This window comes from Nocardia iowensis, assembly GCF_019222765.1.
Lineage (GTDB): Bacteria > Actinomycetota > Actinomycetes > Mycobacteriales > Mycobacteriaceae > Nocardia > Nocardia iowensis.
This window is the reverse complement of the sequence record NZ_CP078145.1, coordinates 2980579-3037230: the sequence shown is the minus strand read 5'-3', so window position 1 is coordinate 3037230 and position 56652 is coordinate 2980579. Positions and strand designations below refer to the sequence as shown.

The 56652-nt window shown below is 66.8% G+C and carries 54 protein-coding genes and 1 riboswitch (2 of these 55 cut by a window edge); of the genes, 27 read left to right on the top strand and 27 right to left on the bottom strand.

Annotation, left to right across the window (positions count from 1 at the left end; genetic code table 11):
- Positions 1-394, top strand: partial view of a M48 family metalloprotease gene (locus KV110_RS13980; RefSeq protein ID WP_218476491.1) — the final stretch only. 623 nt of this gene lie to the left of the window's left edge; 394 of the gene's 1017 nt are visible here — the last part of the coding sequence; the start codon falls outside the window, past its left edge; the stop codon is at positions 392-394.
- Positions 395-397: 3 nt separating this feature from the next.
- Here KV110_RS13980 and KV110_RS13975 read toward each other — a convergent pair whose 3' ends face one another.
- The 3 genes from KV110_RS13975 to KV110_RS13965 form a co-directional block, all read right to left on the bottom strand.
- Positions 398-1771: a serine hydrolase domain-containing protein gene (locus tag KV110_RS13975; RefSeq protein WP_218476490.1), complete on the bottom strand. Its 1374-nt coding sequence runs from the start codon at positions 1769-1771 to the stop codon at positions 398-400.
- A gap of 174 nt (positions 1772-1945) precedes the next feature.
- A complete protein-coding gene (locus KV110_RS13970; protein ID WP_246634522.1) occupies positions 1946-3229 on the bottom strand; it encodes a low temperature requirement protein A in 1284 nt (427 codons plus the stop codon).
- A gap of 73 nt (positions 3230-3302) precedes the next feature.
- Positions 3303-3590 (bottom strand): hypothetical protein, encoded by a 288-nt coding sequence (locus tag KV110_RS13965; protein ID WP_218476489.1) that lies wholly within the window; start codon positions 3588-3590, stop codon positions 3303-3305.
- A gap of 144 nt (positions 3591-3734) precedes the next feature.
- On the opposite strand from KV110_RS13965, the gene KV110_RS13960 reads away from it, so the two are divergent.
- Together KV110_RS13960 and KV110_RS13955 are read left to right on the top strand one after the other, a co-directional pair.
- On the top strand, positions 3735-4670 hold the full coding sequence (locus tag KV110_RS13960; RefSeq protein ID WP_218476488.1) for a LysR family transcriptional regulator: 936 nt from the start codon (positions 3735-3737) through the stop codon (positions 4668-4670).
- A gap of 151 nt (positions 4671-4821) precedes the next feature.
- Positions 4822-5574: an SDR family oxidoreductase gene (locus KV110_RS13955; RefSeq protein WP_218476487.1), complete on the top strand. Its 753-nt coding sequence runs from the start codon at positions 4822-4824 to the stop codon at positions 5572-5574.
- On the opposite strand, the gene KV110_RS13950 is transcribed toward KV110_RS13955, so the two are convergent.
- Both KV110_RS13950 and KV110_RS13945 read right to left on the bottom strand, forming a co-directional pair.
- Positions 5559-6164, bottom strand: coding sequence for an AhpC/TSA family protein (locus KV110_RS13950; RefSeq protein ID WP_218476486.1), 606 nt, complete (start codon positions 6162-6164; stop codon positions 5559-5561). The two genes, KV110_RS13955 and KV110_RS13950, sit on opposite strands and share 16 nt — an antisense overlap.
- Positions 6161-7183: an oxygenase MpaB family protein gene (locus tag KV110_RS13945; protein ID WP_218476485.1), complete on the bottom strand. Its 1023-nt coding sequence runs from the start codon at positions 7181-7183 to the stop codon at positions 6161-6163. The genes KV110_RS13950 and KV110_RS13945 overlap by 4 nt, the downstream gene beginning before the upstream one ends.
- Before the next feature lie 161 nt (positions 7184-7344).
- On the opposite strand from KV110_RS13945, the gene KV110_RS13940 reads away from it, so the two are divergent.
- The gene (locus KV110_RS13940) at positions 7345-7986 is read left to right on the top strand and encodes a TetR/AcrR family transcriptional regulator (protein ID WP_218476483.1); all 642 of its coding nucleotides are present in this window, start codon (positions 7345-7347) and stop codon (positions 7984-7986) included.
- 12 nt (positions 7987-7998) lie between these two features.
- Here the strand turns inward: KV110_RS13940 and KV110_RS13935 are convergent, their stop codons facing one another.
- Positions 7999-8853, bottom strand: a complete 855-nt coding sequence (locus KV110_RS13935) for an NAD-dependent epimerase/dehydratase family protein (protein ID WP_281427821.1) — start codon at positions 8851-8853, stop codon at positions 7999-8001.
- A 179-nt stretch (positions 8854-9032) separates the two neighbouring features.
- Entirely contained in the window at positions 9033-9491 is a 459-nt protein-coding gene (locus tag KV110_RS13930) for a winged helix-turn-helix transcriptional regulator (RefSeq protein WP_218476481.1), read from the bottom strand.
- Between the two features lie 84 nt (positions 9492-9575).
- Between KV110_RS13930 and KV110_RS13925 the strand changes: the two genes are divergently transcribed.
- The gene (locus KV110_RS13925; protein ID WP_246634521.1) at positions 9576-10787 is read left to right on the top strand and encodes an MFS transporter; all 1212 of its coding nucleotides are present in this window, start codon (positions 9576-9578) and stop codon (positions 10785-10787) included.
- A gap of 39 nt (positions 10788-10826) precedes the next feature.
- Here KV110_RS13925 and KV110_RS13920 read toward each other — a convergent pair whose 3' ends face one another.
- The gene (locus KV110_RS13920; protein WP_218476479.1) at positions 10827-11321 is read right to left on the bottom strand and encodes a hypothetical protein; all 495 of its coding nucleotides are present in this window, start codon (positions 11319-11321) and stop codon (positions 10827-10829) included.
- 290 nt (positions 11322-11611) lie between these two features.
- Here KV110_RS13920 and KV110_RS13915 point away from each other — a divergent pair, with 290 nt between their 5' ends.
- From KV110_RS13915 to KV110_RS13895, 5 genes are all read left to right on the top strand, one after another.
- Positions 11612-12199 carry a hypothetical protein gene (locus KV110_RS13915; protein ID WP_218476478.1) on the top strand — a complete coding sequence of 196 codons (588 nt, stop codon included), beginning with the start codon at positions 11612-11614 and terminating at the stop codon, positions 12197-12199.
- An 85-nt stretch (positions 12200-12284) separates the two neighbouring features.
- Positions 12285-12403: riboswitch (SAM riboswitch) on the top strand.
- Between the two features lie 120 nt (positions 12404-12523).
- Positions 12524-13330, top strand: a complete 807-nt coding sequence (locus KV110_RS13910; RefSeq protein ID WP_218476477.1) for a 2OG-Fe(II) oxygenase — start codon at positions 12524-12526, stop codon at positions 13328-13330.
- On the top strand, positions 13330-14052 hold the full coding sequence (locus tag KV110_RS13905; RefSeq protein WP_218476476.1) for a tRNA-dependent cyclodipeptide synthase: 723 nt from the start codon (positions 13330-13332) through the stop codon (positions 14050-14052). The genes KV110_RS13910 and KV110_RS13905 overlap by 1 nt, the downstream gene beginning before the upstream one ends.
- The gene (locus tag KV110_RS13900) at positions 14049-15488 is read left to right on the top strand and encodes an MFS transporter (RefSeq protein ID WP_218476475.1); all 1440 of its coding nucleotides are present in this window, start codon (positions 14049-14051) and stop codon (positions 15486-15488) included. The genes KV110_RS13905 and KV110_RS13900 overlap by 4 nt, the downstream gene beginning before the upstream one ends.
- A gap of 65 nt (positions 15489-15553) precedes the next feature.
- Positions 15554-15907 carry an MmcQ/YjbR family DNA-binding protein gene (locus KV110_RS13895; protein WP_218476474.1) on the top strand — a complete coding sequence of 118 codons (354 nt, stop codon included), beginning with the start codon at positions 15554-15556 and terminating at the stop codon, positions 15905-15907.
- Here the strand turns inward: KV110_RS13895 and KV110_RS13890 are convergent.
- Together KV110_RS13890 and KV110_RS13885 are read right to left on the bottom strand one after the other, a co-directional pair.
- On the bottom strand, positions 15890-16495 hold the full coding sequence (locus tag KV110_RS13890) for a cupin domain-containing protein (protein ID WP_246634520.1): 606 nt from the start codon (positions 16493-16495) through the stop codon (positions 15890-15892). The genes KV110_RS13895 and KV110_RS13890 overlap by 18 nt on opposite strands.
- Before the next feature lie 29 nt (positions 16496-16524).
- A complete protein-coding gene (locus tag KV110_RS13885) occupies positions 16525-17610 on the bottom strand; it encodes a bile acid:sodium symporter family protein (RefSeq protein WP_218476472.1) in 1086 nt (361 codons plus the stop codon).
- Positions 17611-17693: 83 nt separating this feature from the next.
- Between KV110_RS13885 and KV110_RS13880 the strand changes: the two genes are divergently transcribed.
- The gene (locus KV110_RS13880) at positions 17694-18545 is read left to right on the top strand and encodes a LysR family transcriptional regulator (protein WP_218476471.1); all 852 of its coding nucleotides are present in this window, start codon (positions 17694-17696) and stop codon (positions 18543-18545) included.
- On the opposite strand, the gene KV110_RS13875 is transcribed toward KV110_RS13880, so the two are convergent.
- The 3 genes from KV110_RS13875 to KV110_RS13865 form a co-directional block, all read right to left on the bottom strand.
- Positions 18531-19718 (bottom strand): 4-hydroxybenzoate 3-monooxygenase, encoded by a 1188-nt coding sequence (locus KV110_RS13875; RefSeq protein ID WP_218476470.1) that lies wholly within the window; start codon positions 19716-19718, stop codon positions 18531-18533. The genes KV110_RS13880 and KV110_RS13875 overlap by 15 nt on opposite strands.
- Positions 19715-20935 carry an MFS transporter gene (locus KV110_RS13870; protein WP_218476469.1) on the bottom strand — a complete coding sequence of 407 codons (1221 nt, stop codon included), beginning with the start codon at positions 20933-20935 and terminating at the stop codon, positions 19715-19717. Before KV110_RS13870 ends, KV110_RS13875 begins: the two co-directional genes overlap by 4 nt.
- Before the next feature lie 138 nt (positions 20936-21073).
- The gene (locus tag KV110_RS13865) at positions 21074-21499 is read right to left on the bottom strand and encodes a helix-turn-helix domain-containing protein (RefSeq protein ID WP_218476468.1); all 426 of its coding nucleotides are present in this window, start codon (positions 21497-21499) and stop codon (positions 21074-21076) included.
- 71 nt (positions 21500-21570) lie between these two features.
- Here KV110_RS13865 and KV110_RS13860 point away from each other — a divergent pair, with 71 nt between their 5' ends.
- From KV110_RS13860 to KV110_RS13810, 11 genes are all read left to right on the top strand, one after another.
- A complete protein-coding gene (locus KV110_RS13860; RefSeq protein WP_218476467.1) occupies positions 21571-23010 on the top strand; it encodes an amidase in 1440 nt (479 codons plus the stop codon).
- The gene (locus KV110_RS13855; RefSeq protein WP_218476466.1) at positions 23007-23207 is read left to right on the top strand and encodes a hypothetical protein; all 201 of its coding nucleotides are present in this window, start codon (positions 23007-23009) and stop codon (positions 23205-23207) included. Before KV110_RS13860 ends, KV110_RS13855 begins: the two co-directional genes overlap by 4 nt.
- Positions 23204-24604, top strand: a complete 1401-nt coding sequence (locus tag KV110_RS13850) for an MFS transporter (RefSeq protein WP_218476464.1) — start codon at positions 23204-23206, stop codon at positions 24602-24604. The genes KV110_RS13855 and KV110_RS13850 overlap by 4 nt, the downstream gene beginning before the upstream one ends.
- Before the next feature lie 189 nt (positions 24605-24793).
- Complete coding sequence (locus KV110_RS13845; protein WP_218476462.1) at positions 24794-26962, top strand: catalase; 2169 nt, start codon at positions 24794-24796, stop codon at positions 26960-26962.
- Positions 26963-27234: 272 nt separating this feature from the next.
- A complete protein-coding gene (locus KV110_RS13840) occupies positions 27235-27444 on the top strand; it encodes a hypothetical protein (protein WP_218476460.1) in 210 nt (69 codons plus the stop codon).
- The gene (locus KV110_RS13835; protein WP_218476459.1) at positions 27441-28544 is read left to right on the top strand and encodes a glycosyltransferase family protein; all 1104 of its coding nucleotides are present in this window, start codon (positions 27441-27443) and stop codon (positions 28542-28544) included. Before KV110_RS13840 ends, KV110_RS13835 begins: the two co-directional genes overlap by 4 nt.
- A complete protein-coding gene (locus KV110_RS13830) occupies positions 28541-29677 on the top strand; it encodes a glycosyltransferase (RefSeq protein ID WP_218476458.1) in 1137 nt (378 codons plus the stop codon). Before KV110_RS13835 ends, KV110_RS13830 begins: the two co-directional genes overlap by 4 nt.
- The gene (locus KV110_RS13825; RefSeq protein WP_218476457.1) at positions 29674-30675 is read left to right on the top strand and encodes a glycosyltransferase; all 1002 of its coding nucleotides are present in this window, start codon (positions 29674-29676) and stop codon (positions 30673-30675) included. The genes KV110_RS13830 and KV110_RS13825 overlap by 4 nt, the downstream gene beginning before the upstream one ends.
- Entirely contained in the window at positions 30672-31550 is an 879-nt protein-coding gene (locus KV110_RS13820; RefSeq protein ID WP_218476456.1) for a glycosyltransferase family 2 protein, read from the top strand. The genes KV110_RS13825 and KV110_RS13820 overlap by 4 nt, the downstream gene beginning before the upstream one ends.
- Before the next feature lie 335 nt (positions 31551-31885).
- Positions 31886-32878 (top strand): LGFP repeat-containing protein, encoded by a 993-nt coding sequence (locus KV110_RS13815; RefSeq protein WP_218476455.1) that lies wholly within the window; start codon positions 31886-31888, stop codon positions 32876-32878.
- 37 nt (positions 32879-32915) lie between these two features.
- On the top strand, positions 32916-33176 hold the full coding sequence (locus KV110_RS13810) for a hypothetical protein (protein ID WP_218476454.1): 261 nt from the start codon (positions 32916-32918) through the stop codon (positions 33174-33176).
- Between the two features lie 71 nt (positions 33177-33247).
- On the opposite strand, the gene KV110_RS13805 is transcribed toward KV110_RS13810, so the two are convergent.
- A complete protein-coding gene (locus tag KV110_RS13805) occupies positions 33248-34396 on the bottom strand; it encodes a zinc metalloprotease (RefSeq protein WP_246634519.1) in 1149 nt (382 codons plus the stop codon).
- A 36-nt stretch (positions 34397-34432) separates the two neighbouring features.
- Positions 34433-35980: a beta-N-acetylhexosaminidase gene (locus KV110_RS13800; RefSeq protein ID WP_246634518.1), complete on the bottom strand. Its 1548-nt coding sequence runs from the start codon at positions 35978-35980 to the stop codon at positions 34433-34435.
- A gap of 448 nt (positions 35981-36428) precedes the next feature.
- Between KV110_RS13800 and KV110_RS41775 the strand changes: the two genes are divergently transcribed.
- Complete coding sequence (locus KV110_RS41775) at positions 36429-38069, top strand: lytic transglycosylase domain-containing protein (RefSeq protein WP_218476452.1); 1641 nt, start codon at positions 36429-36431, stop codon at positions 38067-38069.
- 766 nt (positions 38070-38835) lie between these two features.
- Here the strand turns inward: KV110_RS41775 and KV110_RS13790 are convergent.
- The 3 genes from KV110_RS13790 to KV110_RS13780 all read right to left on the bottom strand — a co-directional run bounded on the left by KV110_RS13790 (position 38836) and on the right by KV110_RS13780 (position 42167).
- Positions 38836-39648, bottom strand: a complete 813-nt coding sequence (locus tag KV110_RS13790) for a DUF1460 domain-containing protein (protein ID WP_246634517.1) — start codon at positions 39646-39648, stop codon at positions 38836-38838.
- A 148-nt stretch (positions 39649-39796) separates the two neighbouring features.
- Positions 39797-41365: a M1 family metallopeptidase gene (locus tag KV110_RS13785; protein ID WP_218476450.1), complete on the bottom strand. Its 1569-nt coding sequence runs from the start codon at positions 41363-41365 to the stop codon at positions 39797-39799.
- 61 nt (positions 41366-41426) lie between these two features.
- A complete protein-coding gene (locus KV110_RS13780; RefSeq protein WP_218476448.1) occupies positions 41427-42167 on the bottom strand; it encodes a hypothetical protein in 741 nt (246 codons plus the stop codon).
- A gap of 1 nt (position 42168) precedes the next feature.
- Between KV110_RS13780 and KV110_RS13775 the strand changes: the two genes are divergently transcribed.
- Positions 42169-42369, top strand: a complete 201-nt coding sequence (locus KV110_RS13775) for a hypothetical protein (RefSeq protein WP_218476446.1) — start codon at positions 42169-42171, stop codon at positions 42367-42369.
- 621 nt (positions 42370-42990) lie between these two features.
- On the opposite strand, the gene KV110_RS13770 is transcribed toward KV110_RS13775, so the two are convergent.
- Positions 42991-43845, bottom strand: a complete 855-nt coding sequence (locus KV110_RS13770; RefSeq protein WP_218476444.1) for a ParB/RepB/Spo0J family partition protein — start codon at positions 43843-43845, stop codon at positions 42991-42993.
- Positions 43846-44778: 933 nt separating this feature from the next.
- On the opposite strand from KV110_RS13770, the gene KV110_RS13765 reads away from it, so the two are divergent.
- Complete coding sequence (locus KV110_RS13765) at positions 44779-45177, top strand: hypothetical protein (RefSeq protein WP_218476441.1); 399 nt, start codon at positions 44779-44781, stop codon at positions 45175-45177.
- A 100-nt stretch (positions 45178-45277) separates the two neighbouring features.
- A complete protein-coding gene (locus tag KV110_RS13760; protein WP_246634516.1) occupies positions 45278-45622 on the top strand; it encodes a hypothetical protein in 345 nt (114 codons plus the stop codon).
- Positions 45623-45635: 13 nt separating this feature from the next.
- Here the strand turns inward: KV110_RS13760 and KV110_RS13755 are convergent, their stop codons facing one another.
- From KV110_RS13755 to KV110_RS13725, 7 genes are all read right to left on the bottom strand, one after another.
- A complete protein-coding gene (locus KV110_RS13755; protein WP_218476439.1) occupies positions 45636-47435 on the bottom strand; it encodes a glucosaminidase domain-containing protein in 1800 nt (599 codons plus the stop codon).
- 18 nt (positions 47436-47453) lie between these two features.
- On the bottom strand, positions 47454-49541 hold the full coding sequence (locus KV110_RS13750) for a hypothetical protein (RefSeq protein WP_218476437.1): 2088 nt from the start codon (positions 49539-49541) through the stop codon (positions 47454-47456).
- A gap of 54 nt (positions 49542-49595) precedes the next feature.
- Positions 49596-50918 (bottom strand): hypothetical protein, encoded by a 1323-nt coding sequence (locus KV110_RS13745; RefSeq protein WP_218476435.1) that lies wholly within the window; start codon positions 50916-50918, stop codon positions 49596-49598.
- A gap of 14 nt (positions 50919-50932) precedes the next feature.
- The gene (locus KV110_RS13740; protein WP_218476433.1) at positions 50933-51436 is read right to left on the bottom strand and encodes a hypothetical protein; all 504 of its coding nucleotides are present in this window, start codon (positions 51434-51436) and stop codon (positions 50933-50935) included.
- A gap of 21 nt (positions 51437-51457) precedes the next feature.
- The gene (locus KV110_RS13735; protein ID WP_218476432.1) at positions 51458-52708 is read right to left on the bottom strand and encodes a hypothetical protein; all 1251 of its coding nucleotides are present in this window, start codon (positions 52706-52708) and stop codon (positions 51458-51460) included.
- Positions 52708-55080 carry a hypothetical protein gene (locus KV110_RS13730; protein ID WP_246634515.1) on the bottom strand — a complete coding sequence of 791 codons (2373 nt, stop codon included), beginning with the start codon at positions 55078-55080 and terminating at the stop codon, positions 52708-52710. The genes KV110_RS13735 and KV110_RS13730 overlap by 1 nt, the downstream gene beginning before the upstream one ends.
- A 65-nt stretch (positions 55081-55145) precedes the next feature.
- Complete coding sequence (locus KV110_RS13725) at positions 55146-55349, bottom strand: hypothetical protein (RefSeq protein ID WP_218476428.1); 204 nt, start codon at positions 55347-55349, stop codon at positions 55146-55148.
- Between the two features lie 142 nt (positions 55350-55491).
- Here KV110_RS13725 and KV110_RS13720 point away from each other — a divergent pair, with 142 nt between their 5' ends.
- Positions 55492-56271, top strand: a complete 780-nt coding sequence (locus tag KV110_RS13720) for an AfsR/SARP family transcriptional regulator (protein WP_218476426.1) — start codon at positions 55492-55494, stop codon at positions 56269-56271.
- Here the strand turns inward: KV110_RS13720 and KV110_RS13715 are convergent.
- A protein-coding gene (locus KV110_RS13715; RefSeq protein WP_218476425.1) for a gluzincin family metallopeptidase crosses the window boundary here: on the bottom strand, positions 56212-56652 show its 3' end. 1278 nt of this gene lie beyond the right edge of the window; 441 of the gene's 1719 nt are visible here — the last part of the coding sequence; the start codon falls outside the window, past its right edge; it ends in the stop codon at positions 56212-56214. The two genes, KV110_RS13720 and KV110_RS13715, sit on opposite strands and share 60 nt — an antisense overlap.

The following is a 56652-nucleotide window of genomic DNA, read 5'->3' as shown; positions in this document are numbered from 1 at the left end:
GCCCGCGCGGAGCTCCCGAATCTTCTCCGTCGGCTGGACCGTGCTCACCAGGGTCCTCGTCGCCTGCCCGGCAGTCGCGGCGGCCACCGTGATCGTTGGCCTCGCACCGGCGTTGTTGCTGCGCCTCGTTCCCGAGGTCGCGGCATGGGCGCTGCGGCCGCTGGTCGCCCGCGCCGAATACCGGACCGACCGAATCGCGGTCGATCTGGGGTACGGGCCAGAGCTCGGCGGCGTCCTGCAATCCGGCCATGTCCCACAGCCCACGCAGACACCACTGAATCCGCTGTCGGTTTCGCTGTTCTCTCCGAAAACGTCACCCACCAAACGGATTCGGCGAATCCGCGATCGACTCGACGAGCTGGCGAGGCGATGGAACCCGCCCGCGCCGAAGTAGTGTCTATCTCCGAGCCTGCCAGCCCGCCGGGTCGACCCCGCCGGGGATCGGCTCGGCCGGCTCGTAGGGCGCTCGGGTGAACACATAGCTCACGAGTTCCAGGCGCTGCGCCGCGCCGTCGGAGCCACGCACGACGTTCATGCGCTCACCGGCGTAGTAGCCGTCCAGTCCGGTCCACGAGCCGTCGGCCTCCGGGCGGAACCGGGACTCCCGCCCGCCGTGCGCGAGCGCCTTGAGCTCTAGCAGGCCATCGGCACGCAGGTGCAGCGCGATCGAGGCGGTGCCCCAGTACCAGGTTCCGGTGAGCGCCAGCAACTGCGGGTCCACCGTGGGTGCGGGCAGCCATTCCTCGGGAATGGTTGGTTCGTGCTCGGCGAGGATGTCCAGCATCGCGTCGGTCAGCTTGCCTCGGATGCCGCCGTAGGTGGTGTTGGACAGGAACAGCACGCCGGTGTGGTCCTTGGGGTCGGCCCAGACGGTGGCGATGAAGCCGGGCATGGCCCCGGTGTGACCGGCCAGCCGACGGCCCTTGCGGCGCTGCAACTGCAGGCCGAGTCCGTACCCGGAATCCCACTCGTCGCCGTCCGCGACCGTGGCCGGCGCGCGCATTTCCTCCAGTGTGTCGGCCGCGAGCACATCGCCGGTGTCGCCGCCGATGAACGCCGCCCAGCGGGCCAGGTCGTGCACCGTCGACCACAGCTGACCGGCCGCTCCCATCGCTCCGTTGTCGTGCGATGGCTCCGGTAGTGCCACGTCCGCCCAGGGGTGCACCGCCCAGCCGGCGGCGTGCGGGGCAGCGGACAACACCGTCGTCCGGCCCATGCCCAGCGGGGCGAGCACCTCGGCGCGCAGTGCCTCGAACCAGCTTTGTCCGCGCAACCGGGCGACCAACTCGCCGAGCGCGGCGAAGCCGACGTTGGAATAGTGGAACCGTCGGCCCGCCCGATGCAACAGCGCCTTGCTGCCCGCATCGCCATCCAGGCTGTCGGCGAGTTCGGCCCAATCCCCACCCTCGGTGCGCTCCCACCAGTCGCCGGGGGATTCCGCGCGCAGGCCGGCGGTATGCGAGAGCAGCTGGGCAACCGTCCGGTCCCCCAGCGGCGCGCCGGGCACGTGTTTGGCCAGTGGGTCGGCCAGGTCGAGCTTGCCCTCGTCGCGCAACCGCATCACCACGGTGGCCACCATCGACTTGGTGATCGACCCGATGCGGTACTGCGTGTCGATGGTCGGCCGACTCCCCTCGACCCGCCCCCTGGCGCCCGACCATGCCAGCTGCCCGTCCCGCACCACGGCAGCGATCAGCGAGGGCACCCGATATTCCGCCTGCTCAACGGCGACCCGATGCAACAATGCCCGCTCGGTCGATGGCAACAGCATCCCGCGACTTCCCTTCTCACACTCAGCAATCGGACGAACGAAGCTGCTGCGCCGACTCTCGCGATCAGCGAAATCGGCAGCGCCCCGGTATGTCGTCATCAGCGTAGCGCCGGGTCCGGAGGCGAGATCCGTTCATGGACCGCCATCTGTCGCCGCCCCCCAGTGGGGCAAGCGCTATTCACGGGCGTCGCCGAGCTCGGTCAGCATCTGCTGCTGGTGCCGGTGTCCGACTGTTTCGTAGCCGATTACCGTGACGTATGGCGCGAGCATCACCACGATCAGGCATACCGCTATTCCGGCACCGAGCGCGGATAGCACTCCGGCCGCAATCAAGAGGCCCAGTGTGAGGCCGATCAACAGCAGGTGGAATCGATCGACCGCGGACAGCAGCACCGTGTGTAGCAGGTACACCATAAGCAGATAGAGGCCGACGGGGACCGACAGCGAAAGCACCACCGCGAGTTCGCCGAGTTCGGCGTGATGTTCGAGGTACAGACCCGCGACATGCAGGCCCGCACCGGCACCGGCGATGCCGATGAACAAGGGAATGTGCCCATATCCGAAGAGGTATCCGCGGCGCCGACGACGCGCCAGCACCTCACCGAACGGCGTCGCGAAGTACACCCACCACATACCGAAGGTCAATCCGACACCGGCCACGACGACAGCGACCGCGTTGGCCGACCAATGCATCCCGTCCTCGCCCCCGAGCAAACCCGACGACGAGGCGACGGTGCCGACCACGCCCTCGCCGAGGGTGATGATCGCGAACAGGCCGTACCTCTCGGCCATGTGATGCGGATGCCATGGCGTCCCGGCCGCGCCCCCCTGGGTGAGCAGCGGCAGGCACAGTTCCAACAACCCGAGCAAGACCACAGCCACCAAGACCGCACCGATCGGCATATGCACGAATCCGACGACCACCCAACCGATTTGGACGATCACGATCCACCGAATGTTCGCTATCCCAACACCACGGAACGCGGCGGACTGCCGGGCCACCCGTGCCCACTGCAGAACCATCGCCACCCGCATCACCACGTACCCGATCACCATCAGGCGCAGTTCCAGCCGCTCTCCATGCCCAACCGAATGGAACATCGCAGGCAACCCGAGGGAGAAGACGACCACGCCGACCATCTGCAGCATCGTCAGCACCCGGTATAGCCAATCGTCGGTGTCGAAGGCCGACGCGAACCAGCTGAAATTCAACCACGCCACCACGATCGCGAACATCGCCAAGACGAACGCGACAATCGCCGGGCCGACCCGCCCTTCCGCCAGCATCTCCGCGAATTGCGACGCTGCAGTCCCCACCGCGACCACGAACGTCAGATCGAGCAACAACTCCAGCGGCGAGGAAGCCCTGCCTCGTTCCCGAGGATCACGCCCGACCATCGGCCTGATACGGTGCGCAACCGCACTGGTCACGCCATCAGAACGCTCAGTCTCATTCACCCGTGAAAGCATGCCGCAAACACCCCGCACCGCCCGCCCGGACACGCCTCGGCGAGCAAACGTCCGGGTCTGCCTATCCCGCTGTCACTGCGGGGCGCTCGTCGCGCACCAGGTAGCGGACAAAGACCGCGACAGCGGCGGCGGGTACGAAATTCAGGATCCAGAACGGGATTTCCTCGACAACGCCATAGCCCTCATCGATCACGCCGACCGCCATGTTGCCGCTGACCAGCGCAAGCCATACAAGAAGGAAATCCTCGGTCGCCCGGCGGATCCCGCGGCGCCCGAACCCCGCGCCCACGAGCAGGAACACGGCGAGGACGACGAATCCGACAATGATGATGACGGTAGTGCGGCTCATGCGGTCTCCACTTCCGGCGCCGGGGTCGGCGCCTTCCTGGTTGTACGCCGTTCTTCGAAGGTAGATCTCCGACTCAGCTATCGGAAACAGTAAATATCTAGCTACCTACAATTGCTGCTTGTAGCTACCGGTAGCATGCCGCGCATGCTCAATCCTGCCGTGTCGCCCAGCGACGAGCCGTTGGACGCGCGGCGGCTGCAGCAATTCTTGTGTGTCGCCGAATACTCCGGCTTCAGCCGGGCTGCCGAGCGGCTGCATCTGAGCCAGCAGGCCATCAGCAGTTCGGTCGCCAAGCTGGAGGCCCAGTTGGGCGTGACGCTGTTCGACCGCACCGGTCGGCAGGTCCGCCTCACGGCCGCCGGGGAGGCGCTGCGCGAGGGTGCGTCGGTCTTGCTGGCGGCCGGGCAGGTGCTGGCCCGGCAGGTCCGTGACGCAGCGGCCACGCAACGGCGGCCCTTCGTTGTCGCCCACACTCCGGCGGTCACGTCCGAGGAGGTGCACGGCGTGCTCGAGCCGGTGCGCACCGGGATGCCGGACGTGTCGGTCACGGCCGTGCAGATGTTTCCGCGGGATCTCGAATCGGCCGTCCTCGATGGCACCGTCGACTTGGCTCTACGGCGCGGGATCACGGTCCCCGCCACGCTGGCCGCCGCGGTGATCGCCTATCACCCGCTGCGCATCGCCGTCGCCCGCGGTCATCGGTTCGCCGGGCGCCCTACCGTTGCCATCCGGGATCTGCATGACGAGCGGATCGTCGTCTGGGCTCCGCCGGGGAAGTCGTTCTACACCGATTTCATTCTGAGTACTTGCCGCCGTGCGGGTTTCGAGCCGACGCTGGTGGTGAACCGGATCCAGGGCACGACGCCTGCCTCCGCCGTGCTCGACTACCCCGACGCCGTCGCCCTCGTTACCGCGCCGCCCGGTGCCGCGCTCGGCGGCGCGGTGGAGGTCATCGACCTCGCCGATCCGCCGCTGGCCCCGGTGCAGGCCGTGTGGCTGCCGCACACTCGATCGGCCATCCGCGACCTCCTCACCACCGGTGACAACCCAGGTTCGAGCTTGCCGATGCCACACGAATGACCGGGCGGTCGCCGCGCTTCTCGTCCCGCGCAGACCTCAAGTTAACAACCAATAGTTGTAGATAGACCAAAAAGTTCTGTTTCCTATTTGTAATAGGCGGCCCTAGCGTCGACCTCGGAAGATCTCCGAATCGAAGCGAAGGACCCTCATCATGAGCACTGTGTTGGAAGGCAAGTCGGCCGTCGTCGCCGCGGGCGCGAAGAACCTGGGCGGTCTGATCAGTACCTCGCTGGCCGAACGTGGCGCCAACGTGCTGGTGCATTACAACAGCGCCGGCACCGAGACCGATGCCGACAAGACCGTGGCGGCGATCGAAGCCGCGGGCGCCAAGGCGGTCAAGTTTCAGGCCGACCTGACCGTGCCCGCGAACGTCCGGCGGATGTTCGACACCGCCGTCGACGCGTTCGGGTCGGTGGACATCGCGATCAACACCGTCGGCAAGGTACTGCGCAAGCCGATCATCGAAACCACTGAAACCGAATACGATTCGATGTTCGACATCAATGCCAAAGCCGCCTACTTCTTCCTCCAGGAAGCGGGCAAACGACTCAACGACGGTGGCAAGATCGTCACCGTTGTCACCTCGCTGCTCGCGGCGTTCACCGATGGCTATTCCACTTACGCAGGCGCCAAAGCACCGGTGGAGCATTTCACTCGCGCCGCGGCGAAAGAGTTCGCTGCGCGCGGCATCTCGGTCAACAATGTCGCCCCCGGCCCGATGGACACCCCGTTCTTCTACCCGCAGGAAACTCCGGAGCGGGTGGAGTTCCACAAGTCCCAGGCCATGGGCGGTCGCCTCACCAGTATCGAGGACATCGCGCCGCTGGTGGAATTCCTCGCCACCGACGGCGGCTGGATCACCGGCCAAACGATCTTCGCCAACGGCGGCTATACCACCCGCTGACCCGATGCCCGCGGCACCCGGCGGTCCGAAACCGCTGGGTGCTCGGCGCTTTCGGATCGGGTTCGGGAGATGGCCAGGTACCGGTGGATAGCGGCGATGTCGGCGACTTCGCTAGGGCGGGTCGATCGACGTTCGGCGAGGACTGTGCCGGTGGTGTCGATGAGGAACGAGCCGCCGAGTTGTCGGCCGTGATCCTTGTCTGCCAGCGAGATTCGGGTGTGATTGCTGCTTAACCATCGCCTGAGAACCCGTGGTGTGGTCGAGGCGAGCGAGACTTGGCGGAGGCCGAGTCGGCGGTAAATGGTCAGGGTGGGGTCGGCCAACACCGGTACTTGTGTGTTGGATACCCGTCGGAAGTACGCTGCGGCCCGTGGTGTTCCGGCACCGATCATGACGGGGCGAATATTCGCCGCTTGCAATTCCGCCGACGCCTGGTTCAGCACGTCGGCTTGGTCGTAGGCGAAGGTGCTGCCGAAGTGGCGTAGGAACACCAGCAGCGCATGGGTTTCCGTCCAGAACTCGCTGAGTGTGTGGTGGTAGTGGCGGTCGTCGAGCAGAGGTTCGTGAGCGATCACGTCTGTTCGGGTCATCGGGTCACCTGTTGGGGCCCTGGCTCGCCGACGGTCGGCTGTGCAGTGGTGAGGGTGCCGCCCTTACCCTGCTGCAGCGCCAATCCGAGGTCGCGGTCGTACGGGATTCGTCCCGTGCCGGGATGTCGGCGTTTTGCGTTGTGCCGCATGCCCCATGCCTCGTACCCGCCGATCGCCACCAGGTCGTCGATCACGGGCAGTCCGGCCAGCGCGGCGGCTGTGCGCACGAACGGTGTCACTGCCGCGGTGCGGACTCTCATTTCGGGTATGCCGGTGACTTCGCGGGCGCCTGGCCGCATCTGCGATAGCGCCACCCAGGTCACCGCACGCAGGAACGGATTCACCATTGCCATCGGCCAGGCGGGTGTCAGAGGTGGATGGAGGAAGTAGTCCACCAGTTCCTGCGCAGGTTCGGTGTAGGCCATGATGTTTTCCTCGGCGTCGCGCACCCAGGCTGCCACCAGTTCCGGTGTCCGGGGCAGTACACCACGCGGGATTCCCAGCAGTTCGCCGACGACGACGTGTTCGTCCCAGAATTGACGCTCATCGGCGTTGGTCGGCTTGTCGCCGCTGAAGGCGGTGTAGCAATCCCACAGACAGGGAAACCCGGTGATATAGGTGTACTTCAACGCCTCGATATCGTTGGCGCGGTACGACTCCCCCGTACTGGGCACAACTCCGTTGACGTGCGAATGGCGACGAAACAGATCCCGGCCCGCCTTCTCCGCCGTCTCGGTGTCACCGAATACCGCGGCGATGAAATAGGCATTGCTGCGTCGAATCCGCCCCAGTGGATCGCTCATGTAGCTGCTGTTCTGCGCCACACCGGCCGCGCCGATCGGATCCAGCATCGCGATGATCGATCCGAGGAGTCCGGCGAGACCGATGACCATCGGATTCTGATAGACCCGCCAACTGACCGACCCCGGCCCGAAATAGCCGTCGTCCTTACGTGGGGCGTTGGCCAGGTCTAGCGCCACCACGCCTTTGCCGCCGAGGGCGCGCACTATCGCGTCCATACGAACTCCCTTGTCCCAGTGGGCAATCCGGATAAGCGACCGACAGTCCCGCTTTGCGAACCTGTCGAACCTCCGGATCTCCGAGCGTAAGCACACCAGAGACAATGCACAACTGGCGACACTTTTGTCGTTCTGTCGCCTGCGCGCTCTATGCTGGTGCGATGTCGAACAACAAGCCGTCGCTGTCGACGGAGGAGCTGAAATCGCGGTACCGCACGCCGATCCTGACCGCGATCTTCGAGGGGATGCCGCCACCGCCACCACCTGAGCTGGACCCGTATCTCGACGCGGCGGCCCGATGCTTCGCTCGATATGGGTTGTCGCGCACCAGCGTTCAAGACGTCGCCAATGAGATGGGCTACAACCGGGCTACGGTCTACCGCAAGATCGGCACCGTCGACGCGATCTCGCGCCTACTGTTCGCACGAGAGGTCGATCGATTCCTGATAATCCTCACCCAGCGCGAATGGGAACCGCCGTGGCCGGGATTGATCGTGGAACTGATGGCCGACACTATCGAATATGTTCGAGCGCACCCTGTTGTAGCGAAACTATTGGCTGACGAAATGGACTCCGCTGCAGTCAAACTCGCCACCAACCTGGCATCGACACGCGATCAGTTCATCGCCGGATTCGCCCCACCAATCACTCTCGGAATGCAAATCGGGCTCCTCGCACAGCGCGACCCCGAGGCGATAGCCGAATGGATATTCCGCATGCTCACCAGCTCCATCGCGCTGCCGCCCGTAGGCGACCTCCGGCAGGTGCTGAGCGAAGTGATCGTCCCGGTACTCAGCCCGTAATCCCATGAACCGCTAATTGTTCCGCTGCGGGCCGGAAGGGCGCTTCGTCGCGAGCGCTGTGGCGTCGTAGGCGGGCGAGTAGCCGAGCTGCCGACGGGCTTTGCCGGAATCGTAGACGCGGTCGATGGTGGCGGGCAGTGGCCAGCCTTGTTGGCGGAACAAGGCAGCGATCTCGGGCGCCCGTCGTTCGAGCAGTGGCGGCGCATCGCGCCACAACTGCTGTGTATCGGTGCGGCGGAACAGCATCGGCCCAGCGATGTTGAATGCACCGGTTACCTGATGGTGTTCCGCGGCCAGTCGGTGCGCGCGGGCTACGTCGCGGACGTCGACTCCGCGGTAGAGCCGGTGCGCGGCCTGGATGGCGGGTGTTTCAGGAAAACAGCGGGCGATACGCAACACGATCGTCGTCGGTGGGTGATCACCCTTCCTGAGAAGCGTTTCCGCATCGAGCTTGGTTTCGTCGTAGATGTCTCGTGGCCGCGGTTCCAGTGATTCGTCGACCCACACCGCGCGGTCATCGGGCACCAGTGCGTGCCCGTACACCGAGGTGCTGCTGGTGTAAACCATTCGCCGGACACCACATTCGGCCGCCTGCTCGAGCAGGGCGGCGGTGGCGTCCACGTTGACGGCGCGAAACTCGTCATCGGGAACGTGGCCGACATGTGGAGCGTGTAGCGCGGCCGTGTGTACGACAGTCTCCACGCCCCGCACGGCCTGTGCCCGAAGCTGCGAATCGCGCAAGTCGCCGTGGTGGGTGGTCCACCGCCCTGGGCGAACGTCCCAGCCGCGCACTTGCCAACCCGCCGTGTGCATTTCATGCGCGACCGCAGCTCCGACCACACCAGAAGAACCAGTTACCAGTACCACTGCGGACTCCACGTACTACGACACTACCTGCGCAAGTCCGGACCCGGCGTGCTGGCGACCTACCACGGGACGGGTTCGCCCGTGGCGATCCAGGAACTGCCGGACGCCGCGATCGACACCCACTCGAGCCGCGCTCGAATTGGACGCTCCCGCAACCTGAGCCGCTGCGACGCCGGAGGTCATGCCTCTCCCACCTTGCGAACTCGGGTGGTAATCGCGGTGGCGGGCTTTCCGTCCCGGGTTTCTGGGCGCAGTTCGGCGACCGGGCTACCGACGGAGTCGACGAGTGTCGAGTGAGCTTCGTTGCCGGTGAAAGCGTGGCGCTCGCCCCATTGCCGCAGGGCCACGATGGTGGTGAAGAGATCCCGCCCGGCCTCGGTGAGTTCGTAGGTGTGCCGTTTGCCGCCGGGAGCGGCGGTCGGCGTGAGGATGCCGTGGTCGACGAGCTTGCGGAGGCGGTCGGCGAGGATGTTTCGCGCGATCCCGAGCCGCTGCTGAAACTCGGTGAACGCGGCCGCGCCGTCCATCGCGTCGCGCACGATCAACAAGCTCCACCGGTCGCCAACCAAGTCGACGGTTCGCGCGACGGGGCAGGTGGGATCAGTCCACTCGCGGCCGGAGCCGGGGGCCGTGGACATGACATCTCCTCCCTTTCAGTTGCAATTTGAAACCATTATGCCCTACGTTGAATTGGTTGCAATTTGCTACTGATGGAGGGTGTCGTGTCGACAGAGATCAAGGCCTCGCAGCGATTCGTCCTGGCGCTGGTGGCCGCTGTGGCGGTGGCGACGATCTACGCGATTCAGCCGATCCTGGAAGCGGCGGGCGATGACCTGGGGCTGACATCCGGGTTGCTCGGCGGATTGGTCGCCGCCGGACAGATCGGCTACCTGATCGGACTGGTCCTGCTGGTTCCGCTCGGTGATGTGGTGAATCGCCGACGGTTGATCACCGGACATCTGATCCTCACCGGTGTGGGTGCGGCGATCGTGGCGGGCGCACCGAACGGTGTCGTCGCGGTGGTGGGTTTGGTTGTCGCGGGGGTGTTCGCGGTCGTGGTGCAGGTGACCGTCGCCTATGTCGCCGCCATCTCCGGGCCGAGCGAGCGGGGCCGCAACATCGGCGCGGTCACCTCGGGTGTCGTGATAGGCATACTCGGCGTTCGCGTCCTTGCTGGCGTGCTGGGTGATGAGCTCGGCTGGCGGTCGGTGTATGGGCTGCTCGCCATGTTGTGCATTGCGCTCGCCGTTACCGTCCGCGCGAAACTCGCCCCGGACGTCAGGACTCCGGGCGCGCGGTACACGCAGGTGTTGGCGTCGATGGGGCGGCTCGCACGCACCGATGGACTGTTCCTGAGCCGAGGCCTGATCGCGTTGTTCCTCTTCGCATCCTTCGGAACCCTCTGGAGCGGGCTCGCCCTCCCCCTCGGCGCCGAGCCATGGAACCTCAGCACCACCCAAATCGGCCTGCTCGGATTGGCGGGCGTGGCCGGAGCCCTCGGGGCGGCCCGCGCCGGACGCTGGGCCGATACCGGTCACGCGCAACCGATCACCGGCTGGTCCCTGGCGCTGCTCACCGGCTCCTGGCTGCTCATCGCCCGAATCGAAACCACCCTGTGGTTGCTCGTCATCGGCATCATCCTGCTCGACTTCGCCGTCCAAGCAGTACACGTCAGCAGCCAGCATCTGCTGACCACCGCCCATCCGAACCGCGCCAGCAGCGTCATCGGCGCCTACATGGCCTTCTACTCTTTCGGCTCCGCCATCGGAGCAATCACGACGACCTGGACGTACACCGCCTGGGGATGGGCAGCATCCTGCTGGCTCGGCGCTGCCTACTCTCTGTGCGCATTGGCTTTGTGGGGGCTGACGCGGCTGCGCGGTACCACCCGGCATCTCGAGTCGGCCGAACCGACCGTCGGCTCACGTTGCTGAACGCGATCGACGATCGGCCACCATCGGCGTCCCGTCAGGCTAGAAAGGTGTGGGGACGTCGATGATCAGCTCGGACGGGTTGGGGTTGGTGCTCACCTCGACAGCGACGCGGCCGGAGCCGTCGAGCGAAAAGAAGGCGGCGTTCCAGCCATAATGGCCGTCGTACTGAGTTGTGCGGGTCTCGGTTGTGCTCGCGCCGGTATCCAGGTTGCGCATCGTGACGGTTGTGGAGATGGCACAGTTGTTTCCGCCGCCCGGCGCGGCGGACAACGAGCCAAAGGGATTGCTGGGGGCGTCAGCGGCGAAATTCACCGTCACTCGTGCCGAGCTATCTATGAAATCCGCGAACTCGCGGGCTTGTTGTCCCTGACTGGCCGAGACCTCAGCGGTGACCGTTCCCGCACATCCCGGCCCTGCGTCGATGTGGGCGGGTTCGAAAGAAATCGGGTCCGCAGATGCTGGACCAGCGGGTATGACCAACGCGAACGTCGGCAGGATCGATACTGCCGCAAACTTCAGAATGCTTCGCATCATGACTCCCGTCCTTGCGCGGATCGGCAGTGGGGTTCGATCGACTTGCTTGGACTATACCGCCACCGACACCTCAGCAATCATCTGGCAAAATTTCACGCTAGCAGAGCACATCTGACTCCATCAACCTGACCGCGGGCTCTGACACCGCGGCTACCTCCCTAGGGGCGCAGGGGCATTCGGGTAAGGAGTTGTCCCCAGCTCTGGAGCCACACCCCTAGCACCACGGTATTGCCGGAGAATGGCGCTCTGGCGGGATGTTGTGGCAGGTCGCGGATTTTTATCGTCGGGACATGCTCATTGTTGAAACCGATTCGCTCGCTCAGGACGCACCGCAAAAGCGCCGATCAAGCATTACTCCGCCGCGTGCCACCGGGCTACGACGCGGCGTAGCCGTCTCGGTTGCCGCGATTGCCGCGTTGGGTCTGCTGGGTGTGGCCACCGGCCGGGCAACCGCGGCGCCTGCCGTCGACTGTCTCTGGGCAGGGACAGGCCACGCACAGGGCGCGACGGTGGTAGCCGGTGGCTGGGAATTCACGTGTGGCACCGATCAGCGCGGCGCACCGCTGTGGCGCCGTGGCACGGTCGTCGACGCGCCGAGCAACGTGGCGAATCCGGGCTCCCGCACCCAGCCCGCAGGCAATTTCAGTGCCGGAGCGCAGCAACCGGGCACCGAATACAACGACTACTGCGTGGGCACCCAGCTCGTCGACGGCAGCGAGCAGGTGTACCAGGTGGTGTCCGACGCCGCGGGCGTCCTGCAGTGGAAGGCCGCGGGCCCGATCTCCCAATGGACCTTCGCCCCCGGCACCGGACCGGTACCGACCACCCGCTCAGCCAGCCTGTGCCTGCCGGACCAGGTGATCTGGCCCCAGAGCTGAGCAGGCGGTCCAGCCCCCTCGGAATGAAACTCAGCGCGATTCTAAAGCGTGACAACGCTTCTGACGTGCGCGATGCTTTGGTTCAGGTCAAGAGTGCCAGCGTCAAGTCCCCGGCTAGCTGGCCGGCAACCCTCCAACCGCGGCGGGGTGCCCCGGGTCAAGACCAGGCCGAGCCGCGTAATGCGGCCCGGGCAAGCGCGGGCCCCTTCCCGTTGTGGGGCCCTCTGGAGGGATGGGGGTCGAAACCATGTCCGCTGGGACCACCTCATTTCTCCTGCCCGGGCCTGTGCCCGGTCCATCGAGCGACAACCAGAGGGGAACGACATGACTACGGCCACGCCATCTCTCGGAGAACGCGTGTTGGACACCACCAGGCAGGGATTCGATCACGACTCGTTGACGGCACTGTTGAACGGCGACGTTCACGCCGTTCGGCTGGCCGGGTTCGTCCGGCCCGACGCACTGGCGCACCTGCGAAAAGCCTTCGTCGGCAGGCAGGATCACGGCCCGCTCGGCACCGACCCGCAGTTCCGCCGCATCGGACACGCGTTCTCGGAGACGAACACCGAGGCCGGACGCAAGCGGTACTTCGAGGAGGCGCATCACAACATCGAGCGGCTGCGCGCCATCGCCGCGCCGTATTCCTATCCCGCGGACGACCTTCGGCTGCTGCTCGACGAGATCTGGCCGTCCGGAGCAAGTTTGCTCCGCCGCGACGGGCAAGCCTTCTTCGCGGGCGTCGCGCGCTACCAGCTGGCGGGGGTGGATCTGGAGCCGCATACGGACAATATCGGCCGAAACCTGCCGGAGGACTTCGCTATTCGGATCCGCCGCCAACTGTCGGTCAACGTCTACCTGGACGTGCCGGACCGGGGCGGGGAGTTGGAGATCTGGGACGACTACCCGGACGAACGCGAGTATCGGGATCGGTCCGGCGACCGCGTGTACGGCATCGACCGCGCATCCGTCGGCAACCCGGCCGTGGTGATCACACCGCGGGTCGGCGACGCGATCTTCATCGACCCGCGTCGCGTCCATGCCGTCGCTCCGTCGCAGGACCGTCCCCGCATCACCATCGGCTTGTTCATCGGGGTGAGCGATCCGGCCGAGTCGTTGAAGGTGTGGAGCTGATGACGACAACTACGCTGCTCTCGGCGTCGCACAAAGCCGCATACGACCTACGGTCGGACACCATCACCACCGAAGGTCGCTCCACGGTACTGCTGGTCAGTGTCGGCGCGGACTACCACGAAGGCGAAAAGCTCGCGGCAACAATCGATCTGATCAACCGCTCGAACTTCGGCCGCTGCGCTATCGCCGTCGCGGACACCCTGCAACGGCACAACCTCAGCGGCGGAACCGATATCGACCGGCACGCACGTGCCCGCATCGCGGGTGACGAATGGATCACCCGCAATATCGGCTACTTGAACCAGATCGACTGCCCCACCAACATTTTGCGATGGGACTTCGCGCTTTCCCATCCCCGCTACGGCGACCTCTACGACGCGGTCGAGCAGGCCTACGAAACCGACGACCGCTATCGAAACGCCGTCGACAGCACCATCGACCGGTTCATCGAGCGGCGACTGACCCGGGAACCGGATGTCGATCAGGACATGGTCCGGAAGTCTTGCCGCGCATACCTTTTGGAAGAATGCCCGATCATCATGCCGCTGTGGGCGCACGAGGGTTTCGACTATGTGATCTACCCGCAGCGGATTTCCGCGGCGATGGGGCGCACCAGGGAACTGTTCGTCGAGCCGGAACACCCGGACCGGGTCGCGTGGCTCCCATTGCGCTTCAAGAAGCGAAAGTCCGCGCTGCACAACGCGGAAGGGGCGGAGCAATGACGACCGAGATCCCCGGCCAGCGGCGCATCGCCGGATTCGCCGGACTCGCGGTAGCGTCGTTCCTCGGGTGCATCGATCTGACCATCGTCACCACCGCACTGCCCGCCATCGGCGACGATTTGCAGGCGGGTGCGTCGAATACCGAGCTCACCCTCGGCGTCTTCCTCATGGCGCTGTCGATGTTCATGGTCACGGCGGGACGCGTCGCAGATCGACTCGGGCGTCGGCGGGTGTTGCTGTTCGGCTTGGCCCTGTTCGTGATCGCCTCCGCGGGTGCGGCCGCATCATGGTCGATCGGCACGCTGCTCATCGCCCGCTTCGTCCAGGGCGCCGCCTGCGCCGTGCTGTATACGAGCACCTCGACACTGGTGGAATCGCTTTTCCCGCAAGGCGATCGAGGAAAGGCGATCGGCTGGCTGTACTCGGTGAACGGGTTGGGGTTGGCCATCGGGCCGGTGCTCGGCGGCCTGCTGGTGCCAAGCCTCGGCTGGCAGTCGATCTTCTGGATCAATATTCCGCTCGGCATCGCGGCACTGATCGCCATTGCGCTCGCGGTCCCGCAGGTGCAGCCCGACCGCACCGGCGGCACCGATTGGCCCGGTCAGGTCGTTGTCGCGCTCGCGGTGGTTTCGGCGGTGGGCATTTTCGTGCTCGGCGACCTACGCGGGTGGCTGTCGCCCTGGGTGCTGCTCGCCGGGTTTGTCCTGGTCGTCGCCGTCGCGGTCGGGATCGTGGCGGAGCGTCGCGCGGCGAACCCGTTGATCGATCCCGCGTTGTTCGGTAATCGCAGGTTCGTCGCCGCGATCGTCTCGGACTTCTCCCTCGGCTTGTTCTATGCCGCTGCGCTGCTGGTGATTCCGACGTACCTGACCCAGGGCCGAGACTTCGACGTGCGGCAGGCGGGATTCGTGCTGTTGCTCGTCAGCGGCACCCTCGCGCTCGCATCGCCGGTGGCGGGCCGTTTCGTCGATCGCCTCGGCGCGCATTCGTTGCTGCCCTGGGGTTTCGGGCTGCTGGCCCTGGCGGGAGCCGGAATCGCCTGGTCCGCGTTCGGCAGCCACCTGCCGGTCCTGTTGGTCGCTCTCGTCCTGTTCGGTGCGGGCTGGGCCTTGGTACTGGGACCCGCTACGGTGCTGGCGATTTCGACGGTGCCGCCCACGCGGTCCGGCTTCGCGGTGGGGGCGTCGTGGACGTTCCACAACCTGGGTGGCGCCATCGGCGCGGCACTGGCCACCGTGGTCTTCGGGCATACCAACCTCGATCTCACCGACGAGGTCGGCGACTCGACCGGTCGAGTGGCCGCCATCATCGCAACCACCAGCGTGGTGGCCGCGGTCGTCGTCGTAGTCCTGACAGCCGGTCGGTCCAAAACAACGCTCCCCGAAACAGACCAAGCCCCCGCTGTACCCATTCCCGTCGATGCTGGGACCACCTAGCCGTCGTAGACGGTGCGCAGGAAGCTATACCCGAACCTGTCGGTCCCCGGTGGCATCATCGGGGCATGATCACCGTCGCGGACGTGCGTGCGCTGGCACTCACCCTCCCCCGTTCGTACGAGGCGATCGTGGCGGATCGCATCAAGTTTCGGGTGGGCCGGATCGTGTACATCGCGTTCTCCCGGGACGAAACGGTGATGGGGTTCGCTTTTCCCAAAGCCGAACGGTCCGCGCTGGTCGCCGCTGAGCCGGACAAATTTCTGCTGCCCAGGGCGTCGGACCTGCGATACAACTGGGTCGACTGTTCGATGGCCGCGATCGACAAGGGCGAAATGCGCGAGTTGATCGTCGATGCGTGGCGGATGGTCGTACCGAAGTTCCTGCACGACCACCCCAGTACGTCAGCAGCCCTGCGATAAGGGTGGGCCGCCGATCAATTCGTCGGCGGCCCACACCTTCTCACCGTGCCGTCGGGTGATCACCACCGGCTTGACCTCGGCGGGCACCTGATCGAACGCCGCCACCGGAATGCCGAACGAGGCCGCTAGCACCTCGCGCGGAAGGGAATTCAGCGTGGCGACGATCCCGATATCGTCGGCGGGCTCGGTGGCGCTGGTGTTGAACACCACCAACACTTCCAGCATCTGCTCCGGATCGGCGTTGCCGAAATAGTGGAAGAAGCCCTGCGGCACGAACACGAGATCGCCTGGCCCGGCCTCGAACTTGTCGTTGCGGTAGTCACCATCCGGGTGCGTGCCCAGAATGGTCCACTCGGCCCGGCCGGAGATGATGAAGTTCAGCTCCCACGCGGTCGGATGCCAGTGTGGTTCCCGAATGCCACCCACCTCTAGCCGGGCGATGTAGACCGATGCCTCCTGACCGAGCAGCACCGGAAAGTTTCCTTCGTGCGCGCCCTGCAAGGTCCCGCCGTCGAAGCGCAGCGGCTCGGCCGCGCTCAGTCGGAACAGATGAGAGTCCTTGTCCAGCTTCGTATCCAGATCCGTCATCGGGCGATCCGATGCGGCCGACGGCCTGCTCATCGCCGCGACCCCCACACCAGCGACCGCTGCGCCGCCGAGCGCAGCCACCCCGGTTCCGATGGCTTTGCGTCTGCTGATTCGACCTTCTCGACCTCTCGTTTCGTGCTCCACACGGTTACCTCCGATCTGCGGGCGTAACGCTGTGCCAGGACGGCACAGGTGATCAACTGGATCTGATGAAAAATCATGAGCGGCAACACGATCAGGCCCACCGGTTGACCGACGAAGAGCACCGACGCCATTGGCAGCCCGGTCGCCAGGCTCTTCTTCGATCCGCAGAAGACCAGCACGATGCGGTCCGGCATGGCGAACCCGAGCATCTTGCCGACGCCGGCGGTCGCACCGAGCACCGCCGCGAGCAGCCCGGCACACACCAGGGCGGTCGCGAGCACCCGCAGCGGTGACAGTCCACTCCAAATGTGTTCGGCCATACCGGCACTGAACGCGGAGTACACGACCAGGAACACCGAACCCCGGTCGACCGCCTTCAACGGCGTCGACCGCCGCAACAGCCAGCCGAGCCGCGGCCGCAGCAGCTGTCCGAGCAGGAACGGCAGCAATAGCTGCACCATAATGACCAGTACCGTCGACGCCTTCACCTCGGCCTTACCCGTGGTGTCCATCAGCAACACCACCAGCAGCGGGGTCGCGAACACCCCGACGAGATTCGACAGCGAGGCACTGACCACAGCGCCAGCGACATTGCCGCGCGCGATCGCGGTGAACGCGATCGACGATTGCACGGTGGAGGGCACCAGGCACAGGAAGAGCACACCGATGTACAGGTCCTCGGTCAGCACCGAGGGCACCAGCACGCGTAAGGCGAGCCCGATAAGCGGGAACACCACGAAGGTCACTCCCAGCACTACCGTGTGCAGCCGCCAATGCCGCAGTCCCGCAATCGCTTCCCGTGGTTCCAGCCGCGCACCGTACAGCAGGAACAGCAGGGCGATGGCCACCTTCGTACCTCGGTCGACTACCTCCGCCACCCCACCCTGCGCCGGAAAGACGCTGGCCAGCACGGCGCTCGCGACGATGCCGAGCATGAAACCGTCGATGTAGAACTTGTTGAGGTACTTCATGACGCTGACGCTACGAGCGCCCACTCGATCGCGAAAGGCGCTCAATCGAATATCTGTAAACCGATATCATGATAAATTGAGGCATGTTCGACCCGGAGCTGCTGCGCACCTTTCTCACCGTCGAACGGGCTGGCGGATTCACCGCCGCGGGCAAGATCCTCGGCCTGCGCCAATCCACCGTCAGCGGCCACATCGCCCGACTCGAGAAGGCGGCGGGCCGCAGCCTGCTGCGCCGCGATACCCGCAACCTCGCCCTCACCGCCGACGGCGTCGCCATGGTCGGCTTCGCCCGCGCCATCCTCGCCGCGAACGGCCGGGCCGAGCAGTTCTTCTCCGACTCGACCCTGACCGGCCTGCTCCGATTCGGCGCCTCCGACGACCTGGTGGCCAGCGACCTGCCCGAGGTACTGCTGGAATTCCGGCGCAACCATCCTGGCATCGACCTCGAGCTGACCGTCGGCCTGAGCGAGACCCTGAAGACCCGCATGGCCGCCGGTGAACTGGACATGGTCTTCGGCAAGCGGCTCCCCGGCGAAAGCCACGGTGAGTTGATCTGGCGCGACCGGCTGGTGTGGGCGGGACCGCCCGGCGGCACCATCCCGGGCGACCCGGTCCCGCTGGTGACCTACCCGCCACCGAGCCTCACCCGCCGCATCGCGCTGCAAGCATTGGAGCGCGACGGCCGCGTCTGGCGCATCACCTGTGTCAGCGACAGCCTGCTCGGGCTGCGCGCCGCCGCGCTCGCCGGACTCGGCTACATCGTGCATTCCGAGACGCTGCTCCCCGATGGTCTGGTCAAGATCGACGATCCCACCCTGCCCGCCCTCGGCGACCTCGAATTCGTCCTCCTGCACCGCCGCACCCGCCTGTCCGGCCCGGAACAGGCACTGCGCGACGCCATCACCGCCAACGCGCATCGGCTACACGGATCTTGATTGCCGCCAGCCGGTGTAAGCCTCCGCGAAATACGCTGCGCCGTAACGTGATCCGGTGATCAACGCCAGCTCCCCGCGCTGTCGCTCGATATCGAAGGGGGACGCACCGGCGACGGCGTGCAGCATCGTGGTCAGCCAGTAGCAGAAGTGCTGGGCCCGCCACACCCGTTCCTTGACGCGCTCGGTGTATCGGTCGAGCACGTCCGCATCGCCCTCGGCGTAGTAGTCGACGATCACCTCGGCGAGCACCGCCGCGTCGGCGAGCGCCAGGTTCAGGCCCTTAGCGCCGGTCGGCGGGACCGTGTGCGCGGCATCACCGGCCAGCAGCAGCCGGTCATAGCGCATCGGCGCGGTGACGAAGGAGCGGAACGGCAGCACCGACTTCGCGCTGATCGGGCCTTCTCGGAGGACGAAGCCATTGCCGTTGACCCGCCGCCGCATTTCGGCCCAGATCCGGTCGTCGTCCCAATCCGCCAGGCGCTCAGTCGGTTTGCATTGGAAGTACATCCGCTGCACGGTGGGAGTGCGCTGGCTGATCAGTGCGAAGCCGTGCTCGGAGCGCGTGTAGATCAGTTCGGGATGCGATCGCGGCGCCTCGGTGAGAAAACCGAACCAGGCGAACGGATATTCGCGGAACCATTCCTCGCGAGCGCCCGGCGGAAAAGCGTGGCGGCAGATCGATCGGGAGCCATCGGCACCGACTAGCAGGTCGGCCTCGATGCGCCCCGCACGCCCGTCCGAATCCGTGCAGGTCACCGTCGGCCGATCGCCGGAAATCTCGACGGCCGTGTCGGCCACCCCGTACCGCACGTCTCCCCCATCGACCCCGCGCCGCCCGGCCAGGTCGATGAACACCTCGGTCTGCGGATACAACCACACCGATGCACCGACCAACTCCTGGAAGTCGATCCGGTGATTCACACCGTCGAAGCGCAGCACGACACCGTCGTGCCGATACCCGTCGGTGAGCACGCGGCCGGATACTCCCGAATCCACCAGCAGCCGAACGGAATCGGCTTCGAGAATCCCCGCACGGACGGTGCCCGCGATCTGCTCGTAGGTGCGGTTGTCGACAACGACCGACTCGATGCCGGATCGGTGCAACAGATGCGCGAGCAGTAGACCGGCCGGACCGGCTCCGACGATAGCGACCTGAGTGCGAGTGGCCCTCATCCCGGGCGACTCGGCGCGACGGGTTCGACCGAGGCCAGGCCGTCGACAGTGGTACGGGGAACGGCGGACATGGCGAGCAGCCCGATGACCGCGACGGCGGCGAACAGATAGAAGCCCCACGGATTCGCCGCGCCGACGACAATGAGCCAGCCGGTGATCGTCGGACCGAAGATCGCGCCGAGGCGACCGACGCCGGAAGCGAAACCCAGTGCGGTGGCCCGGATTCCGGCCGGGTAGGCCTGAGTCACATAGGCGTAGATGAGCACCTGGGCGGAGAAGACGAAGATGCCGGTGACGAGTACCACCGCGTTGAGCAGCAGACTGCTGGACGCCTTGACGCTCAGCAGCGCGAGAAAGACCGCCGCCGCACCGAACCACGCCAGCACCGTCGGCTTGATGCCCCGCCGGTCGGCGAGCATCCCGGCCGTGAGCAGGCCGATGATCGCTCCGACGTTCAGCACCAGCAGCATGGTGAGCGAGGTGGACATGTTGTAACCGGCGTCCCGCATCAATTTCGGCAACCAGGTATTCAAGCCGTAGACGAGCAGCAATCCCATGAACGAACCGACCCAAACCCCTAGCGTCGCACGCAGATACACCGGCCGCAGCAGCACGGTGGGCTGAACTCCGCTCGGTGCGGCCTTGGCCGCCAAGTAGGCATCGGACTCGGGGAGCTTGGCCCAGACCACCGGCAGTAAGAGCAGTCCGGCCACGCCGCCCAGATAGAACATCGGCTCCCAGTGCGGGACGAACCGAAGGGCGATCAGCGCGGAGAGCACGGCACCGACGTGATAGCCCGTCATGGTGACCGTGCTCGCGAACGCCCGGCGGACCGGCGGCATGTGCTCGGCCATCAGGGTCAGCGCGGTCGGCATGCACGCGCCGAGCCCGAGCCCGGCGATCAGCCGGAACGCGGCGAAGACACCGACCGATCCGGCCAGCGGAATGGCGGCGGTGAACACCGAGAACACCGCGATCGAGCCGAGTAGCATCCAACGCCGACCGTAGCGATCGGTAATCGGCCCCGACCCCGTCGCGCCGATGGCCACCCCGACCAGCGACATGGTTGCCGCGAATGTCGCACTGGCGACGGTGAATCCGATGTGGTGCTGATCGATCAGCGTGGGGATGACGGCCCCCAGCACGACGAGGTCGTAACCCTCGAGCAGGACGGTGAGCCAGCAGAGCACGGCCGACCACGACAGCAACTTCTTCATGACGGAGTCCGATTCTGTAAGCAGCTGTGACTGCCACCACGCTACTCCGTGGCTTGCCTGAGTACGGCGTAAACCTCGGAGCCGCAACGGAATTCGTCTGGTCCGGCCCGCCGTCACCGCGTTGTGCGAATCCGCTCCCTAGGCGAGCTCGTCGTCCCCGAGTCCGCCCGGAAGTGACACCGTCGCACGGTAGTTCGGACACCGTTCCAGTTCGCCGCGGTGCGGACAGGTAAGCAACACGTGCAGATAGTCGCGGGCCCTTTCGAGCTCGGCCATCCGGTGTTCGAGTGCGGTCAGCTGCGCGTGCACGAGCGCGCGCCACTGCGCGTCCGGCGACGCGGCGGAGGGCGCGCTGAGCAACACGGCGATCTCGTCCAGGCTCATCAACCCGGTGCTCTGCCATTGCCGGATCAAGTCGATCCGGTAGAGCTGGTCGGTGTCGTAGCAGCGCCGCCCGCCGCGGCGCTGCGCGGTGATCAGCCCACGGCGTTCCCAATAGTGCAGCGTCGATAGCGGAATGCCGAAGTGCTGTACGACGGTGGCGATCGGCGTCAGTGTTGGCATAGCACTAGTTGACCTCAACCCGGGTTGAACGGGCAAGGTTTGCCTTACCTACTCAGCACGTGGAGGCGACAGTGCCGCAAGAGCCGTATCCCATCACCGAGGTAGCCCGCGCTTTGCGCGACGGCGACACGACGAGCACCGCGCTGGTCGAGGCCGCGATCGCGCTGGCCGACCGGCACGACTCCGAGCTCGGCATCTACCTGACCCGATTCGACGACCAGGCCCGAGACCGGGCTCGGCGCGCCGACGAGGAACTGGCGCGCGGCGTCGATCGGGGCATGCTGCACGGCATCCCCGTCGCGGTGAAGGACACCATCGCCGACGCCGACGGTCCGACCACCGCCCAGAGTTCCGTGCACGACCGCACATGGGGCGCGGGCCGCGACGCACCGGTGGTCGCCCGGCTGAAGCGCGCGGGCGCGATCATCACCGGTAAGACCACGACGATGGAATTCGCGTGCGGGATACCGGATCCGAACCTGCCATTCCCCGTGCCGCGCAATCCATGGGACCCGACCCGCTGGGCGGGTGGTTCCAGCTCCGGCACCGCCAACGGCATCGCGACAGGCTGCTTTCTGGGCGGTCTCGGCTCGGATACGGCGGGCAGCATTCGGATGCCCGCCGCGTTCTGCGGCATCACCGGCCTGATGCCGACCTTCGGCCTGGTGCCGAAATCCGGCTGCGTACCACTGGGTTACAGCCTGGACCGGGTGGGCCCGATGGCACGGACCGTGCGCGACTGCGCGGAGCTGCTGCGGGTCATCGCCGGAGCACACCCGAGCGACCCGGACAGTGTCACCGCGCCCGACTTCGATTCCCGCCGTGGTGATCCGGTGCGGGACCCGTCCGACCTGACCGGCGTGCGGGTGGGCGTGGTGCGGCACGCACACTTTCCTGAGAACGCCGATCCGCGGCTGACAGCGGCGTTCGATCAGGCGATGGCGGTGCTCGCCGCCCGCGGTGCCGACCTGGCAGAGGTCGTCCTGCCCTACTGGCACGAGACGATCACGGCGACCTTGCTCACCGCCACCTGCGAGGGGCTCGCCTATCACCGGACGGACCTGTCCCGGCGGTGGACCGACTACTTCGTGGCGTCGCGTGGCTTGCTCGCCAAGGGTGCGCTGACATCGGGCGCGGATTACGTTCAGGCGCAACGAGTCCGGCGCGTCGCCCAGCTCGCGATCGGCGAGTTGTTCCAGCGCGTCGACGTGGTGGTCTGCCCCACGGCCGCGTGCGGCGCGCCACGGCTCGACGAACTGGGCGACGACGCAGGACATCAGGACGACGACCGCGTGTTCCAGCTGATCCACACCCCCTACTGGAACGGGCTCGGAAACCCGGTACTGGCACTGCCGATGGGCGTGGGCGAAGCGGGACTACCTCTGTCACTACAGATTGCGGGTCCCGCCTTCGGCGAAGCCGTCATCCTGCGGGTCGGCGAGGCGTACCAGCGGCACACGGACTGGCACCGAGCGCAGTCGTCCCCTTCTCGGACGGCGGTGGCGGGATGAGTTCGGTGGATACGGTCCGCGCGCTCCTCGACACGGCCTGCCTGCCCGCGAGTGAGGCCGAGATTCACGCGCTGGCAGCCGGTTTCGGGGCTTATCGGGCGTCCATCGACGCGCTCTACGCCGTCGACGCCGCGCGATACGCCGACCCGGCGTTGCGGTTTCGCGCCCAGGCGCAGTGCGCGGAGTGGGACCGATGAGCACGACGGCGCGCCTTACGAAACGGGTGAGCGACGGCCGTTCGCGCCACGAGGGACTGGTGCTGGCGTTGGCCTGCGTCGGGTCGTTCTGCGTGATCATGGACGCCACGATCGTCTCGGTCACGCTGCCCGCCCTGCGTGCCGATCTCGGGTTCTCCCCCGCCGCGCTGCCGTGGGCGGTGAACGCCTACACGCTAACCTTCGCCGGATTTCTCCTGCTCGGCGGGCGCTGTGTGGATGTGTTCGGCCGCCGCGCGATCATGCTGCTCGGGCTCGGACTTTTCACGGTCGCGCGAGTCGCGGTGGGCTGCACCGGATCTCCCGTGCTGTTGTTGGCGGCGCGGGCCGTCCAGGGAGTCGGTGGCGCGCTGTTGATGCCGGTGACGTTGGCGATGTTGACCGCCACCTTCACCGCACCGTCCGCGCGTGCCCGCGCGCTCGCGACCTGGAGTGCGGTGGGCGCGGCGGGTGCCGCGGCCGGGCCGGTGCTCGGTGGCATGCTCACCGAGCTGGCGGGATGGCGATGGGTGTTCTTCGTCTTGGCGCCGCTCGGGTTGGTCGGCGTGGTCGGGGCGGTCCGCGTGCTGCCGCGGCAGCCGAAGGCGGCTGACCGGCCACGCCTGGACGTGGTCGGCGCGGTGCTGGTCACCGCGGGCATCTCCGGTGTGGTGGCGGCGATCATGCGCTCGGCCGCCGTGGGATGGTCGGCCGGGTCGGTGCTCGGGCCGTTGCTGGCCGGTTTCGTCCTGCTCGCCTTGTTCGCGCTGCATCAGCACGCCGTGGCCGCCGATCCGCTGTTGCCGCTCGACATTTTCCGGGTGCGCTCGGTGCGCAGCGCCAATGTGGTGATGTTCCTGCTCGGTGCGGGTTTCCTGGCGAGCCCGGTGCTGCTTTCGCTGTATCTGCAAGACGTGCACGGTTATTCACCGCTGCTGGCCGGAGTGGGATATCTGCCGGTCGGCGTGGCGATGGTCGCGGGAGCTCGCTCGGCCGGTGGGTTCACCGTCCGATTCGGGGCGCGCCGCGCGACCATGCTGTGCTGCGCCATCGGTGCGACCGGCCTGGCCGGCATCAGCCTCAGTCTCGCGGTCGATGCCTCCTACTTCTGGTCCGTGCTGGTTTCGGGTGCGGTCTTCGGCTTCGGCACCGCCGCCGCGTTCACCCCACTGACCGTGGCCGCCACCGACGGTGTGCCCAGCCAACGCAGCGGCCTCGCCGCGGGCGTACTGAACACGGTGCGCCAGACCAGCGGCGCGGTCGGCCTCGCCGCACTGAGCGCCATCGCACTAGCAGCCGGGTACGCCGCCGCCTTCAGCGCGTGCACCGGCTGTCTCGTGGTCGCGTGCCTGGTCGCGGCCGTCAGCATGCCCGGTCGGCGGGTCCGAGCGGCTCGGTAGCCCGCAGAGCGGTGGCGCTCCGAAACAGCTCCGTCTCGTCCAACTCCGGCGGTCTGTTTGCGGTGCGAGCGGATGGGCATAGCCGGTCATGTACTGGTGGAAGCCGCTGACCGGAGCCGCCGGTCGGCTCTCGCGATTGAACTCGCGGAAGCGTCCTCGTGTTCGTTCGATTACAGGAGGTGCTGTCCAATGCCCCGAACCTCACGCCCGAAGTCGAAAACCCAGCCCATCGCCCCTGGCGTTCCCTCCAGTGCGGCGGTGCCGGTGGAAGAGCCGACTCAGCGCCGTGAGCCGCTTCCGCCGAAGCGGGATCAGGCGGCACCGCGACCGAGCACCGCGACCGGAACGCCGGTCGACGTACCCATCGACGCGATGGCCCAGCAAGGCGCCTTCCTGACGACGGCACAGGGTGCGCGACTGACCGATACCGACCACTCGCTGAAGGCCGGGCCGCGCGGGCCGGTTCTTCTCCAAGATCACCATCTGCGGGAAAAGATCACCCACTTCGACCACGAGCGCATCCCCGAGCGGGTGGTCCACGCGCGTGGCGCGGCCGCGCACGGCGTGTTCGCCGCCAATGGCGCCGCCGAGCGGATCTGCTGTGCCTCGCTGTTCGAAAAGGGCAAGGAAACACCGGTTTTCGTGCGTTTTTCCACGGTGCTCGGTTCGCGCGGTTCGGCCGATACCGTGCGCGACACCCGCGGCTTCGCGACGAAGTTCTATACCGATGAGGGCGTCTTCGATCTCGTCGGCAACAACATCCCGGTGTTCTTCATCCAGGACGGCATCAAATTCCCCGACATCATCCACGCGGCGAAGCCGCACCCGGACCGGGAGATCCCGCAAGCGCAGAGCGCCCATGACACCTTCTGGGATTTCGTGACGCTGCATACCGAGGCCACCGCGCACACTCTCTGGAACATGTCCGACCGTGGGCTGCCGCGCTCCTACCGAATGATGGAAGGTTTCGGAGTCCACACCTTCCGCCTGGTCAACGCGCGCGGCAAGACCGTCTTGGTGAAATTCCACTGGAAGCCGAGACTCGGTGTGCATTCCCTGCTCTGGGAAGAGGCACAGATCGCCGCTGGCGTCGATCCGGACATGCACCGCCGCGACCTCGCCGACGCCATCGAATCCGGCGCGTTCCCGCAGTGGGATCTGGGCGTCCAGGTGTTTCCCGATACCGAGGAGCAGACCTTCGAAGGCATCGATCTGCTCGACCCCACCAAACTCGTACCGGAAGAGTTGGCGCCGGTCCAGGTGATCGGCACCATGACGCTCAACGCCAACCCGACGAACTATTTCGAGCAGACCGAGCAGGTCGCCTTCCACCCCGGCCACCTCGTTCGCGGCATCGACCACACCGATGACCCGCTGCTGCAAGGCAGGTTGTTCTCCTACCTCGATACCCAGATCTCCCGGCTCGGCGGCCCCAACTTCGCGCAACTCCCGATCAACCGGCCGCACGTCGGGGTCAACGACATGTTCCGCGACGGAATGCACCAGACCGCAGGACATGCCGGGGTCGCGCCCTACCGTCCCAACAGTCTCGACGGCGGCTGCCCGTTCCTGGCGGGGAACAAGGACGCCGCGCTGATCGAGTATCCGGAAGCGGTTGCGGGGCGGAAGGTTCGGGAGGCACCGAAGAGTTTCGACGATCACTTCAGCTCGGCGCGGATCTTCTACGCCAGCCTGACGCCGGTCGAACAGGCGCACGTCGCCAAGGCCTACACCTTCGAATTGGGCAAGTGCTATGAGAAGGCCATCAAGCAGCGAGCCGTGACAGTGCTGCGGCAGATCGACGAGCAGCTTGCCCAGACCGTTGCGACCGGTCTGGGACTCCCGCTGCCAGGAAAGCCCAGCAAGAACGTCCAGGTGCTGGCATCGCCCGCACTCTCGCAGGTCGGTAACCGGTGGCCCTGCGACGGCCGGATCATCGGCATCGTCGCCGACGACAAGACCGACCTCGCCGATCTGGCCGCCACCGTCGCCACGGTCGCCGAGCAGTCGATGACGCCCCTGGTCATCGCGCCGCACGGTGGCGAACTCGGCAACGGCGCGCAGCAGGTGGTCGTCTCGCGCACGCTCGACACCGCCCGGTCCATCGAATTCGACGCCCTGCTCGTCGCGGCCACCGTCGGCGACCTGCGGCTGACCACGCTCGTGCAGGAGGCGCATCGCCACCTCAAAGGCATCGCCTACACACCCGACGGAGCGGACGCGGTGCGCGCCGCGGGCATTACCGACAACTCCGCGGGCGTCGAAGGCGCGGACACTATCGCCACGGCATTCGACGGGATCGCGGCGCTGCTGCCCGAACACCGAGTCTGGGCAAGGGCCGCCGAGTACGCGCACTGACCAGTAACCCCGCCGGGCGACCCGAACACCGGCGGGGGACGCAACGGCCACGACAGCACCAGCCGCACCCGCGGTCGATACCGCGGGTGCGGCGAGTGGCGTAGCGCCAGAAGCACATTCAGGTGACGTTCGGGTTACCGAGGCCTGCCGATCGCTGACCGCACGATGCTGCGCGAAAGCGACCGACGACTCATCACGCACCGGTTTGGCCGGCGACGCGCCGGGTAGCTCCGGAAGACGTGAACCATGATCATCCGGAAAGGGTGGATCCCATGCAGATCGCGCGAGGTAGTCGACTGGTTCGCCGCGACGACGGCGGCAACCGCCAGGTGGTACAGATCAAAGCGGTCCGGTACAGCCCGGTCCCCTACGCCGAGGTCGAGCCGACCGGCGGCGGGCAGCGCAGCGCGGTCCTGCTGACCGAACTGGAACGGGACTTCCAACCCGAACCCGCCGTCCCAGTGGAGTTGTCGCCGAGATGACTCGGACCATCCCGGACCGCGTGCCGACCCGGACGCCGAGCGCGCCGCTGCGGGTCGCGTCGGTCCCCGCCTCGCACGTCTACGTCCGACATCTGGTCCCGGTCGGTCGCGACGACCAGGTCGTCCGGTTGCCCGACCCCCGCCCGGCCGATGGCCGCACGGTACCGGGCGGCTGGTGGCCACCGGTCATGTTGGACCCCCAGTGGATCCGCCGCAATCATCACCGGTTCGATGTCTTCCATATCCACTTCGGTTTCGACTCGGTCGAGACCGACGTGCTGGCCGACATCGTCGGTGAATTGCGCGACCACGACAAGCCACTGGTCTACACCGTGCACGATCTGCGCAACCCCCACCAACCCGATCCACGCGGACATCGGGCACAGCTGGATGTGTTGATTCCCGCCGCCGACGAACTGATCACGCTGACACCAGGCGCGGCGGCGGAGATCGAAAAGCGTTGGGGCCGTATACCCCAGGTGCTGAGCCACCCCCATGTCGTGAAACGGGGACTGATAGAGGCGCCGCGTTCGAATGAACAGCGCTTCGTGCTGGGTGTACACGCCAAGAGTCTGCGCGCCAACATGGATCCCCTACCCGTCCTGGACGTCCTCGCCGAGACGATCCGTTCCCTACCGGACGCGGTATTGCGCATCGACCTGCACGACGAATTGTTCGAACCGGGAAATCACTGGTACGACCCGGACACCGGTGCGGCACTTGTCGACTTCGGCCGGCGCGATGGCGTAGACGTTCGGGTGCACGAATATTTCACCGATAGCCAACTGTGGCAGTATCTCTCGTCGCTGACGGCGTCACTGCTCCCGTACCGGTTCGGTACGCATTCGGGTTGGCTTGAAGCCTGTTACGACCTCGGCACGGCGGTAATCGTCCCGAGCTGCGGCTACTACGGGCAGCAACGGCCTTGCGCAGTCTTCGATTTCGACGAGACACATTTCGACGCCGAGTCGCTGGGCCGGGCGGTCCGCGCGGTGTACGAAGGTCGCGCCGGTCGCGCCGACTGGCCTTCGCGTCGTGCCGAACGCGCGGAACTCGCTGCGGCACACCGCCATATCTACGAACAGGTGCTTGCCCGATGAGCACGGGAGGCAGTGGCCTGTCAATCGCGTTGCTGGCCTCCAACCGGCATCCGATCAAGCAGCCGTTCGCAGGCGGGCTCGAAGCGCACGTGTGGCACCTCGCGCGCGCCCTCCAGTCGCGGGGGCACCGGGTGACCCTGTTCGCCGCCGACGGCAGCGATCACGCGGCGGCGGAGGCGACATTGCGGGTTCGGACCTTCAGCCCGAGCGCCACCGCCAGCACCGATTCCTCGATGCCCGAACGGCGATTCCTCGCCGACCACCACGCCTACCTGACGGTAATGACCGATCTCAGCGCGACCGGGCCGACGTCGTTCGACATCATCCACAATCACAGCCTGCATTACCTGCCGCTGGCCATGGCTCCCGCGTTGCCCGTCCCGATGCTGACCACCCTGCACACGCCCCCGACGCCATGGTTGGAATCGGCGCTCGATATCAGCAAGGGGATCGGCTCCGCCTTTGTCGCCGTCAGCAGGTTCACCGCCCGGTCGTGGCGCCATGTCGTGCGCGGCGTCGACGTCGTCCCCAACGGCATCGACTTGCGTGCCTGGCCGGTCGGGCCCGGCGGCCGCGACCTGGTGTGGTTCGGGCGACTGACCCCGGAGAAGGGGGCGCACCTCGCGATCGCGGCCGCGCGTCGCGCGCGTCGGCGGCTGCACCTAGCCGGTCCGATCAGCGATGTCCGTTACTTCCGCGACACCATCGAACCGCAACTCGGCCCGGAGGCGGCGTATCACGGTCATCTGGACCAGACCGCGCTGGCCAGCCTGGTCGGGTCGTGCGCGGCCGCACTGGCCACCCCGCTGTGGGACGAGCCGTACGGCTTGGTGGTCGCCGAGGCACTCGCCTGCGGTACCCCGGTCGCCGCGTTCGACAGGGGCGGCATCCCGGAGATCCTGGATTCGGACTGTGGCCGGCTCGTCGCACCGGGTGATGTCGAAGCGCTGGCCGTCGGTGCGGCGGAGGCAGCCACGCTGTCCCGTGCGCATGCCAGGGCGCGAGCCACCGCGGCCTGTGGCCACCACTCGATGGTCGATGCGTACCTCGACCGCTACCGGCGACTCATCGCCACTTGGTCGTCATCCCGGCCCGGCTCGGCATCCGCTGACCCCCGAAGGGGCGCAGCGTGATCGGCTACTACATCCACCACCACGGTGCCGGACATCTGCTGCGCGCTCGAAGCATCTGCGCCCATCTCGACACGCCGGTCACCGCCCTGACCTCGTTGCCGGTCGACGACACGAGCTTCGAGCACACCGTCGCGCTCGCCGCGGACAACCTGGCACCGACCGTCGCGGATCCCACCGCCAACGGAGTGCTGCACTGGGTCCCCAAAGGCGATGACGGTCTGCGCGATCGGATGGCCGCCATCGCGCAGTGGATCGCTGCCGAACGGCCCCGCGCACTCGTCGTCGACGTCTCGGTCGAAGTCGCGGTGCTGGCCAGGCTGCACGGTATCCCGGTCGTGACGATGGTGCTGCCCGGCGTGCGCACCGACACCCCGCACGAGCTGGTGCACCGCACCGCCGACGCCCTCATCGCCGCATGGCCACGTGCGGTGTACGACCCGATGTGGTTGCGCGCCTACGCGAGCAAGACGCACTACATCGGCGGTATCAGCCGGTTCGCGGCCCGAAGGCCGGTGTCCCGCAACGGTGCAGGCGGCCGACCCACCGTGCTGGTTGTTTCGGGCGCGGGTGGCGGCGGTTTCACCGCCCCGATGATTCGCGACTGCGCGCAACGGCATCCGCAATACCGTTGGCGCACCGCTGGATTGGATGATTGGGTCGACGATCTCTGGCCGGATCTGTGCGCGGCCGACGTCGTCGTCTCACACGCGGGACAGGGTGCTGTCGCCGATATAGCCGCCGCCGCCAAACCCGCCGTACTCATTCCGGCGGACCGTCCGTTCGATGAGCAACACGCCACCACCACCGCCCTGGCCGAAGCCGGTCTCGCGGTAGCCGTCGACGGGTGGCCCGGCGTGGACGACTGGCCCGCACTGATCGAAACGGCCCGCACCCTCGACCCCGAGCGGTGGCGGCTGTGGGGCACCAACGGTGCCGCCGCTCGCGCCGCGAGCGTCATCGACCGGGTCGCCGGGACCGCCTCGAGGCCCGCCGCGTGAGAACCGCCGTCATCACCCTGGCCGCCAACCGAATCGCGCACTTACGCAACCAGATACGGGGCCTGTCCCACAGCACCCAACGACCCGGCGACCACATCGTGGTCGCCATGGGCGACCCCGCCGTGCTCGCACTCGCCCACCGCGTACCCGCGCACGGCATCTGGATGGACGCCGAAAACCCGTTTCCGTTGGCCGCTGCCCGCAATCTCGGCGCCCGCACGGCCATCGACCGTGGTGCCGAGCTGCTGGTGTTCCTCGACGTCGACTGCATCCCCGATCCTCACCTGATCGCCCGCTACCGCGCCGCCGCGTCCGCGGAACCACTGTTGCTGTGTGGCCCCGTCACCTATCTGCCGCCGGCCCCCGCGAGCGGATACGACCTCACGCGCCTGCCCGACCATCGCGCCCCGCACCCCGCGCGACCCGACCCGCCCGCGCACACCCACACCGACAGCACCGATTTCGACCTCTTCTGGTCCCTCTCGTTCGCCGTCACCACCGACACCTGGCGCCGCATCGGCGGTTTCTGTACCCGCTACCGCGGCTACGGTGGCGAAGACACCGATTTCGCGCACAAGGCCGCCGCCGTCGGCGCGCGCCTGCGCTGGGTCGGCGGCGCCGACGCCTACCACCAGCATCACCCGGTCTCCGACCCGCCGATCGAGCACCTCGCCGACATCCTCACCAATGCCAGGATCTTCCACCGCCGGTGGGGCAGGTGGCCGATGCGCGGCTGGCTCGACAGCTTCGCCGCCGCGGGACACATCGCTTACAACCCGGCCACCGACACCTGGGACCGCACCTCATCGAGTAGTCCGGATGAACTCTGCTCGCCTATCGGTGGCGGCGCGAATGGCCGGAACGGCTGCGTCTGATAACTAGCACGCGTGCAATTACCGGGGATTTGTCGTACCCCTCTGGCGCTGACTGCCCATTTCCAGGAGAATCCATGTTTGGTCTCGAAGCAACCGGGGAATTGCCCGGCTGTAGCTGCTCGATCGCACCAGGCACGCTGATATCGCCGACAAACAGTCCGAGTTCGACCAGGACGGGTTGACTGCCAGATCTCAGCCGTACGGGGCAGGCAAGCGACCGCTCCCCCATTGATCTCGTCCAGGCCGAAGGCACCGAGGACCGAATCGCTTCACCACCAGCGGTGGACTGGCCGCGCTTGCCGGCCCGCACACCGCGCTGACGAATCGAGGAGATCATGCCTGAATTGTTGGATACCCCGCGCGGAAAGACGCCGCGTCGGACTTCCCGCATAATCAATGTCCTTGCGCTACTCGCTGCCGGCTTGCTGGCCGCGGCACCAGCCGCGGTAGCCGAGCCATCTTCGGAGGCGATCAGCGCGATCGACGCGCACCACACCCAATTCGGCGGAGAAGGGTCATTTCTCGGCGCCCCGCTCGGCCCGGCCACCGACATTGCGGGCGGAGCCGAGCGCGCCTATCAGGGCGGCGTCATCTATTACTCGCCCGACACCGGCGCAAAGGCGATGTACGGCGTGATCCTTGACAAATACAAGTCTCTCGGTGGGCCGGCAAGCTCGCTGGGTTTCCCCATCAATGACGAAACCGACGCGGGCGACGGTGTCGGCCGATTCAACGATTTCGCCGAGCCCGGCGGTGCCGCGATCTACTGGAAGCCGGAAACGGGAGCGTCGGTCCTCAAGGGCAAGGTGCTCGCCGCCTGGCGCGAAAGCGGCGGGGTGAACGGTCCTTTCGGTTACCCCCGATCGGACATGACGGTCGAGAACGGCGTCGAGAAGGCGGCCTTCGAGGGCCCCGCGGGCACCGAAATCCGATGGTCGGAGAACGACGGCACCACGACCATGCCGCCGGAACTAGCCGCGGCCCTACCCGGCTTCCGCACCGGCTCGGTTGATCAAGCGCAGCCGGTCCCGGCGCCGAACCCCGATGCCAATGCCCCCGCCGACACCGAGGGCACCGGCACCGAGAGCTCCGGGATCAACAGGTGGTGGGGCATCCCCATCGGGCTGGCCATCGTGGCCGTCGTCGCCGGACTCCTCGGCATGATGGGCCGCCGGGCACAGCCGACCCGCACGACACCCGTCACGAACCGCGGCTACACCTCGGCGACCACCACGCGATCCGATGCCACGGCCGCCGCGCAGTCCAGGGCGACGAATGTCGCTGGAGCGCACGAAATGCATCGTGACGCACCGCGTGCTCGCGGCTGACCGGCACGGTTCATCGGTCCACTAGAAAGGAACGACAATGGAATGGTTGTTGGGTGTACTAGGTGGGCTCGTAGGCGGAAACATTGCCGGCGCGGGCAAAGGTTTGGGCGTCGCCGGAAATAGCGCGGCAGGCGCCGTCGGTGGCGGTATCACCGGTGCGATCATCCAGGCGGCGACCGGCTCCGGGCTCGATCTCGGGCAGGTCATCGGCCAGGTCGCGGGTGGCGGCGTCGTCGGCGCGGTACTGACCGCGGTGATGGCGATGGCCACCAAGAACCGCCAGACGGTCGACAGGTAGCCGACAGCAGAATTCCCGGCGGTGCGGCCTCGCTCGAGGCCGCACCGCCGGGAATCGTTCAGGCGATATCGTTATTCGTCGTGCAGGCTGTGCTGCAACCGATCGAACTCCTCCTTGGTCATCTCCTCCGGTGACCGTTCTGGCAACTGCCGGGATTCCCGGCTGACCGGGCCGACGTTTCCACCGTCGTATACCACTGACGCCCAGTTGTTCTGGGCTCGCAGCGAGGTGTAATTCCGGTCGTTGTTGACACTGGTCCGCACGGCACTGCTCTGGATGGAACCATTGCAGTTCCAGTCGATCGGCTGGTCCGCTGACTGGGTCCGCTTGCGCGTGTTGTCCGGGCAGAAGTACACCGTCCGCCATCCGGCCGCCACCGGGCCGAGGCCCTGGCGCTCCTGCAGCGCATTCTCGTCCAGCGCAGGGGGATTCACGCTGGAGTAACCGAAGTACGAACTACTGTCGGTCTTGGGCACGCCCGAGAACTGGAAACTGTAGTTCATCACGCTCAGGTAGTTCGGCTTGTAGTTGACGTGGTCCACGCCACCGTGTTTCAGGCCGAGATTGTGGCCCAATTCGTGGATGAACGTGCCGACATTCCCGTCGTCACCGGGATTCCAGCCGCACTTGGGGCCGAGCGAGACGATGAACGTGTCCGCCGGAATGCCCAGCGAAATCCCGCTACTGCAACCGTTGTTGTAGGCATCGGCCCAGATCATGTAGTGGAAGACGCGCGAGCGCACTGAGTTGAAGTGGGTCCGTTTGATCGCCGCGACCTGGTCGTCCACCGGTGACAGGTCGCTGTCGTAGGGCACCTGGTTTCCGCCGCCGAGGTCATAAGTGGCACCCCGCGCGTTCCCGGCGTCCAGATGGAGGGTGATGCCGGGACGGTTGTCCGGGTTGTTCACCGGCGCGTCGGCGAATACCTTCACGATCCGATCGAGCGCCGCACCCGTCGCCAGGCGGCCGTTCATATAGTCCATCTCGACGAAGATGTCCTTGTGGTTCGGATTCGCGCCCATCTTGGGCAGATCGACGTCTATCTTCCCGTCGCCATTGGCGTCGTAGCCGTTCTTCTCCCACTCGTCGGGCAACGCGTCACCATCGGTGTCGACCGCGGCGACCTCGGGTTGGGCCGCCGCCGTGACGGGGGTGAGTACGGTTCCCAAACCGGCCAGTAGCGCGACGCAGGCGATAATTGTTCTTCGGTAAGGCGACATCTTTGACTCCTTCCGGATCGTGTCGGCACGATCCTGTTATTTCCAATCCACCTGCGGCGAGCGGTAGAAGTTGATCCCCTGCACCGTCCAGATCGGGCTCTGTTTGGCGAGTCGGGTCCGATAGTTGTCCCAGTTGTGCGTCGCGGCCGGCGACCAGCCGATCTCGGCGATACCGGGCAACCGCGGGAACGCCATGAACTCGATGTCCGCACTGGTGCGAATGGTCTCCGACCACAGTGGCGCCTCTACGCCCGCGAGCTGCTTCTCCGTAACGCCCTGCAGATAGGTGGCCGGGTCCCAGTTGTAGGAATCCTTCACCTCGACGTAGCCGGCCCAGTGCAGGCCGAGCGGAGAATCCTTGTGGTACTTCATATCCAGGTACGCCTTGTTGGCCGGCGACATCAGGATCTTGTTGCCGCGCGCGGCCGCCGCGGCGACGTCGGCGTTGCTGTTCTTCGGATCCCAGTACTGCGGTATCGCCGAGGTCGGCGGGTTGGTGACGACGACGTTGTGCCAGCCCTGCATCTTCTTGTCGTAGGTGGCGAGCATCGGCGTCACCTTGTCGAAGAAGGTCTTGTAGTCGGCCGGCGTGGTGGCGTGCGCCTCGTCGCCGCCGATGTGCAGGTACGGGCCAGGGGTCATCGCCGCCAGCTCGCGAATGACATCCTCGACGAACTTGTAGGTGATCGGCTTGGCGATGCACAGCGAGCTGTAGCCCACCTCGATATCGGTGCGCGGCGGCACGGGCTTGCCGTCACAGTTCAACTCGCCGTAGGAGGCCTGCGCGGCATTGGTGTGGCCGGGCATGTCCACCTCGGGCACCACCGTGATGTGCCGCGAAGCCGCGTACTTGACGATGTCTTTGTACTGCTCCTGGGTGTAGTAGCCGCCCGGATCGCCGCCCACCGCGGTCTTGCCGCCGATCTCGGCGAGCTTCGGCCAACTCTTGATCTCGATGCGCCAACCCTGATCGTCGGTCAGGTGCAGGTGCAGTGTGTTGATCTTGTACTGGGCGATCTGGTCGATGTAGCGCTTGACCTGGTCGGGGGTGAAGAAGTGCCGGGCCACGTCGAGCATCGCGCCGCGCTGTTTGAAGCGCGGATAGTCGAGTACCTTGCCGCCCGAGACCGTCCAATCCCGTTTCTGCACCGTCGTTTTGTTGATATCCGCCGGGAACAGCTGGCGCAGCGACTGCACGCCGCCGAACAACCCGGCGGTGGTGTTCGCCCGCAGAGTGATCCCGTCCTTGGCCACGGTGAGCCGGTAACCCTCGTCACCGATGCGCGGACCGGCATCGCCAAGATCCAGGGTGATTCCGCGCTTGCCTTTGTCGTGCCGTTCCACCACCGGTAAGGGGAACCCGGTGGCGGGCCGCAGCAGGCCGCCAAGGTATTTGGCGACATCCTGGGCCTGGTGCTCGGCGCGAATCACACTGTCGGCGGTGAGCCGGAAGTTCGCGCCGGGGTCGGGCTTGGCCTCGACGGGCACGGGCACGATCTCGGTGACAGCGCGTTCAGTTGTCTGTGGGTTATCGGCGACAGCGGGACCGGCCAAACCGGGGATAACCACGGTGGCCAGAGCCACTGCTGCGCCGAATGCAAAGGGGGATAGATATTTCCGCATAGTGTACCTCCGGTACAACGGGAGGGGGCACAGAGAAGTATGGAACAGACCGCAAGTTCTGACTGGGGACAGAACCAACTGGGGACATCGACTGGCTACCTACTGTTGGCCGCCAATCCACTTGGCAATGAGCGCATTACATATTCCCCACTTCTACTGGGGAGCTCCGCGCGGCCCTTTCATGTCATGATTCAGCGCGGTTGTTCAGGAATAGGCGGCAGCATGATTGGCGACTGAGAGATCTGCTCGTACAACAGTTCTCGGCCTTGCTCGGCCGCGTCATTCGGCGTGCGCTCGCGGTATGGATTGTCTCGCCAGGCAATGTCTGTCGGTGACGAAATTTCGGGAGTCGTTGCGGCAGCACAGCGGTCGCCGCCGCGCTCGACATCCACGAGAGATTGGCGTGCCGATGCGAATATCTGGTCCCACTTCCGTATCCGCGCTGGTATTGATCGGACTGCTGCTGTCGGGGTCGGCGGCGCATACCACCACAGGCACTGCCGACGGCGTGCTGACGGCCGCGATCGGCCCCGGTGATCGGGCGGATTCGGCCGATCAATCGATCTACCTCCCTTCGGCCACCGGCGATCCGTCGGAACAGCTCCAGGCCATCACACCCCCGGAGGTGGAACTGCTACCGGACGGCACGATTCCGCTCCAGGAGATCTCCGTGCCGGGCGACGGGACCCGCGGCATTCCGGAAATCGTGCTCGCCGCCTATCGCAACGCCGAGTTGACACTCCAAGCGTCGACACCCGATTGCGGGCTGCCGTGGCACCTGCTGGCCGGCGTCGGGAAGGTGGAGTCCGACCACGCCGGAAACGGCCGTACCGACGCCAACGGCACCACCACCGGCGTCATCTACGGTCCGGCACTGGACGGCACACTGCCCGACAACGAGGTCATCCAGGCCGCCGACGGCAGCTACGTACGTGCCGTCGGGCCGATGCAATTCCTGCCCGGCACCTGGTCGATCTATGCCTCCGACGGCAACGGCGACAACGCCTCCGACCCGAACAACGTTTTCGACGCCACGGTGGCCGCGGCCAAGTACCTGTGCTCGGGCGGGCTGGATCTGCGCGATCCGGCGCAGGAGACGCGCGCCGTGCTGCGCTACAACAATTCGCTCGACTATGCCTCGCAGGTGTTGAGCTGGTCCAACGCCTACAAGACCGGCGGCACACCCGTCCAGGTCGAGGTCGCCGACGAACTCATCCCGCCGGGCAGCACGCCGGAAGGCGACATGCCGGAAGGGGCGGGGTCGAGCATGAGCGTCGGCGAAACGACCGTGCTCGCCGCTGCCACCGACCCATCGGACCCCGCCGCCGACCCGCCGAATTCCAGTACCGATCCGCTCAACTCGACCACGGAGCCGCCGAGCACGACACCGGCACCGGACACCACGACCACGGGATCGCACCCCACCGCCACATTGCAGCTGTCGATCCGCGTGACGATCAATGTCCCGGGTAGGGCGCCGATCCCGTGCGGCATCTTCTGTCCGCCGCGGTTGCCGAAGCAGCCACAGCCCAGCACGCAGCGGCCCACCACCACGCCGACGACGCCGACCTCGACGCCACCGCCCCGAACACCCACCACCACACCAGAACCCGCCAAGCCGACCACGACCGCCCCAGCGACGACACCACCCCCGAAGCCGTCCACGACACCCACACCGGCGGCACCTCCCCAGTCCACCTCCGGCCGGGCCGCTCCCGGACCGAGCAACCAGCCGCAGATCGCACCAGCCCCGACAACCCCGACTCCCGCTCAACAACCACCCCGAACACCGACCACGCCAACACAACCCGCCCCGCCGAAGCCGCCCGCACCCGCGCCGTCGGTAGCGCCGACACCAGCGACGCCCGCGCAGCCCGCACCCGGCAAGCCCACAGCAGGACAACCAACCAACCAGCAGGCACCCGCCCCCGCCCCGGCCACCCCGGCCCCCGAGCAGAAGCCGCCCCAAACACCCGCCACCACAGCAGCACCCGGTCCAGCACAGCCACCCAAGACCACCCCGCCCCCCACCCCCACTCCGCAGCGCTGAGCGTCCAACGAACGCTCAGCCCGAACCGACCTGATCCGCGGCTACCGCCCTTCCGCAGCAGTCGATCCACGGCCCTGCTCCCCCACGAGGGAGCGTTACCAGGACGAGCAACCCCCGAACTGTACGTTCGTAGGTACTCCCCATCCCTGGAGCCGGTCGACGAGAAAGCGGAGGTGCGATGCACTGGGATCAGATGACCGCCACACCCGATGAGCTGCGCGAGCGTGCGAACCGCGTTCGCCGTGCCGCCGGACAGCTCGGGGTGCTCGAGTCGATCATCAGCGCGGCGGACGGCCCGTGGCTCGGTGCGATGGACGCCGACGGGAAGGGCGCGGCGGAGTTGAAGATGCACCTCGCCGGGCGCTATCGCCTCACCGCGGTGGTGACGAGCGCCGGGAAGCTCAACCTCGTGCAGATGACCGCGCCGGCGGCCGGGCAAGGCGGCGAGCGGGTTCTCTCCACGAAGACCGCCGTCCGGCGCGGCTGGGATGCCGCCGAGGAGATGCCCAAACAGCCCGAATGGCTCGACTACGTCGTGAACTGGGTCCGCAACGCCAGTGACGACGTGGATCGCCGCGCGGTCGTCGAATGGCGCCTCGACGGCGCCGACCAGAAGCTGGCCGCCATGAACGACACCATCGACAGCCTGCGCACCAGCCTGCTGGAACGAGAACAGCTGCGCGACGAACTCGCCGCCGAGGTCGCACAGCTACGTACCGAGCTCGAATCGCTCGACAAGGCGGAAAAGCCCGCGGAGCTCCGGCAGTTACTTGGCTCGGAGCACGACGATGCCCGGGACCGAACGGACGTAGTCGGCCAGGGGCGAGTCGACCACCTTGTTGTCAGTAGCGAGGGAAGAGGCGTTGCGGAAGAGCGGGCCCGCGGGGGTGGTGACGACGATGCCGACGTGCGTGACGTCCAGGCCCGGTAGGTCGGTGTAGGCGCCGATGTAGTCGCCGGTACGGAGTGCGCCGAGCACGGTGTCGTTCACAGCGGCGCTGGGGATGTAGGTGATGTCGCGATCGACCACCGGCAGCCCGGGGAGGTGATTGCCGCCGTCGGCCTTCGCATTGAGGTGCTTGGTGACGGTGACCGCATCGCTGCTCACCGCGGAGGTGACATCGGTGGCGGCAACCCGCGCGGTGTGCGCCCAATCGGTGAAGAAGTGCTTGCGCTGCAGGAAATCGACCCGGCCTCCGGCATAGCGCGTCTCGATCAGGTTCGCCACGAACTGGTCCCGGTCGGTAGACCTGCTGAGCGCTTCGACATAGTCGAGATAGGTGAAGCAATCCACCCGGCGGAAGTCGATGACGAGCTGTTCGGGCTGGGCGGCCGAGCCGACGAGCATGTCGGCGCCGTAAGGCGTGCCGAGGAACTGCCTGGACAGCAGCTCGACCAGTTCGCCCTTGCTCCGCGCGTCCGGCGTGGCCGCGCGCAACGCCAGCAGCTCATCGATCTTCGCCGCGGTGACGGCGTCGATGTTCGCCGCGCTCGGCGTAGCGAGTGCCGCGGGCAGCGTCGATGCCACGCCACCGACGAGAACCAGCATGACGAGCACTACGCGAGCGACGATGCGCAAGAAGCCTCCAGCACAGGGGAACGATCGGCCGATACACCACACCGTAGCCCGGCCCGCCACACCTGTGCGCGCTACGGTGGGTCGCCGCGGGAGCGCGGCGACCCACCGGTCGCGACGTGCCGCTACCTATGGATTTCTCGCGACCGCGTCATTTCCGATCGCCCCGGCCGAACGGCCAGTCCAGCGGGCCCTCCGACTCCGGTGCTTGCGGAGCCTGCTTGTTCTGCCCGCCCAGGCTGCCCGGGTAGAGGTATTTGTCGGCGGGCCGCTGCCGTCCGTTCAGCCAGGCGTTGAAGAAGCCGTCCAGGTTCTCCTTGGCGCGCGACTGGACGAACTGGCGGAACTCCGGGATCGACGCGTTGCCGTGCTTGTGCTGTTGCGCGAAATCCCGCAGGGCGGTGAAGAATACGTCGTCGCCGATGGTGCGGCGCAATGCGTGCAGGAACAGCGGGCCGCGGGAGTACACGGTGCTGAACTCCTTGCCCTTACCGGGGTCGTACAGCGGTGTCGACCAGACTCCGGCCTGATCGGCAGCGGCGAGCGCCCGATGATAGATCCGGTCGGCGTTGCGCTTCTCGACCCGTTCCGGATACAGGATGTCGGCGGTATAGCTGGCGAAGCACTCGTTCAAGCAGATATCGCGCCACTGTTTGATCGATACCGAATTGCCCCACCACTGATGGGCGTTCTCGTGGACCACCGTGTTCAGGTCCGTCCATGGTGCGTAGATCGGCCGAGTCTGCGTCTCGAGCGAGAAGCGCAGATCGGTGTCCACATAGATGCCGCCACCGGATTCGAACGGATACGCGCCGTACAGCTGCTGTCCGAAAGCGAGTACGCCGGGGAGTTTCTTCTCCAGCTCCTGCTTCTGCTGGGCCCCGCCAGGGGCGAAGAAGCTTTCCAACGGTGTGTTCCCGGACTTCTGGCTCAGTCTGGTGAACTTGTCGATCGCGATGGTCGTCAGATAACCGATGATCGGGTCCTTCGCCTCCCAGGTGACGGTGTGCTTGCCCGCTCCGGCAGGCACGTCGGACGCCCGGAGCCCGTTCGATGCCACATCCCAACCCGTGGGCACGGTGGCCCGCACGGTGAAGGTGACCTTGTCCAGTGGCGTGTCGTTGAGCGGGTACCACGTTGTCGCCGAATGGGGTTCACCGGCGGCGAAGGCGCCACCGGACGGTGAATAGGTCCAGCCGTCGCCTTTGGTGTCGCGGGCGGTTCCGGCGTAGTCGACGATGACCGTGAACGGTTGTCCCAACGGCAGTGGCGCGCCCGGGGTCACCACCAGTTCGTGCTCGCCGGTCTTCTGGAAACGAGCGGGTTGACCGTTGACAGCGACGGAACCGACTGGCGGACCGGCGAAGTCGAGGTTGAACGCCGACAGGTGCTGGGTGGCCTTCGCCGTGATGGTGGCCTTGCCGGTGAGGCGATGGGTCGGCGGGTTGTAGTCGATGGCGACGTCGTAGTGCAGCGCGTCGTAGCCGCCGTTGCCGTCCTTCGGGTAGTAGGGGTCGCCGAGACCGTCGGCACCGGGCGTCGGATCGACCGAGCCCGTGGCCGATCCGCTGGCCGCATCCGGTGGCGGCGGCGGATCGGCCACCGCGGCAACGCCGGCCGTCAGGCTCAACGCCAGCGCCAACGCGGACACGGCGACCGGCCGCGACCGCAGCGCGGCGGGTACCGCGCCGCGCCTGCCCGACCATTCTTGAATTCGCATGGGGAACAACCTTTTTGCTAGTGGAGGGGCAGGCGACTGAAGACCGATGAACTCTCTGTGACTATCCGGTGGGCCGGACACCGGGGGGCGTGCCACACACAGCCGGGTCCCGCGGGCTGTCGATGTCGGCGCGCGTCCGGTTGGCGTCGCATGCGACACGGTCGCGGCGCTCGGCGTCACTCCAGCTGTCCAACACGCGGCCGGTGTTGTTGGCATCGACGAAGACGACCCACGTTCCCGGCTCTTTGCCTTCCGTGCCGCCGCGCCTGAGTTCGACCTTGTATCCCGGGACCGCGACACTGGCAGCAGCGTCCCGGTCGGCGAGAGCGTCCCGGTCGGCGAGCTTCGGGTCGTACCACATGGCGACCGTCGCGAAAACAGCGAACTGGTCGGTCGGCGTCTTGGTTTGCTCGGCCAGCGTCCGCAGCGCGGTGGCCGATACCTCGGCAGGCGGTGTCGTCGCCCCGGCCGGATATTTGCCCTGCGTCTGCTGGGACAGTTCGCCGCTCGCCGAGATGAGCGAGCCATTGGCCGCGAGCGACTGGGCCACCGTCGCGCCGTAAACCGGTATCGAGTCGATCTCCTGACGCAGCCGAACCGTGGAGCCGGCGTCGGTCGGCGATACCGAGTCGACGACGAGGTCGCCGACGGATCGGGCGCCGAAGACCTCTTGTATCCAGTCGGCCTGTGCCTCCGCCGCGGCGGGGGCCCCGGACGGTATGCCAGGCGGAACCGGCAGCGGGTTGTTCGGGATCACCAGCCGGACGGTTCCCTCGGGATCGGTGAACACATTCTTCGGCACGGTGGGCAGTTCGAAACGGCCCGGTGCGCGCGAAGTGGTCGGGGTCGAGGTCGTTGTCGGCGAGGGTGACTGGGTGGTCGTCGGCGCGGGGGTGGTCGCCGTTGGGGTCGGCGACGGGGTGGTCGTAGACGACTCGGTGGTCGGCGACTGGGTCGTGGACGAGGGCGATTGGGTTGTCGACGATTCGGTGGTAGTCGACTGAATGGTCGGCGACGAGGAGGTGGTCGGCGACGGCGACTGAGTGGTCGATGACGGCGACGTGGTGGTCGGCGACGTGGATGGAGTATCGGGGGCCTTGGCCATCGCACCGGAGCCGGTGGCGAAAACCGTTGCCGCCAAAACGAACACCGCCGTAGCGGAGCAACGAGCCGCTCTTCGTTGTAGGGGGTTCATATCCAAGTAGAACCACGTACGGGGCCGTACTTACGAGTGGGGAAAGACTGGGGATCTCACACCACGGGCGAATCGACTGTTCAGGAAAACGGAAATCCGGCGCCGTGTTCCCCAGTTGCGCTCTTTACGAATCGATTTCACCGCAGATGCGTCTGGATATGAAGACACTCAGCAGGTTTGGTGCAAAGACGATACCACTGCGTGACGCCATGGCCGGGAGACCTTCGGTGCCGCAATCGACGCGGTACCCGCGAGCAAAGTTTGCTCGGCACCCGGGCGCGAAGTCTGTTCCACGGGCGAAAAGCACCGATGCCGGAGGGAGGGCGTACCGATGTGGATCACGGCGCCGAAGAACCGCCGTCGGCGGGTAGCCTGCATCCAATAATTCGATTCACAAGTTACACACCGTATTACGAGGTATAATCCGCGCTCATCGGCATTGCAGACGATCGCCGATTCGCGTCGCGAAATCCTGCCAGTTGGCCGCGTTCTGGCGTGCCATGTCGAGCACGAGATTCAGACAGTGTTCCGGAATCCGGTCGGCCAGATCAGCGGACTGCGTCGGCGTGCGCGGACTGGCGTCGAGCCAGCGCAGCACCGTGCGCCCGGTTTCGGTGAGCCGCAACGACGGATCGCGGCGCAGGCTCTGCAGCACCGAGGCATGGCACACCCGATCCGCGGGCGCGGGCTCCGGCGTGGCGGGCCCGCCCTCCGGGCCGTCACAGGTTTTCGGGCGGCGTTTGCGATCCACCTCCGGTCGGCGCACCCGGCGCATCCGGCCGTCCCGGCCTAATCGATGTCTCGTCTGGGGAACCTCCCCAGACGACTGCCTGCGCACCGCCCCGACCGTCTTGTGGTCCAGCCCGGCCACTTCGGCGACCTTGCGGTCCGACCACAGCGGGTACATCCGCATGATGCGCAGCGATGCGGCTTTGCGATCGAGGATCGACAGCGGCAGGCCGTGGGCGATATTGGCCTGCACAGCGAGCACGAACGCCTCCTCGTCCGTGCCGTCGAAGAACCGCGCTCGAATCAACTTGGCCCCCTTCAGTTTCGCGGCCTTCAGACGGTGGGCACCGTCGATGAGCCGCATGGTCGAGCGATGTACCAGGATCGGCGGGAGCTCCGCTTCGGTATTCGCCAGCACCTGGGTGTGCGCGGCGTCCTCAGCGCGCACCCGCAGCGCACCACCGATGTCTATCGACTCGATAGGGATTTCGACGACTACGTCGGCAACCCCCACACTCGCATCGTCGTCCACGTTCAACCTGCTGTGTTCATTCACGGCGGTACTCCTGCGTTCGAAGCCGAGATCACATTCCGTAGCACATTCGCACCGCCACTGCCGATCCGAGGCACCGCGACTGGCGGGGAACGAATCGGTGCAGTAGACACGCCGCTGTGCCGGGTCGGCGGTGACTAACTAGCGCGGACAGCAATATTTCACATTGGCAGAGGTGCGGCAACAATACGGTGTCAGATGGTCGTGCATTCGCAATCTGGGGATCGCCCCCGAAAGACCCGCACATTATTAGTGACTGGTGTTAACTTGGAGATCAGAACTCCGATTTCGGAAACTCCCGGTTCCAGCGCGGCCGAGTAACAGGCATCGGCGCAGGTGAGGTTCGAATCGCACCACTTCCCCCATCGATCGCGACCGACTGTCCGCCACCGGATCCGGCGGTTGAAGCGCGTGGCCGCTGCGGTGGCAACACAATAGAAACCCTGACCCAGCCGGGACAAGGTCACAACAAATCGGCGGATTCCGTACGCCCGAAGGAATACCTCAGTTTACCTACTGGAGGCGGCCCAGGTACGAGAATCCGGCCTGCGCGTTCAAGTCCCCTCTCACACACGAACAACGAGGCTCGTTCCGCCGATCTCGAAACCATTTCGTCCGAAGAGTTCACCTATTCGAACAACGCTCAGCACCGATCCATCCTATCATCGGACCAACCGGTCAGCCACGCGACGAACGGAGCGCTCTTGGTTCGCTCACCTGACGAGAGTCCCTGCACCGGAAGCGATTCCGACGCTCGCTGGGGAATTTCGCCGCGCGCCCATCCCGAGAATGCCGGTGCGCGCGGCCCGGTCGACGTCCGCGCGCCGAATATTTCATAGAGAGGGTTATGGGGAATCCGGAAACCGGCGTCGCCGACTGCGCTGGATATGATCTCCGGCACGGCCGACCACGCCTACCGAGACCGAGATTGCCGCTATGCCCGCACATCCCCACCTGGCCGACGTGATCGCGGCCCTGCACTGGGACCTCGCCGAGTGGATGGGCTCGAACGCGCCTCCGAAAGTGTTCGACCGGTTCGCCAACGCACTGCACGAGGAGTTCTCCTCGGTGACCACGGTCGGACAGGTCATCGACCGGGACACCCTGCTGGCCGGGTTGTGGCCGGCCCGCAACACCCAGCCGGGACTGGAGATCGAGGTCGCGGATATCGAAGAACTCGCGCACAGCGACACCATCGTCACCGTTCGCTTCGCGGCGGAGAACCAGCTGGGCGACATCCGCACCCGCCGGCTGGTGACCGCCGTGCTGATCAGGGCCGACCACGGTTACCAGTGGCGCTCGGTCCACGAAACCGCCGTTCCCGCCGCGGAATAGGCAGTCCCTACTGTCGAGTGTGGGACCGAAGGACGTTAGTCGTCCGATGGACATATGTCAGGTGCCGCACAGTCGCGTCGGTTCCCCCTACACTGGTCGCGTGCCTCTTCGACAGCTGACGGCTGTATTCGTGTTAGCCCTATCGGCCACCTTCGGCGTGGCCGCCTGCACCACCGAGGGGCCGGGTACCAAGACCGAATGCAACGTCGGCGGCTGCACAGTCAACTTCGCGCGCGGAGTGAACGCCAAGGCCAGCATTCTCGGTGTGGACGCGGAACTGCTTGCCGTGAACGGCAATACGGTAACCCTGAAGGTGGCCGGCCAGGAGGTCAGCGTCCCGGTAGGTGAGACGCAGCCCGCCGACGGCGTGAACGTCACGGTGCAAGAGGTCACCAGCGACAAGGTCGTGGTCAAGTTCGCCACCGGAATCAACACCGGCGGTTAGCCGTTCGCCCGCGCTACGGAACTCGCTCGATCAGTCGCATGACCCTGGTCAGCTGCTCGGCGTAGGCCGGTCCGGTGGCATAGCCTGCCGCGGCTACTTCGCGAGCGAAGGCGTAGGGATCGCCGGTGTGCGCGAAGGCCTTCGCATAGCGCGGTTTCAGTAGTACCTGAGCGTGTCCGTCGAACGACTGTGCCGGGGAGTCGAACGCGCGGAACCAGGCGCGGACCACGTAGTCGTACCGGCCGTCGGGTCTCGGCGTCACCGAAATCACTTCCGGGTAGCTCCGTACGTTCGGCGTGTTGTGCACCTCGCTGGTCGTGCAGAGCTTCCGCCGCGACTCCGGGATATCCGCTCCCGCTTTGATGCCGAAAAAGTTGTTGCCGCAGGCCTTTGCGCCCCAGCCGGTTTCGAGCGCGGCCTGACCGAGAGTGACCAGCCACGGGATCCGGCTACGGGTTTGGCTCGCTTGCGCGTGCGGGCGGTACTTGTGCACGAACGCGACCACGTGCGCGGGCACGCGACCGGCCGGCTTCGGCACGGGAGCGACGTGCGCACCGAGGCCGGGGACCGGTCCGGCGAACAACGGGCTCGGCGTACGAGCGCCTTCCCAGCTGAGATCGACGTGGATGTGATCGGTGTGCGGATTGCTCCCGCCATAGGGCCGCCAGCCCTTGGCGCGGTGCGCCCACCCCCATTGCCTGCGGTTCCAGATGATGTATGCCACTTGGAGTTCGACAGCATTGGCTTGCAACCACGCGACGTAGGCCTCCGCCTGCCCGCGCTGCCCGGGATCCGCCGCGTTCGCGTATAGATCGACCGATCGGCCCTCGCCATGCAGCGACGGCGTGCCGAATGTGGTGGCGCGGCAGTTCCACGTTCCCGCCTTTCGGCCGGTCAACCTCTTCCATTGGTCGGCCATCGCGCGTGCACCGGGCTGTTCCCCGGTCGTGCATTTGGTGAAGGTGCCGCGCCGGACGACCCCCGCGACCCGGTCACTCGTGCGAGTCGGCGTCGGCGTCGGTGTGGGTGTCGGCCCAGGATTCGGTTTCGGCGTCGGCGCCGTCCGGTTCTGCCGATACCGCCGGACGTGCGCCAGCGCTGCGGTGTTGGCCTTACCGCTCAAATAGGTCCAGGTGTCGGGTCGCCCCCGCACATCGATGTGGGCGAAGTTGCTCCCGATCCCGAGCGCGATGTCGTTGCCGCAGGCGTCGATCGCGAGTTCGGCGATCTGCAACCCGGTAAGTCCGGCGATGGTGATGTCGGCGGCCTGCCCGCTGCAGTGCCTGCTGAGCGTCGGCTGTTGGTTACGAGCTCGGTAGACCGCCACGTTGCGCGCCCAGGACCGGTACCCCGAGGTGATTTTCACCGGCCGCCCCGCCCGCTCGCGGATGGCCTGCAAGCATCGGACCAGGGCGGGCGAGATGCGGGCGCGATCGTCGGGCCGACCGCCGCTGCTGACGAGTTCACCGACCGTGAAGTTCGGCGCCAGCTTCTTGCGGCGGACGTCCGGCCCGGTGTCGTAGAGCGGGAGACCTGTCTTGTTCGGGTCCCAATGTTGCTGGCCCGATGCTTCGGGCCCCGGCCTGGCCGTGAGCACCAGACCGGACGGAAATGTTTCTTGTTCGAGGAGAGTCGGTGCACCGGAGAAGGTTTCGTCGAACTCGTGCTGTTCGACCGCACCCGACTCCCCGGCTTCGTCGACCACTTCGTAGTCGGTGTCCTCGTAGTCGACGTCCTCATAGGCGGTCGACTCATGGTCGTATTCGGCAGCGTCCAGGTAGTTCTGGGTAGCCCACTCGGCAACGGTTCTCATGACTCCCCTCCCCTCACATCAGTAGGCGTTCTGGTAGACCACATGACGGCGCTCCTTCGGCGGCCGCGTGGGCACGGGCGGGCGTGCCGCGAGATCGGCCCAGGTGACCACCGCGCTGCCGCTGGTCCAGAAGTTCTTCGCCTGGCCACGGGCGACGAGCTCGACGCACGCGGCGTGCGCGCACTGGCTCACGCCGGGCCTGGCCGGATGGAACTCGTAGTAGTCGAGCATCGAGATCTCCAGGCGGGTGGCGGGCTGCTTACGCCAGTCCTTCGCGGCGGGCGGCAGCACGCGCCACTGCACGCAGTCGATGGCGCCGTAGGCGAATTGCAGTTCGCTGTCGCGATATTCGCTCTGCTCGATCCGCGTCACACCGGACGTTCCGCCGCGGGCGATCGACTTGCGGATTTTGTCACGCACACCGGCCGACCGTTTGATCATGTCGGCCACATCGATGGTGACCTCGGCACCGCTGGCCCCGAGGAAGTGCGCGAACAACCGGGCCGCCAGCGGACCCGCCGCGATGACCCGCGCCATCGCGAAGATCGCCACATCGCGGGGATCGCCGAACGCGCACGCGCAGTCGATGGCCGACTTGGCATCGAGGCGATGACTGGTCAGGCTGCACCGCTTGCGGAACCGCTGCTGCATCACACTCCACGGCGCCGCCGGCTTCAGGTCGTCCTGAACCGGCTTGCACGTGCCGAGAGTTCGACGACCGCTACCCGGTGGCGCTTCCTCCTCGAACGTTTCGCGACCCTTGCACCCGCAACCGCATTCCCCGGCGCCCGACTGCCCGAGGTAATCCGCCGACTCCGCATCGGCTTCACCCCAGTACTCACCGTCGCCCGCCTGCGGAACCCACAGCTCGTCACTGCTCGCGTACTCGAATTCGCGGGCCTGCGGAACACCACGCAGGTCGGCGGAGGCGTCGGCGAGCAGCTGCCAGCCGAAGCGCCGCGGAATGTCGTTGTGCGGCACTCTTGTTCGTTCCACCCGGAAGTTCGGCGACGCCGCGGCGCGGACCACCGCCGCGACCCGCTCACTGGCCCGCGCGGTACCTTCACCGGCGCGGTACAGCACACGCAACGCACCCGTGCCCGCCGACATGCGCTTGCGCACCCAGTCGATCAGCGGCTTCGGGTCGTTGTACAAGGCGTCGAAGGTGTGCACCTCGTCGGGATCGGTATGGCCCAGAATGGCCATCAGCGCGGCGCCGCCGCCGGAGTGCGCGGTCAGAATCAATCGATTGCGCCGCACGGTCGTTCCGGTGGCGGCACCGAACCGCGCCAGTGCGTCGTCGATCAACCCTTGCAGCGCACCGGGCTTCGTGAGCGCCGGAAACGTGTACCGCGCCGGGTTCCCCTTCGGCTGGTGATGGCCGCGCGGCAGGATCAGCAACGTCGGAGCGGTGCGCCCGACTGCCGAAGGCTTGGCCGGGTCGGTGAAATCCAATCCGCTGATCGGCTTCTTGTGCTTCACGATGTTCATGGCCGCACCTTGCCCGGCATAGCCGTGCAGATGGACGACGACATCCACCACCGACGGTTCGACCATGCCGTTCCACTCGATGAGCAGATCCGGCGGGGTGCCCGCGTGGGATCGCAAGAGGGGATGGCGTTTCACGATCAATCGGCCGGGCGGCACCGGCGCGGGGGCGTCTTCGTAATAGTCGGCGTCCTCGAAGACGATGTCCTCGTAGTCCGCCTCTTCCGAGTCCGCGTCCTCATAGTCCGCGTCCTCATAGGCAGCCTCTTCGTAGTCGGCGTCCTCGTAGTCGGCGTCCTCGTGATCCGTGTCCTCGTAGTCGGCATCCTCGAAATAGCTAGCCTCCCCGTCGGCTTCGAGACCACCGTTCTCCTGCTCGGCGTCCTCTTGGTTGTATTCAGCTGTATCGGCGTAGCTTTCCCCGGATTCGGCCCCGACGTCCGCACCGGCATAGCCGGTTTCGTCCCATTCGGTGTCGGATTCCTGGTTTTGCCAGCCGGTTTCGCCGTCGTGTTCGCCCAGGTCCTCGGCGAACACATCTTCGCGAGTGGGCCACACGCCGGGATCTGGCGTCGATTCGGGCGAGGCGAAGATCGACGATTCGGCAACGGTACTCATGTCAGGCTCCCAATCGGTATCGCGCGGTGGCGAACGACTCGGCGTCCCAGCGGCTCAGAGCCGAGGGGCGACGCGTCGCTGTCCATTCGTCGTCGGTGCCGCCGATGCGGACGCGCCGGAAAGCACGCCGGCGGGCAGCAGTTTGGCCGGCTGCGCGGAACGGATCTGGTTCGTGCTGTGCCGGGTGGTGACGGCGAGGTCCTTGACCCGCTCCCCCGTCGCCGACTGCCACAGGTCGATGATGCGGTTCATCGTCTGCGCGGGCGCGGGCGCCGAAATGCCCGACGAGCGGTAGAGCAGCTCGGCCTTGGGTTGCTGGTCGAACAGGCCGAGTTCGATGGCCCACAACAGCGGCGACACCAGGGACGCGAGTTCGAAGAGCTCACGGGCTTGCCGGGACGGCGCGACGCCGACCCGAGCACCGACGGTCGCGAGCCGATCGGCCGGATTGCCACCGCTGACACCGGCATTCGCGCTCAGATCGCGCACCACCGCGCTTTCGTAGCCGACGGTGAGGTGGAACCAATTCAGCATGCAGCCGTAGCTGAACTCTTCGCGCGACAGCATCCCGCCGAGGCGGCGCAGCCGCAGCATCTCCGCCAGCGTCTGGCACAGATAGCCGATGTAGCTCGCGTCGGTCGGATTCGAACCCGACGTGTTGCGCTCGTTCTCGATACCGAGCCAGACCTGCCGCAGCAGTTCGTTCCAGATTTCGATGAACCGAATGTTGCTGGCCGCGCCCGCGTCTCGCTTCCACGCCTGCCCGTCGATGCCGGGCGCGGGGTGCGGCAGGTCGAGTCCGAACATCCGCCAGTAGGCGTTGCGCCGATTGACCCTGGCGTCCGGGCGCAGCTGGCTCGTCAGGCCACCCACCCGGAACAGCGGCGGGTCCCGGAAGAACAGTTCCTCGGTAGCGCGCACCCAGGCCATCGTCTCGGCGGACGGCGCGGGCAGTGTCTCCCCGACGACGTAGCGCCGCACCACCTCCGCGAAGATCTCCACCGCACCGGTACTTTCCACCAGGTACGCGTAGAACATGTGGTCCCACAGCGGAACTACCGGCGGGGGGCTGTTCGGCGCCGGTGGGTTGTAGCCAAGCGGTGGCGGGAACGGCGGTGTCCCCGTCGGCGAACCGACACCCGACTTGAACGACTCGGCGAGCAGGTTGTTCGGGATCTGCGTCAGTTTGACGGCGGCGGGGTCGCCGAGCGGCACGTTGGTGCTGTTGAAGACGTTGGGCCAGGCGGAGATGCCGCCCTGTGCCCAGACCTCATCCAGCCACCGGCTCAGCTGTTCGGGGTGAAATGTGAAGACCGCGTCCGCGGGCGTGAGCGAGCCGGTGAGCGGCGGGAGCGCGGTTGCCAACTGTCGAAACATGGCGCTGCCTTTCCTTAGGTTGCTGGTGCGGGGTCGGCCTGCGCGGCGGCGGCAGGGCCATACCCGCGTTGGTCTCTCGGTGCGTGCGTGACGAAGGTGACCAGCCGCAGCCGGTGCTCGCTGTCCTGGAGTTGCACGGCCACCACCTCGCCGGGGTGGCGCAGGTCGAGCGTCGGTTGCGTCCCGCCGCACACCTGGTGCGCCTCGGGCGGACGGCTGCCGCGGTGCACGACAACGGCTTTGGCCGCGTATCCCGGCAGCGGCTTGCCGAACTCCAGCTCGCCGTAGGGGTTGACCTGAGCGGGCAACCGCTGCGTCAGCGGACCTGTCGAGGACAGGTTGCGGGACTGCAGCGCGTACTGCAGCTCGGAGAAGATCGACAGCGTCAAGTCGTTCTCCGCGTCGACTGTGCTCGATTCGGGACGGTCCGGCGGCCGGCTCTGCTGCAGCGCGGCCGCGATGAGGTGGGCGAGCTTGTCCAGATCGAACGTCTGCGCCTGGTCCGGGTCGTTATCCATGTCGGTCTCCTATCTGTGCGTTCAGGCGGCGACTCGGTCGCCACCACCCATCCGTCGCAGCCATGTCTCCATTTCCGATGGCGCGGTGGACGATTCGAGACCGCGCAGCACGGTCAGCGCCAGAATTCGCATCGGCTCGACCCGTTGCAGGTGGGTCGAGGTGTACAGCGAGGCGCCCGCGCGGTCGGCCAGCCGATTCAGTTCGCCCGGCGCTACCCGGCGCGGGTCGGCCAGTGCCGACAGCGGGACGCCATGGAAGGCGCGCATCGGCATTCGCGTGCACACGTCGACGATCGCGGGCAGTAACGGCATGCTGGCGGCGACTATCGCGGCAACATCCGAAGGTGCTTGGGCCAGTGGGTGTCTCGCCATCCAGCGGGCCGCGAGTGCGTCCCATGGGCCCGCGCCGAACCAGGCGCGGCACAGTGCCGCGTTGAACTGCACTCGCAGGGCCGAGACCGGATGTGGATCACCGAATGGCATTCGGTACACCTGGCTCGTCGGCCCGTCCACGACGGTCGCCAACGCGGGCACCGGCGCGAAGCCGAGCAGCGAGAACGCATAGACGTCGGCCGCTACCTCGGATGCCCAGCTGCGCCACGCGTCCGCGGCGAGCGAGCTCCGCGGGGCCAGGGCCGCGTGTAGTGCGGCCGCCAATTCCGTTGTCCAGCCGGTCAAATGGGCCACCTGATGGCCGGTCTCATGGACCAAGGAGGTGGGCTGCCACAGATTGTGCCGCGTGATCTTGATGGCGGCGGCGGGCGACAGGGACGCATCCCAGAGCCGCGCTCCGGCTCGCAGTATCGACGCGCCGAGACCCTTGTCGAGGTAGGTCAGCACCGAAGGAGTGTCGATACCCAACGGCCGCAACACCTGGTCCATGCTGTGCACGGCCAAAGTGTCCAGCCCACGCAGCACGGCGGCGGTGCGCGGATTCGTGCGGGTATTCACCGCGTCGCAATAGAAGTCGACGACCGCCTCGGCCCGGCTGTACCGACGGCGCAGGGTAAGCAGCTCCGCGCGTGCGGTTTTCAGGTCGGCCCGCGTCGTCGCGGCCTTGATCGTGAAGAGGGTACGGTCGGCTTGCGCGGTGAGCCTGCGCGCCTGGCCGCTGAGACTGGCTCGGACGCTGAGCCCGAGGTAGGACTCGAGCTCGCGCCACGCCCCCGGCGCCGCGCTGACCTCGAGGTCACCCAACGCGGCGCAAGCGCGACGCCAGTGCCTGGCCTCGACGGCCAGCGCCGCTGTCTCGGTGGCGAATCGGGCGTCCATCACGACAGTCCAGGCGTAGCGACGACTTCGGGCGCCGGGAGCTGCGCCGAATCCGGTTGAATCCCGGTGAAGGTCACCGTCAGCGTGACCCCGTCGGCCGGATCGGCCACGGCGGCGGCGAATTGGGCGCCCCGCTGGGCGAGATAGGTCGCGATGCCGGTGCTGGTCGCGGCGGTCAGGTCACCCGCGAGCTTGGCCGCGGCGGCCGGGTCGGTGACCAGCGTGGCTTTCAGCAGCCGCCGGGCGATCCGATACTGCAAGCGCGGCAGGAAGATCTCGCGCAGTGCCGACAGCACGGCGGGCAGATCACGCTGGCCCGCGGGCGCCGCCCGTTGCAGGCGGGCCTGCATACCGCGAGCCCGCCGCTCGGACAGCTTGATCACGACGCGCATCCGCTTGGCCGCCGGGTCCCAGCGCACCGTAGTCAGCCGACGTGGTCGGCGTGCCCGGCGTGCGGGCAGGGCCGCGACACGGACGCGGAAGTATCGCTGACCGGGCACGGGCCGATACGCGCCCGGCGCGGTCCCGACCTTCCCGCGCCTGCCGAGCGCGGGTTCGCGCAGCAGCAGCCCCGCAGCCTCCTCGGTGAGTGGCTGGAACTCCTCCGCACCGGGTTGCTCTGCGGCAGGCAGTGTTTCGTCGCGGGTGAGATGGCCAAGCATGGTGCCGGGCAGCGTTTCGTAGAGGTCGATCTCGGCCTGCACGGGCCACCGTTCGGCGCCGCGGTCGAGCAGGTACGTCTCCAGAGTGCCGCCGTCGTTCCAGCGCACCGCCCGCGCGACCTGCCGTGGGATCGGCACCGCGAAAACCCGGGTGTACTTGCGGAATCGGTAGCGCGGCCTGGTCGAGCGCGGCATCATCACCCAGAAGCCGCCCTCCTGGGCCGTCTCCCGTTCCGGCAGATCTGCGCGCAGCAGCCGGTCCGGCAGGTAAGCGGCGGCCGATTCGGCGAATGCGCGCTGGACCGCGGCACTGACCTGTAGTGGGTCGGTGAAGGCTGCCTCGGGCAGTTCGTCGAGCACCCGCCCCACCGTCGCCTCGACCGCCGAGGCCAGCGCCTCACCGGGAATCGTGTCTTCCTCCTGGCCTGCGGCTTCCAAGCCGAGCGCGGTGAACCCGACACCGACCACCGCACGGGCGATCATCACCGACGGGTCCTGCCCGGCGATCTTGCCGATCGTGCGCGCGGCTTCCGGCCCGACCATCCCCTTGATCAGCTTGGCCAGCGGTTGCGCGATGAGGTTCACCAGCTTCTCCCGCGCGCCGGTGACTTTCAACCCGAGCTTGAGCAGCGGCCGGATGGCCAGCACCGCCGGAATGAACTGCTCGATCTCGGCGATCGGCTCCTCGGAGCCGGTGTAGGCGCTCAACTGTGCGGCGAGCCGGGCACGGGCGTCATCGAGCTCGGCGACCATATTGTGTTCGGGCTCTTCGGTATCGAGCTCGTCGTAGTCGGCCGCCTCGGCGGTCTCCTCGGCCGTGAACAGCTCGAAAAGCTGCTGATCGAACGCCTCGGCCATGGTGCCCGCGGTGCCGAGTTCCTCCTGGCTCTCCTCGGTCTCGTCGGCGGCCTCGCCGATGCCGAGGCGCTTGGCCAGGATCGGCACCAGCGGACGAATCTCGGCGGGCAGGATCCGCGTCAGCGGGTTGAGCAACTTCGCGACGACACCCTTGAGCAGTGCAAGCCCGGCCTTCTTCAGCCGTTCGAGCAGGGGTCCGATGAGGTGCTTGCCGATGGTCTGCAGACCGCTCTTGATCGTCTTCAGTCCGCTCTTGGCGATGCCGATGACGCCCTTGACCGGATTCTTCACGAACCCGACCGCCTGGCGGACCTTCTGCTTGATGACCGACTTCACCTTGCGGACGAGCTTGCCGAGGAAATTCTCGAAGGCCACCGACCCGAGCGCGGCCGGGGTCTCCAGCGAATCGAGCAGTTCGTCGAGTTCCTGTTCCGCGAGCCCGTGCAGGTCGGCGTTCTCCAGTCCGCTCGCGAAGCTGTCGATGGTGCGTTCCCATTCGCTGATCAGCGGGGCGATCCACTCCTGCAGCGACTCCCGGCACTCGGACTCCGACGGCGTCACCGACCACTGCTGGGCGTCGCTGAGCGCCCGGGCCGCGCCCTCGTCGAGCAGCTGCTCCAGCGCCTCGGCGAACTCCTCGTCGTGCAGGGCCTCCAGGAATTCGGTGGCAAGCTGCGACTGCTCGTCCGCCTCGGCGTAGCCGTGCTCACCGAACGGGGATTCGGTGAACGAATAGCCCTCGAACGGCGATTCGTCGAATTCGGCGACCGGCACTTCGGTCGCCTGCTCCATGCTCTCGCCGAAGGGCGACAGCCCGGAGAAGGGCGAGACGTAGTCCTCGGTATCACGCATTGTGGTCACCTCCGCAAACGACGGGCGTTTCGCGTCACTCTGCGCGACCACGGTGTGTACAAGCGTCAACGCTTTGTCTCATCCCGAACTGCCGCGTCACGGAGCTCGGCCAGCAACTGTTCGACACACGCCAGCGACCCGTCGACATCGCCGAACACCCACTCCCGCGCGGACCGCGTATCGCCGGAGCCTGCCAGCACCCGGATGATCAACCGACCGCGGTCACGCCAGGCCCGCACCACGATCACCGTGCTCTCGTCGCCAGTCACCGGACCACCGTCGCGCGCGGCCATAACCTTTCCCGTCAACGCTGCGTGGGCGGGGTTGACGCGACATTGACGCGACCGCAGCATCGCGCGGGCAGTCTTGCTCGACCGGCCGCTACTGGCCTGGGACGGAGGGAAGATTTCGATGCGACTAGCCATCTCTCTGCTCGGCGGGTTCGCCCTGCGGGTCGACGCCCGCCACGTTGCCGTGCCGCAGCATTCACGCCGCGTCCTGGCGTATCTGTCGCTGGACCAGATCGCGGAACCCGACTGCGACCGTGGTGTGCTCGCGGAGCGGCTGTGGCCCGACGTGACCGTGGACCGGTCCAGGGCCAGCCTGCGCACCGCACTGTGGCGGATCCGGCAGGCCAGTCCGGCGCTGGTGTGCGGGGAAGGTGGCCGGCTGCGACTGGGCGATCACGTCGAGGTCGACGTGCACGAGTTCCGCGGAAACGCCGAGCGGATGCTGGCCGAGCAGCGTGACTGCCCGCGCGATCGCGCCGCTTTGCTGGCCCGCACCAACGAGCTGCTGCCGGGCTGGGACGAGACCTGGCTGCTGCTGGCCCGGGAACAGCTGCGGCAGATGCGGTTACACGCGCTGGAAGTGGACGCGCGCAGGCTCGCCGAACAAGGCCGCTACCCGGAGGCGATCGACGTGATGCTCGCGGTCGTCGCCGAGGAACCGTTGCGCGAGTCGGCACAGACGGCGCTGATCGAGGCACACCTGTGCGAGGGCAATGTGGTGGAGGCGCGCAGGCAATTGCGCATGTTCGCCGATCTGCTCTGGACCGAGCTCGGTATCCGGCCCTCGCCGGAACTGTTCGGCCGGGTCGGCATGGTGGCTCCGCCGCCGCCCGCCCCGCGTTCAGTCAATGGCCGTATCCCGCTGAGCAATCGACGCCTCCTCCCACACATGAGTGCCTGAAGCCGGATGCGAACGGCGCGCGTGCACCGACGCCAGCAGCGACACCCTGGTGCCGCGGGCGGGCACCCGACCGGCGGGCCAGCGAGCCGACACGGTTCGCCACCGGCCTGGTGCGAGATCGAAACCTATGGTGGCGGTGTGGGCGGGAAAGAAGTCGGCGGGATAGGTGGGTGGTGTCGCCGTTGTGGCCCGGACGGCGAACGTGACGACGAAGTGGCGGCACGGCCCCGCTGTCTCGAGATTACGCACTCGGGCATGAAACCAGTTGTCCTGACCGGCTTTCGGCGGGACATGTGTGGCGACAAGGTCGTCGGAGCGGCGGGTCCATAGTCCCTGTGCGGTATCGAATTCAACGTGGGCATCGGGTGTCGACTCGGCGAA

What these genes read in the sequence shown, in the direction of transcription:
- KV110_RS13865 (WP_218476468.1), bottom strand. Translation starts at nt 21,499, where the DNA reads ATGCCAACACTGACGCCGATCGCCACCGTCGTACAGCACTTCGGCATT.
- KV110_RS13875 (WP_218476470.1), bottom strand. Translation starts at nt 19,718, where the DNA reads ATGAGGGCCACTCGCACTCAGGTCGCTATCGTCGGAGCCGGTCCGGCC.
- KV110_RS13885 (WP_218476472.1), bottom strand. Translation starts at nt 17,610, where the DNA reads ATGAAGTACCTCAACAAGTTCTACATCGACGGTTTCATGCTCGGCATC.
- KV110_RS13945 (WP_218476485.1), bottom strand. Translation starts at nt 7,183, where the DNA reads ATGGACGCGATAGTGCGCGCCCTCGGCGGCAAAGGCGTGGTGGCGCTA.
- KV110_RS13870 (WP_218476469.1), bottom strand. Translation starts at nt 20,935, where the DNA reads ATGAAGAAGTTGCTGTCGTGGTCGGCCGTGCTCTGCTGGCTCACCGTC.
- KV110_RS13965 (WP_218476489.1), bottom strand. Translation starts at nt 3,590, where the DNA reads ATGAGCCGCACTACCGTCATCATCATTGTCGGATTCGTCGTCCTCGCC.
- KV110_RS13880 (WP_218476471.1), top strand. Translation starts at nt 17,694, where the DNA reads ATGTTCGACCCGGAGCTGCTGCGCACCTTTCTCACCGTCGAACGGGCT.
- KV110_RS13955 (WP_218476487.1), top strand. Translation starts at nt 4,822, where the DNA reads ATGAGCACTGTGTTGGAAGGCAAGTCGGCCGTCGTCGCCGCGGGCGCG.
- KV110_RS13745 (WP_218476435.1), bottom strand. Translation starts at nt 50,918, where the DNA reads ATGTTTCGACAGTTGGCAACCGCGCTCCCGCCGCTCACCGGCTCGCTC.
- KV110_RS13920 (WP_218476479.1), bottom strand. Translation starts at nt 11,321, where the DNA reads ATGATGCGAAGCATTCTGAAGTTTGCGGCAGTATCGATCCTGCCGACG.
- KV110_RS13890 (WP_246634520.1), bottom strand. Translation starts at nt 16,495, where the DNA reads ATGACGGATCTGGATACGAAGCTGGACAAGGACTCTCATCTGTTCCGA.
- KV110_RS13960 (WP_218476488.1), top strand. Translation starts at nt 3,735, where the DNA reads ATGCTCAATCCTGCCGTGTCGCCCAGCGACGAGCCGTTGGACGCGCGG.
- KV110_RS13815 (WP_218476455.1), top strand. Translation starts at nt 31,886, where the DNA reads ATGCCTGAATTGTTGGATACCCCGCGCGGAAAGACGCCGCGTCGGACT.
- KV110_RS41775 (WP_218476452.1), top strand. Translation starts at nt 36,429, where the DNA reads ATGCGAATATCTGGTCCCACTTCCGTATCCGCGCTGGTATTGATCGGA.
- KV110_RS13750 (WP_218476437.1), bottom strand. Translation starts at nt 49,541, where the DNA reads ATGAGTACCGTTGCCGAATCGTCGATCTTCGCCTCGCCCGAATCGACG.
- KV110_RS13830 (WP_218476458.1), top strand. Translation starts at nt 28,541, where the DNA reads ATGAGCACGGGAGGCAGTGGCCTGTCAATCGCGTTGCTGGCCTCCAAC.
- KV110_RS13905 (WP_218476476.1), top strand. Translation starts at nt 13,330, where the DNA reads ATGACGACAACTACGCTGCTCTCGGCGTCGCACAAAGCCGCATACGAC.
- KV110_RS13810 (WP_218476454.1), top strand. Translation starts at nt 32,916, where the DNA reads ATGGAATGGTTGTTGGGTGTACTAGGTGGGCTCGTAGGCGGAAACATT.
- KV110_RS13930 (WP_218476481.1), bottom strand. Translation starts at nt 9,491, where the DNA reads ATGTCCACGGCCCCCGGCTCCGGCCGCGAGTGGACTGATCCCACCTGC.
- KV110_RS13855 (WP_218476466.1), top strand. Translation starts at nt 23,007, where the DNA reads ATGAGTTCGGTGGATACGGTCCGCGCGCTCCTCGACACGGCCTGCCTG.
- KV110_RS13730 (WP_246634515.1), bottom strand. Translation starts at nt 55,080, where the DNA reads ATGCGTGATACCGAGGACTACGTCTCGCCCTTCTCCGGGCTGTCGCCC.
- KV110_RS13765 (WP_218476441.1), top strand. Translation starts at nt 44,779, where the DNA reads ATGCCCGCACATCCCCACCTGGCCGACGTGATCGCGGCCCTGCACTGG.
- KV110_RS13755 (WP_218476439.1), bottom strand. Translation starts at nt 47,435, where the DNA reads ATGAGAACCGTTGCCGAGTGGGCTACCCAGAACTACCTGGACGCTGCC.
- KV110_RS13895 (WP_218476474.1), top strand. Translation starts at nt 15,554, where the DNA reads ATGATCACCGTCGCGGACGTGCGTGCGCTGGCACTCACCCTCCCCCGT.
- KV110_RS13975 (WP_218476490.1), bottom strand. Translation starts at nt 1,771, where the DNA reads ATGCTGTTGCCATCGACCGAGCGGGCATTGTTGCATCGGGTCGCCGTT.
- KV110_RS13910 (WP_218476477.1), top strand. Translation starts at nt 12,524, where the DNA reads ATGACTACGGCCACGCCATCTCTCGGAGAACGCGTGTTGGACACCACC.
- KV110_RS13805 (WP_246634519.1), bottom strand. Translation starts at nt 34,396, where the DNA reads ATGTCGCCTTACCGAAGAACAATTATCGCCTGCGTCGCGCTACTGGCC.
- KV110_RS13720 (WP_218476426.1), top strand. Translation starts at nt 55,492, where the DNA reads ATGCGACTAGCCATCTCTCTGCTCGGCGGGTTCGCCCTGCGGGTCGAC.
- KV110_RS13940 (WP_218476483.1), top strand. Translation starts at nt 7,345, where the DNA reads ATGTCGAACAACAAGCCGTCGCTGTCGACGGAGGAGCTGAAATCGCGG.
- KV110_RS13740 (WP_218476433.1), bottom strand. Translation starts at nt 51,436, where the DNA reads ATGGATAACGACCCGGACCAGGCGCAGACGTTCGATCTGGACAAGCTC.
- KV110_RS13900 (WP_218476475.1), top strand. Translation starts at nt 14,049, where the DNA reads ATGACGACCGAGATCCCCGGCCAGCGGCGCATCGCCGGATTCGCCGGA.
- KV110_RS13785 (WP_218476450.1), bottom strand. Translation starts at nt 41,365, where the DNA reads ATGCGAATTCAAGAATGGTCGGGCAGGCGCGGCGCGGTACCCGCCGCG.
- KV110_RS13950 (WP_218476486.1), bottom strand. Translation starts at nt 6,164, where the DNA reads ATGACCCGAACAGACGTGATCGCTCACGAACCTCTGCTCGACGACCGC.
- KV110_RS13840 (WP_218476460.1), top strand. Translation starts at nt 27,235, where the DNA reads ATGCAGATCGCGCGAGGTAGTCGACTGGTTCGCCGCGACGACGGCGGC.
- KV110_RS13850 (WP_218476464.1), top strand. Translation starts at nt 23,204, where the DNA reads ATGAGCACGACGGCGCGCCTTACGAAACGGGTGAGCGACGGCCGTTCG.
- KV110_RS13835 (WP_218476459.1), top strand. Translation starts at nt 27,441, where the DNA reads ATGACTCGGACCATCCCGGACCGCGTGCCGACCCGGACGCCGAGCGCG.
- KV110_RS13735 (WP_218476432.1), bottom strand. Translation starts at nt 52,708, where the DNA reads ATGGACGCCCGATTCGCCACCGAGACAGCGGCGCTGGCCGTCGAGGCC.
- KV110_RS13915 (WP_218476478.1), top strand. Translation starts at nt 11,612, where the DNA reads ATGCTCATTGTTGAAACCGATTCGCTCGCTCAGGACGCACCGCAAAAG.
- KV110_RS13845 (WP_218476462.1), top strand. Translation starts at nt 24,794, where the DNA reads ATGCCCCGAACCTCACGCCCGAAGTCGAAAACCCAGCCCATCGCCCCT.